The 56,165-nt window shown below is 70.9% G+C and carries 51 protein-coding genes, 1 tRNA gene and 1 other RNA gene (2 of these 53 running past the window's edge); 25 read left to right on the forward strand and 28 right to left on the reverse strand.

Going from position 1 to position 56,165, the window contains the following annotated elements; all coding sequences use genetic code 11:
* The 3 genes in view from AC3RJ7_RS17475 to AC3RJ7_RS17485 are tightly spaced (at most 5 nt apart) and all read left to right on the forward strand, a layout consistent with a single transcriptional unit that may run on beyond the window.
* Positions 1-349, forward strand: partial view of a molybdopterin-dependent oxidoreductase gene (locus AC3RJ7_RS17475; protein ID WP_491457130.1) — the 3' portion only. It extends 242 nt beyond the left edge of the window; only the last 349 of its 591 coding nucleotides appear in the window; the start codon falls outside the window, past its left edge; its stop codon occupies positions 347-349.
* Positions 350-354: 5 nt separating this feature from the next.
* Positions 355-1,113: a ferredoxin reductase gene (locus AC3RJ7_RS17480; protein WP_491457327.1), complete on the forward strand. Its 759-nt coding sequence runs from the start codon at positions 355-357 to the stop codon at positions 1,111-1,113.
* Positions 1,113-1,370 carry a DUF6510 family protein gene (locus AC3RJ7_RS17485; protein ID WP_491457131.1) on the forward strand — a complete coding sequence of 86 codons (258 nt, stop codon included), beginning with the start codon at positions 1,113-1,115 and terminating at the stop codon, positions 1,368-1,370. The genes AC3RJ7_RS17480 and AC3RJ7_RS17485 overlap by 1 nt, the downstream gene beginning before the upstream one ends.
* A gap of 159 nt (positions 1,371-1,529) precedes the next feature.
* Here AC3RJ7_RS17485 and AC3RJ7_RS17490 read toward each other — a convergent pair whose 3' ends face one another.
* The 8 genes from AC3RJ7_RS17490 to AC3RJ7_RS17525 all read right to left on the reverse strand — a co-directional run bounded on the left by AC3RJ7_RS17490 (position 1,530) and on the right by AC3RJ7_RS17525 (position 8,943).
* Entirely contained in the window at positions 1,530-2,633 is a 1,104-nt protein-coding gene (locus AC3RJ7_RS17490) for an ATP-grasp domain-containing protein (protein ID WP_491457132.1), read from the reverse strand.
* Positions 2,525-3,706, reverse strand: a complete 1,182-nt coding sequence (locus AC3RJ7_RS17495; protein WP_491457133.1) for a peptidase MATCAP family protein — start codon at positions 3,704-3,706, stop codon at positions 2,525-2,527. Before AC3RJ7_RS17495 ends, AC3RJ7_RS17490 begins: the two co-directional genes overlap by 109 nt.
* A gap of 140 nt (positions 3,707-3,846) precedes the next feature.
* Positions 3,847-4,182 carry a hypothetical protein gene (locus AC3RJ7_RS17500; protein WP_491457134.1) on the reverse strand — a complete coding sequence of 112 codons (336 nt, stop codon included), beginning with the start codon at positions 4,180-4,182 and terminating at the stop codon, positions 3,847-3,849.
* Between the two features lie 78 nt (positions 4,183-4,260).
* Positions 4,261-4,596 (reverse strand): three-helix bundle dimerization domain-containing protein, encoded by a 336-nt coding sequence (locus AC3RJ7_RS17505; RefSeq protein WP_491457135.1) that lies wholly within the window; start codon positions 4,594-4,596, stop codon positions 4,261-4,263.
* Between the two features lie 43 nt (positions 4,597-4,639).
* Positions 4,640-5,800, reverse strand: coding sequence for a low temperature requirement protein A (locus AC3RJ7_RS17510; RefSeq protein ID WP_491457136.1), 1,161 nt, complete (start codon positions 5,798-5,800; stop codon positions 4,640-4,642).
* Positions 5,797-6,690 (reverse strand): AraC family transcriptional regulator, encoded by an 894-nt coding sequence (locus AC3RJ7_RS17515; protein ID WP_491457137.1) that lies wholly within the window; start codon positions 6,688-6,690, stop codon positions 5,797-5,799. The genes AC3RJ7_RS17510 and AC3RJ7_RS17515 overlap by 4 nt, the downstream gene beginning before the upstream one ends.
* Before the next feature lie 119 nt (positions 6,691-6,809).
* Complete coding sequence (gene dinB, locus AC3RJ7_RS17520) at positions 6,810-8,006, reverse strand: DNA polymerase IV (RefSeq protein WP_491457138.1); 1,197 nt, start codon at positions 8,004-8,006, stop codon at positions 6,810-6,812.
* Between the two features lie 166 nt (positions 8,007-8,172).
* Positions 8,173-8,943, reverse strand: a complete 771-nt coding sequence (locus AC3RJ7_RS17525; protein ID WP_491457139.1) for a hypothetical protein — start codon at positions 8,941-8,943, stop codon at positions 8,173-8,175.
* Positions 8,944-9,034: 91 nt separating this feature from the next.
* Here AC3RJ7_RS17525 and AC3RJ7_RS17530 point away from each other — a divergent pair, with 91 nt between their 5' ends.
* Positions 9,035-10,792 (forward strand): bifunctional 3'-5' exonuclease/DNA polymerase, encoded by a 1,758-nt coding sequence (locus AC3RJ7_RS17530; protein WP_491457140.1) that lies wholly within the window; start codon positions 9,035-9,037, stop codon positions 10,790-10,792.
* Here AC3RJ7_RS17530 and AC3RJ7_RS17535 read toward each other — a convergent pair.
* Entirely contained in the window at positions 10,771-11,391 is a 621-nt protein-coding gene (locus tag AC3RJ7_RS17535; protein ID WP_491457141.1) for a PadR family transcriptional regulator, read from the reverse strand. The genes AC3RJ7_RS17530 and AC3RJ7_RS17535 overlap by 22 nt on opposite strands.
* A gap of 197 nt (positions 11,392-11,588) precedes the next feature.
* On the opposite strand from AC3RJ7_RS17535, the gene AC3RJ7_RS17540 reads away from it, so the two are divergent.
* Entirely contained in the window at positions 11,589-12,128 is a 540-nt protein-coding gene (locus tag AC3RJ7_RS17540; protein ID WP_491457142.1) for a DUF3145 domain-containing protein, read from the forward strand.
* A 203-nt stretch (positions 12,129-12,331) separates the two neighbouring features.
* Here the strand turns inward: AC3RJ7_RS17540 and AC3RJ7_RS17545 are convergent, their stop codons facing one another.
* The 6 genes from AC3RJ7_RS17545 to aceE form a co-directional block, all read right to left on the reverse strand.
* Positions 12,332-13,567 (reverse strand): beta-ketoacyl-[acyl-carrier-protein] synthase family protein, encoded by a 1,236-nt coding sequence (locus tag AC3RJ7_RS17545; RefSeq protein WP_491457143.1) that lies wholly within the window; start codon positions 13,565-13,567, stop codon positions 12,332-12,334.
* 81 nt (positions 13,568-13,648) lie between these two features.
* The gene (locus tag AC3RJ7_RS17550; RefSeq protein ID WP_056731598.1) at positions 13,649-13,897 is read right to left on the reverse strand and encodes an acyl carrier protein; all 249 of its coding nucleotides are present in this window, start codon (positions 13,895-13,897) and stop codon (positions 13,649-13,651) included.
* Between the two features lie 66 nt (positions 13,898-13,963).
* Entirely contained in the window at positions 13,964-14,968 is a 1,005-nt protein-coding gene (locus AC3RJ7_RS17555; protein ID WP_491457144.1) for a beta-ketoacyl-ACP synthase 3, read from the reverse strand.
* 32 nt (positions 14,969-15,000) lie between these two features.
* The gene (locus AC3RJ7_RS17560; protein WP_491457145.1) at positions 15,001-15,921 is read right to left on the reverse strand and encodes an ACP S-malonyltransferase; all 921 of its coding nucleotides are present in this window, start codon (positions 15,919-15,921) and stop codon (positions 15,001-15,003) included.
* A 114-nt stretch (positions 15,922-16,035) separates the two neighbouring features.
* On the reverse strand, positions 16,036-17,244 hold the full coding sequence (locus AC3RJ7_RS17565; RefSeq protein ID WP_491457146.1) for a PucR family transcriptional regulator: 1,209 nt from the start codon (positions 17,242-17,244) through the stop codon (positions 16,036-16,038).
* Between the two features lie 11 nt (positions 17,245-17,255).
* Positions 17,256-19,982, reverse strand: coding sequence for a pyruvate dehydrogenase (acetyl-transferring), homodimeric type (aceE, locus tag AC3RJ7_RS17570; RefSeq protein ID WP_491457147.1), 2,727 nt, complete (start codon positions 19,980-19,982; stop codon positions 17,256-17,258).
* Between the two features lie 161 nt (positions 19,983-20,143).
* Here aceE and AC3RJ7_RS17575 point away from each other — a divergent pair, with 161 nt between their 5' ends.
* The 5 genes from AC3RJ7_RS17575 to rnpB all read left to right on the forward strand — a co-directional run bounded on the left by AC3RJ7_RS17575 (position 20,144) and on the right by rnpB (position 22,763).
* A complete protein-coding gene (locus AC3RJ7_RS17575) occupies positions 20,144-20,614 on the forward strand; it encodes a peroxiredoxin (RefSeq protein ID WP_491457148.1) in 471 nt (156 codons plus the stop codon).
* 63 nt (positions 20,615-20,677) lie between these two features.
* Positions 20,678-20,750, forward strand: a tRNA-Val gene (locus tag AC3RJ7_RS17580).
* A gap of 1 nt (position 20,751) precedes the next feature.
* On the forward strand, positions 20,752-21,570 hold the full coding sequence (locus tag AC3RJ7_RS17585) for a Nif3-like dinuclear metal center hexameric protein (protein ID WP_491457149.1): 819 nt from the start codon (positions 20,752-20,754) through the stop codon (positions 21,568-21,570).
* Between the two features lie 37 nt (positions 21,571-21,607).
* A complete protein-coding gene (locus AC3RJ7_RS17590) occupies positions 21,608-22,345 on the forward strand; it encodes a zinc ribbon domain-containing protein (protein WP_491457150.1) in 738 nt (245 codons plus the stop codon).
* 40 nt (positions 22,346-22,385) lie between these two features.
* An RNA gene (rnpB, locus tag AC3RJ7_RS17595) (RNase P RNA component class A) lies at positions 22,386-22,763 on the forward strand.
* Positions 22,764-22,910: 147 nt separating this feature from the next.
* Here the strand turns inward: rnpB and ppgK are convergent.
* Together ppgK and map are read right to left on the reverse strand one after the other, a co-directional pair.
* Positions 22,911-23,663 (reverse strand): polyphosphate--glucose phosphotransferase, encoded by a 753-nt coding sequence (ppgK, locus tag AC3RJ7_RS17600; RefSeq protein ID WP_491457151.1) that lies wholly within the window; start codon positions 23,661-23,663, stop codon positions 22,911-22,913.
* Between the two features lie 50 nt (positions 23,664-23,713).
* On the reverse strand, positions 23,714-24,577 hold the full coding sequence (gene map, locus AC3RJ7_RS17605; RefSeq protein ID WP_491457152.1) for a type I methionyl aminopeptidase: 864 nt from the start codon (positions 24,575-24,577) through the stop codon (positions 23,714-23,716).
* Between the two features lie 11 nt (positions 24,578-24,588).
* Between map and AC3RJ7_RS17610 the strand changes: the two genes are divergently transcribed.
* A complete protein-coding gene (locus AC3RJ7_RS17610) occupies positions 24,589-24,774 on the forward strand; it encodes an SPOR domain-containing protein (RefSeq protein WP_491457153.1) in 186 nt (61 codons plus the stop codon).
* Positions 24,775-24,837: 63 nt separating this feature from the next.
* Here the strand turns inward: AC3RJ7_RS17610 and panB are convergent, their stop codons facing one another.
* Positions 24,838-25,746: a 3-methyl-2-oxobutanoate hydroxymethyltransferase gene (gene panB / locus AC3RJ7_RS17615; RefSeq protein WP_491457154.1), complete on the reverse strand. Its 909-nt coding sequence runs from the start codon at positions 25,744-25,746 to the stop codon at positions 24,838-24,840.
* Between the two features lie 100 nt (positions 25,747-25,846).
* Between panB and AC3RJ7_RS17620 the strand changes: the two genes are divergently transcribed.
* Both AC3RJ7_RS17620 and AC3RJ7_RS17625 read left to right on the forward strand, forming a co-directional pair.
* On the forward strand, positions 25,847-27,184 hold the full coding sequence (locus AC3RJ7_RS17620) for a glutamine synthetase family protein (protein WP_491457155.1): 1,338 nt from the start codon (positions 25,847-25,849) through the stop codon (positions 27,182-27,184).
* Positions 27,185-27,192: 8 nt separating this feature from the next.
* Positions 27,193-30,207 (forward strand): bifunctional [glutamine synthetase] adenylyltransferase/[glutamine synthetase]-adenylyl-L-tyrosine phosphorylase, encoded by a 3,015-nt coding sequence (locus AC3RJ7_RS17625; protein ID WP_491457156.1) that lies wholly within the window; start codon positions 27,193-27,195, stop codon positions 30,205-30,207.
* Between the two features lie 136 nt (positions 30,208-30,343).
* Here the strand turns inward: AC3RJ7_RS17625 and glnA are convergent, their stop codons facing one another.
* Positions 30,344-31,768, reverse strand: a complete 1,425-nt coding sequence (gene glnA / locus AC3RJ7_RS17630; protein WP_491457157.1) for a type I glutamate--ammonia ligase — start codon at positions 31,766-31,768, stop codon at positions 30,344-30,346.
* Positions 31,769-31,904: 136 nt separating this feature from the next.
* Here glnA and AC3RJ7_RS17635 point away from each other — a divergent pair, with 136 nt between their 5' ends.
* On the forward strand, positions 31,905-32,339 hold the full coding sequence (locus tag AC3RJ7_RS17635; protein WP_491457158.1) for an RDD family protein: 435 nt from the start codon (positions 31,905-31,907) through the stop codon (positions 32,337-32,339).
* Positions 32,340-32,419: 80 nt separating this feature from the next.
* Here AC3RJ7_RS17635 and AC3RJ7_RS17640 read toward each other — a convergent pair whose 3' ends face one another.
* The 3 genes from AC3RJ7_RS17640 to lipB form a co-directional block, all read right to left on the reverse strand.
* Complete coding sequence (locus AC3RJ7_RS17640) at positions 32,420-33,133, reverse strand: DUF4191 domain-containing protein (protein ID WP_491457159.1); 714 nt, start codon at positions 33,131-33,133, stop codon at positions 32,420-32,422.
* A gap of 97 nt (positions 33,134-33,230) precedes the next feature.
* Positions 33,231-34,220: a lipoyl synthase gene (gene lipA / locus AC3RJ7_RS17645; protein ID WP_491457160.1), complete on the reverse strand. Its 990-nt coding sequence runs from the start codon at positions 34,218-34,220 to the stop codon at positions 33,231-33,233.
* Positions 34,217-34,858, reverse strand: coding sequence for a lipoyl(octanoyl) transferase LipB (lipB, locus tag AC3RJ7_RS17650; RefSeq protein WP_491457161.1), 642 nt, complete (start codon positions 34,856-34,858; stop codon positions 34,217-34,219). The genes lipA and lipB overlap by 4 nt, the downstream gene beginning before the upstream one ends.
* 108 nt (positions 34,859-34,966) lie before the next feature.
* On the opposite strand from lipB, the gene AC3RJ7_RS17655 reads away from it, so the two are divergent.
* Positions 34,967-36,565 carry a hypothetical protein gene (locus AC3RJ7_RS17655; protein ID WP_491457162.1) on the forward strand — a complete coding sequence of 533 codons (1,599 nt, stop codon included), beginning with the start codon at positions 34,967-34,969 and terminating at the stop codon, positions 36,563-36,565.
* On the opposite strand, the gene sucB is transcribed toward AC3RJ7_RS17655, so the two are convergent.
* From sucB to AC3RJ7_RS17670, 3 genes are all read right to left on the reverse strand, one after another.
* Positions 36,562-38,055 carry a 2-oxoglutarate dehydrogenase, E2 component, dihydrolipoamide succinyltransferase gene (gene sucB, locus AC3RJ7_RS17660; protein WP_491457163.1) on the reverse strand — a complete coding sequence of 498 codons (1,494 nt, stop codon included), beginning with the start codon at positions 38,053-38,055 and terminating at the stop codon, positions 36,562-36,564. The genes AC3RJ7_RS17655 and sucB overlap by 4 nt on opposite strands.
* A 67-nt stretch (positions 38,056-38,122) precedes the next feature.
* Positions 38,123-39,496 (reverse strand): dihydrolipoyl dehydrogenase, encoded by a 1,374-nt coding sequence (lpdA, locus tag AC3RJ7_RS17665; protein WP_491457164.1) that lies wholly within the window; start codon positions 39,494-39,496, stop codon positions 38,123-38,125.
* Between the two features lie 98 nt (positions 39,497-39,594).
* Positions 39,595-41,067 carry a leucyl aminopeptidase gene (locus AC3RJ7_RS17670; RefSeq protein ID WP_491457165.1) on the reverse strand — a complete coding sequence of 491 codons (1,473 nt, stop codon included), beginning with the start codon at positions 41,065-41,067 and terminating at the stop codon, positions 39,595-39,597.
* An 88-nt stretch (positions 41,068-41,155) separates the two neighbouring features.
* Between AC3RJ7_RS17670 and AC3RJ7_RS17675 the strand changes: the two genes are divergently transcribed.
* The 4 genes from AC3RJ7_RS17675 to AC3RJ7_RS17690 all read left to right on the forward strand — a co-directional run bounded on the left by AC3RJ7_RS17675 (position 41,156) and on the right by AC3RJ7_RS17690 (position 45,684).
* Positions 41,156-42,082, forward strand: coding sequence for a proteasome assembly chaperone family protein (locus AC3RJ7_RS17675; RefSeq protein ID WP_491457166.1), 927 nt, complete (start codon positions 41,156-41,158; stop codon positions 42,080-42,082).
* Positions 42,083-42,360: 278 nt separating this feature from the next.
* A complete protein-coding gene (locus AC3RJ7_RS17680) occupies positions 42,361-43,686 on the forward strand; it encodes an RNA polymerase sigma factor (protein WP_491457167.1) in 1,326 nt (441 codons plus the stop codon).
* A 7-nt stretch (positions 43,687-43,693) separates the two neighbouring features.
* Positions 43,694-44,950, forward strand: a complete 1,257-nt coding sequence (locus AC3RJ7_RS17685; protein WP_491457168.1) for a Mur ligase family protein — start codon at positions 43,694-43,696, stop codon at positions 44,948-44,950.
* Positions 44,947-45,684, forward strand: a complete 738-nt coding sequence (locus AC3RJ7_RS17690; protein ID WP_491457169.1) for a type 1 glutamine amidotransferase — start codon at positions 44,947-44,949, stop codon at positions 45,682-45,684. The genes AC3RJ7_RS17685 and AC3RJ7_RS17690 overlap by 4 nt, the downstream gene beginning before the upstream one ends.
* 77 nt (positions 45,685-45,761) lie before the next feature.
* Here the strand turns inward: AC3RJ7_RS17690 and AC3RJ7_RS17695 are convergent, their stop codons facing one another.
* Positions 45,762-45,995, reverse strand: coding sequence for a DUF7455 domain-containing protein (locus AC3RJ7_RS17695; protein ID WP_491427596.1), 234 nt, complete (start codon positions 45,993-45,995; stop codon positions 45,762-45,764).
* A 146-nt stretch (positions 45,996-46,141) separates the two neighbouring features.
* Between AC3RJ7_RS17695 and AC3RJ7_RS17700 the strand changes: the two genes are divergently transcribed.
* Positions 46,142-48,220 carry a DNA gyrase/topoisomerase IV subunit B gene (locus AC3RJ7_RS17700; protein WP_491457170.1) on the forward strand — a complete coding sequence of 693 codons (2,079 nt, stop codon included), beginning with the start codon at positions 46,142-46,144 and terminating at the stop codon, positions 48,218-48,220.
* Between the two features lie 69 nt (positions 48,221-48,289).
* Here AC3RJ7_RS17700 and AC3RJ7_RS17705 read toward each other — a convergent pair whose 3' ends face one another.
* Positions 48,290-50,764 carry a DNA gyrase/topoisomerase IV subunit A gene (locus AC3RJ7_RS17705; protein ID WP_491457171.1) on the reverse strand — a complete coding sequence of 825 codons (2,475 nt, stop codon included), beginning with the start codon at positions 50,762-50,764 and terminating at the stop codon, positions 48,290-48,292.
* Between the two features lie 75 nt (positions 50,765-50,839).
* On the opposite strand from AC3RJ7_RS17705, the gene AC3RJ7_RS17710 reads away from it, so the two are divergent.
* Positions 50,840-51,988, forward strand: coding sequence for an alkaline phosphatase family protein (locus tag AC3RJ7_RS17710; RefSeq protein ID WP_491457172.1), 1,149 nt, complete (start codon positions 50,840-50,842; stop codon positions 51,986-51,988).
* Between the two features lie 69 nt (positions 51,989-52,057).
* On the opposite strand, the gene AC3RJ7_RS17715 is transcribed toward AC3RJ7_RS17710, so the two are convergent.
* Positions 52,058-52,645, reverse strand: a complete 588-nt coding sequence (locus AC3RJ7_RS17715) for a DUF3043 domain-containing protein (protein WP_491457173.1) — start codon at positions 52,643-52,645, stop codon at positions 52,058-52,060.
* A gap of 37 nt (positions 52,646-52,682) precedes the next feature.
* Here AC3RJ7_RS17715 and AC3RJ7_RS17720 point away from each other — a divergent pair, with 37 nt between their 5' ends.
* From AC3RJ7_RS17720 to ctaD, 4 genes are all read left to right on the forward strand, one after another.
* Positions 52,683-54,125: a dipeptidase gene (locus tag AC3RJ7_RS17720; RefSeq protein WP_491457174.1), complete on the forward strand. Its 1,443-nt coding sequence runs from the start codon at positions 52,683-52,685 to the stop codon at positions 54,123-54,125.
* 81 nt (positions 54,126-54,206) lie between these two features.
* Positions 54,207-54,557, forward strand: a complete 351-nt coding sequence (gene erpA, locus AC3RJ7_RS17725) for an iron-sulfur cluster insertion protein ErpA (protein WP_231431070.1) — start codon at positions 54,207-54,209, stop codon at positions 54,555-54,557.
* A gap of 200 nt (positions 54,558-54,757) precedes the next feature.
* Positions 54,758-55,660: an aa3-type cytochrome oxidase subunit II gene (ctaC, locus tag AC3RJ7_RS17730; RefSeq protein ID WP_491457175.1), complete on the forward strand. Its 903-nt coding sequence runs from the start codon at positions 54,758-54,760 to the stop codon at positions 55,658-55,660.
* On the forward strand, positions 55,657-56,165 hold the 5' portion of the coding sequence (gene ctaD / locus AC3RJ7_RS17735) for an aa3-type cytochrome oxidase subunit I (RefSeq protein WP_491457176.1). 1,228 nt of this gene lie beyond the right edge of the window; 509 of the gene's 1,737 nt are visible here — the first part of the coding sequence; it begins with the start codon at positions 55,657-55,659; its stop codon lies beyond the right edge, outside the window. Before ctaC ends, ctaD begins: the two co-directional genes overlap by 4 nt.

Consider the following 56,165-nt stretch of genomic DNA (forward strand, 5'->3'; position numbering starts at 1 on the left):
GTCGAAGCTCGCCACGAGCTGGCGCGGGGTCTCGCTCGACACGCTCTTCGCCGACGTCGAGACCGAGTACGACTACGTCATGGCGCACAGTTACGGCGGCTACACGACGAACGTGCCACTCGACGAGCTGCTCGACGGCAAGGCCTGGGTCGCGTTCGAGTTCGACGGGGAGCCGCTCGACCCCGAGCACGGCGGACCCGCCCGGCTGCTCGTGCCGCACCTCTACTTCTGGAAGAGCGCGAAGTGGGTCCGCGAGCTCGAGATGATGCCGAGCGACGACCCCGGATTCTGGGAGCAGAACGGGTACCACCTCCACGGCGACCCGTGGAAGGAAGAGCGCTACTGGTGAGCGGGATGCCGCAGCTCGCCACCGCGCCGCGGACCGGGTGGCACGTCGCCGAGGTCGTCGAGACGCGACGCGAGACCCCGTCGGCGGCGCGCATCACGCTCGACGTCGCGGGGTGGCCCGGCAACCTCGCGGGTCAGCACCTGGATGTGCGTCTCACCGCGCCCGACGGGTACACTGCGACGCGCTCGTACTCGATCGCCTCATCCGGCGACGGCGAACGGGTGGTGCTCGCGGTCGACCGGTTGCCCGACGGCGAGGTGTCGCCGTTCCTCGTCGACGAGCTGCGCGTGGGCGACCGGCTCGAGGTGCACGGTCCGCTCGGCGCCTACTTCGTCTGGCGGCCACCGGCGGACGGCGACGCCGTGCGGCCGGTGCAGCTGATCGCCGGGGGCTCGGGCGTCGTGCCGCTCTATGCGATCGCCCGCGCCCATGCCGACGCCGGCGATGCGACGCCGTTCCGGCTGCTCTACTCGGTCCGCACCCCCGACGACGTGTTCTTCGCCGCGGAGCTCGAGGCGGTTCAGCAGGCTGCGGCGCCGCTCGCGGTCGAACTCGTCTACACACGCCGCGCACCCGACCGATCGGGCGCTCCGGTCGGCCGGATCACCCACCACCGGCTCTCCGCCGCCGTGATCGAGGCGGCGGCATCGCCGATCGTGTACGTATGCGGCTCGACCGGCTTCGTCGAGCGCGTCGCCGGCTGGCTCGTCGAGCTCGGACACGACCAGGCCGCCATCCGCACCGAGCGCTACGGAGGAACCTGATGCAGTACTTCGACGGAAATCTGCTCGCGGGCCCGCTCGCCGAGGTGCTCGCCTTCGACCCGACGACCGCGCGTGCGCGCTGCAACGGCTGCGGTGCCGTCGCCGAACTCGCGACCGCCCTCGTCTACCGCAGCGGTGCGGGCAGCGTCGCACGATGCCGGGGATGCGGCGCCGTGCTGCTCACGATCGTCGAGGGCGACGGGCGGCGATTCGTGAACTTCACCGGCACCGGTGCCATCGAGGTGCGAACGCCCTGAGCGGCCTGAAGCACCTGAGCGGATGCATCGCGTTCCGAGGCATCCGGGTTGCGGCCCCGCCCGTCGGTGAGCTTGTCGGCAACCCGCCGCAGCCGGCGGCCGTGGAGCGGCTCGAAGTTCGGGGCCGTCGAGCTCTCACCGAACGACCGGCGACACGACTCAGGAGCTCGGGCGCGCGCGGCGCTCCAATGCTTCTATGACCGTCTCGGCGATGTCGATGTCGTAGAGCCGTTCGATGCTCTGGAACCCGCCGGGACTCTCCGCGTTGATCTCCACCACGTGGTTCCCGATCACATCGATGCCGACGAGGAACATGCCATCGGCGACGAGCTTGTCGCCCATCGCCTCGGCGATGCCGAGTTCGGCATCGCCGAGCTCGAGGGGCACCGACTGTCCGCCGGTGCTGATGTTGGCGCGCGGGTCGTTGCCGGTCGGCACGCGCCGGAACGCGGCGGGCCTGCCGTCGCGCTCGAGGATGCGGCCATCCAGCAGGAAGATCCGGGCATCGCCGTCTTCGGTCCCGTCGATGAATTCCTGGATGAGGGCGTAGCCGTCCTGCAGGACCGCCTCGGTCATCTGCGCGAGGTTCGTCTCTCCGGGGCCCTCGATCATGAACACGTTGCGGCCTTTGGCTCCGTACAGGGGTTTGACGACGCAATGGCCGACGTCGTGGACGAACCGCTCGATGGACGCCGGATCCCGGGTCACCAGCGACCGCGGGCGGACCGTCTCGGGGAACTCCTCCAGGTAGAGCTTGCTGGTCGCTCGATGGAGGGTGTTCGGGTCGTTCACCACCGTCACCCCTCGGTCCGCGAGCATCTGCCCGAACACCACGCCCATTGGACTGGCCCACGGGCGTTCCTGCAGGTCGTCGATCGACTCGTTGCGCAGGACGAGCGCATCCAGGTCGTCCATGACGATCCGCTCGGCGTCGCGCGCCTTGATCCGCTCCATGAAGCTCGCGAGGGTGTCGTGGCTCCTCCACTTCGCGGCGTGCGCCCTGGCCGCGAACAGCCCGTCGCTGCTGCCGAGCTCGAGGTCTCCGACGCCGACGTACCAGGTCTCGTGCCCGGCCCTGGCCGCGGCCCTGGCCAGCCGGGTCGTCGTGTACTCGTCGATCTCGGTGTCGACGTCGTTGACGAGGAATGCGATCCTCATGCCGCCATGCCTTCCTCGTAGAGGTCGGTCACCGTCGCGCCCGCGCGCAGTCGTTCGAGACGCTCCGGGGCACCGGGTAGGTCCAGCCAGCGCGGCCGAACCCACGGCGGGTGGAGCACTTCGCGGTCGAGCAGGTCCTGCACCAGGGGGATGTGGTCCAACGCGAGCTTGCCGACGAGCAGGACGTCGAGCAGGCTGCCGTCGGCGATGGCGTCGAGGATGCGCGTGATCCCGCGCAGGTAGATCGCATCCTTCACCGAACCGCCGCCGACGACGACCCGGATGGCGATGGACCACGCGGTCCGCACCGGTATGCGATGGTCGGTCCGCAGCGACTCGAAGATGTCCAGGAAGCCGGCGCCGTCGAGCATCTTGCCGACCGCGACCACGCGCGCCGCGATCACGCGCAGCCGCCGCGGGTCCAACCCGCCGGTGAGGTACTCGGCGAGCACGGCGAGGCCCTCCTGGGTCTCGTCGTAGCCGGGCAGACCGATGGTCAGCAGCGTCAGAGGCTGGCGGGCGCCGTTCTGGTAGGTGACCACATGGGTGCCGACCTCGTGGTGCAGCAGCGGCTCGACGCGGTCGGCCCGGAAGGCGGCGGACTCCGGGATCAGCAGCCGGCCGAAGGACACCATCAGGTCGGAGATGTCGTCCCGTACCTCGACGTCGACCGGGAATCCCGGGTAGGCAGCTCGATAGCGCTCGAACTCCGCACGGGCCGCTTCGGCGAACGCCGCGGCCGTGACGGTCTGGCTGCTCGGCGCCTGCGGTGGGATGGTCTCGAGCAGCTCCACCGCCGCCGCGGCGAGTGGAGGGGCCACCGTCCCGTACAGCTGGAGCGATCCGTAGAGGAACCGTGACGTGTCGCGGTCCTCCAGGGCGGTGACCTGCCGGGCGATCTCGTCCCTCTTGGCCCGGAAGAGTGTGTGCAGCGCCGGGTCGTCGACCTTCTCGACCTCGAGGTCGTACAGGTCGCGCTGCGTCAGGTCCGGGTCGAAGTCCAACGGTCGCAGCCGTAGCGTGGGCGGCGTGCCGAAGCCACTGCGTTCGAAATCCGCCCACGCCTCCGCCGCGTTGATCGGTGTGAGGTTGACGAGCAGGTTCACACGGCGCTCGATCTCGGTGAGCCGGGCGTCGATGTCGAGGGAAGGCGCCAGCGCCTCGGAAGGTGATGACATCTCACGAACGTATCAATGCGTCATGGGCCGCCCAACCCCTTGCGCGGTCCGAGAATCTTCGTCCCGGAGCCGGCGACCTCCGACCGGGCCTCACGCGGTCCGCGGCGACAAGGCGCACTCCTGTCTCAGGTGAAGGGCGATTACGCGGACCTGATCGCGTCGGCGATGAGATCGCGCACGTCGGCCGCGACGCCGTCGGTCTCGAACGGCTCCCAGCGTGCCAACTGCGAGAGAACCCAGTCCCAGTGGGGGCGCCGGAGGGTGATCGACAACAGATGCTCCGGCGGGGGCCAGCCGAGCTCATCCTGTTGCCCCGAGCACGCCGCTGACGCGCGCCATCCCGCGTCTCGAACGCAGGAGCTGGCGATCACCGACTCGATGTTCACGTCCACCGCATCGACGGCGATGGAGTTGTCCACGCACCCGTCCACGCGCTGCCAGAGTCGCACCGGCATTCCCACGGTCAGATACTGCACATCGACATCCTGACAGAGTCCACTGTCGAACCCGGCGCAGAGCGGGAAGCACGTCAGCGACGCGTGCGATCGAAGCGGTCAGTCGGGGCCGCCGCCGAGATCCCCGTAGAGCAGGCCGGTCTGCTGCGTCTTCCGGTCGACCTCCATCGGGTCGGGGCTCTCGTCGGAACGGCGGGGATCGAAGACCTCGTCAGCGTGGTCGACGGGCCTGGGCGCTCCGGCTTCGACGCGGAGCCGTTCGAGCGCGGCACGCTCGACCAGCACGGGCACGAAGTCGCGGACCGGCGCGTCCGACAGGCGGGCGCGCTCCTCGGTCACGATCATCGCGATGTGGTCGTGCGGCACGGTGGGGAACCGCGTCGCAAGGCGATCCAGGACTCCGGCGATCGCGGCGTCCTCCTTGAGCTCGCTCATACCTGCCATGATGCGGCCGAGCGGTCTCCGGCGCAATGAATGCTCATCGATCGGCGGCCGATTCGGCGCAGAGCGTCCCGACGAGCACGAGGGAGGCGACCACCAGCGCACCGAGGGCCGGCAGGCCCGCCAGGAGTGGCACGATGGCCGCCGCTGCGGCCGCACCGAGGAGCCGCGCTCGATCGGTTCGTTCGGTGACGCGCCGGCGGAACCAGACGGTCGCCGCGAGGTAGCCCGCGATGCCGCCGCCCAGAGCCGCCGCACTGAACCAGCCGAGCGGCTCCGCCGAGCCGACGTGCGCGAGCGCCTCCTCGATGCCGAGCGCGGCGAAGACGATGCCGGCGACGACGAGCAGATGCAGGTATGTGTACCCATCCCGGGCCGTCCTGGCACGGTCGCCGTCATCGCGGCGTGCGAGTGCGCTCTCCGCTTCTCGAGCCAGCCGCGAGAAGTACGCCCACCAGAACCCGGCGGCCACGACGAGCGAGCACAGGATGCCGAGGAGGATCGCGAGGTCCATCGGCTCCGCCGCGACGCCGGCGCCGATCGCGATGATCGACTCGCCGATCGCCAGGATCACGATGAGCCCGTGCCGTTCGGTGAAGTGCACCGTCGAGCCCACGCGCCAGTCGATGCCGGTGCTCATCCGGTGCGTGACGACGGGCTCGATCACGACGGCGGCGAGCCACAGCCCCAGCTGCCAGCCACCGCCGATCATCGCGCCGACGATGAGCAGGGCCCCTGACGGCACGACGGAGAGGACCGACGTGAAGAACGCCCGTCGTCGGAGCGATCTCGCCGAGACGGCCGCGAACGCGATGAGGTGCGTGATGCGGGCGACGAGATAGGCGCCGACGAAGACGAGGGGCGCGAACAGGCCGCCGGGCAGGTCGTCGTATGCTTCGAGCACCGTCACTCCCACGACCACCATGGACGCCATCGCGACGAGCATCACGGCCCGAACCCAGCCCTGGTCGGCGTGGGCGAGGTTGGACAGCCACCCGTAGGAGTTCCACGACCACCACAGGAGGGCGAGGATCGTCAGCGCCTGCACGACGCCGATGAGATCGTGCTCCTGCGCCATGAGCCGGCTGAGCTGCGTGAACGCGAAGACGAACGCGAGGTCGAAGAAGAGCTCGAGTGTCGTGACCCGGTCGCCCTCACGGCTTCGTACTGCGGTGAGGGTCGCGGTCCCGCGGATCACTGCGCGCCCCCGATCTCGTGCAGCCGTGAGGCATCCTGCAACGGCGCGGCGCCGAATCGGCGCCGGTAGTCGCGGCTGAACTGCGACGGGCTCGCGTAGCCGACCGCGCGTGCCGCTCCGGCGACGTCGGTGGGGTCGGCGATGAGCCGGATGCGTGCCTCCTGCAGTCGCACCTGCTTCTGGTACTCGATCGGGCTGAGCGCGGTGACGGCACGGAACGATCGGTGGAACGCGGACTGGCTCATGCTCGCGAGATCGGCGAGCTCCGCGACTCGGAACGGCTCCGTGTAGTGCTCGCGGATCCAGCGGACCGTCTGTCCGACGCGGCTCACGCCGCTGTCGGCGAGCCCCAGCTCTCGCACCGTGACCCCGAGCGGGCTGCGCAGCACGAGCCAGTGCAGCTCCCGCTCGATCAGCGGCGCCAGCACAGCCCGGTCGGCGGGCTGCTCGATCAGTCGAACCATCCTCCCGACCGCGTCGACGAGCTCCGGCGACGCGTCGCCGACGGCGATGCCGCTGCCACCGCCGCCACCGCCGCGCGTCGGAGCCCGGAGCGGCGCTCCGCCGGCGAGCAGCAGCTCGGCGATCAGGGCGGGGCGGAGCGTCAGCGCGAACCCGAGCGCCGGGGTATCGGGGGTCGTGTCGACGAAGTGCCCGCTCACCGGCAGGTCGATCGACGCGACGAGGCACTGACCGGCCGAGTAGTCGTGCACCTGGTCGCCGACGGCGAGTCGCTTCGCGCCCTGCGCGAGCAGCACGAGCACCGTGCCCGTCGTGCTGAGTTCGGGCGGCCCGCTGTGCTCGATCTTCGAGATGACCGCCCCGTCGGTGATCGGCGTCGCCTCGCCGGCATGCCGGGCGATGAGGTCGCGTACGTCTTCCAGTCGCATGCCGGAATTGAAGCAGCTGGTTCGCCCGCGCGCACCCGATCCTGCCGATTCGGGCAGGATCGGGCAAGACCTCGCGCGGATACGTCAACCGCGGCGCCGGCCCGGCTCGCTGCGGGGGTTCACTCGTGCTCGGGCAGCAGCGGGGGCGACCAACCGGGATCGCGACCGAGCTGGGCCGCCCTCGTGACCGACGTCGCGCCGAACCGATCGCGCACCGAGTCGAGCACCGTGTCGAGACGGGCTCCGTCCTCCCAGTCGATCGGGAGTTCCGGCTGGAGGCCGTCGGCGTGCGCCAGCTGCGACAGCGAGACGCCGATCAGGGTGATGCCGCGCTCGGCGATCGCGGGCATCGCACCGGCGAGGAGCTCCTGCGCGATGGCGAGGAGCACTGCGGTGCGGTCGTTGGCGGAGCGGAGCGTGCGCGACCGGGTGGCCTTCGCGAAGTCGCCGAATCGAAGCCGCAGCACGACCGTGCGGCACGCCCGGTTCCGGTCGCGCAGGCGGCGCGCGAGCCGATCGACGATCTGCGTGAGGATGAGATCGAGTTCCTCCGGCGTGCGCGGGCGGTTGCCGAGCGCGCGCTGCGAGCCGATCGAACCGCGACGGCGCGTGGTGTCGACCGGACGCGGGTCCCGGAGCCGGGCGAGTGCGTGCAGGTGCGCACCGGTCGCCCTGCCGAGCAGCCGCTCGGCCGCCGCGGCTTCGAGTTCGGCCAGCTGCCCGACGGTCGTGATGCCGAGCCGATGCAGCTTCTCGGCGGTCACCGCGCCGACGCCCCACAACCGTTCGACCGGCAGCGGCAGCAGGAAGGCCTGCTCGCGGTCGGGCTCGACCACCAGCAGTCCGTCCGGCTTGCTGACCGCGCTGGCGACCTTGGCGAGGAACTTGGTCCGCGCGATCCCGACCGAGATGGGCAGGCCGGCCTCGGCGCGGACCCGCTCGCGCAATCGCACCGCGATCTGCTCGGGCGTGCCTGCGATGCGACGGAGCCCCCCGACCTCCAGGAACGCCTCGTCGATGGAGAGCCCCTCCACGAACGGCGTCGTGTCGCGGAAGATCGCGAACACGGCTCGACTCGCCGCCGAGTACGCGTCCATGCGCGGTGGCACGACGACGGCGTCGGGGCACAGGTCGCGGGCCTGACGGCCGCCCATCGCCGTGCGCACCCCACGAGCCTTCGCCTCGTAGCTCGCGGCCAGCACGACGCCACCGCCGACGATGACGGGCCGGCCTCGCAGCTCGGGAGCGTCGCGTTGCTCGACCGAGGCGTAGAACGCGTCGAGGTCGGCATGCAGCACGGTCGCCTCGCCCCGCATCCCGCTCTCCCGTCGATCGTCCGTCCTGCGCATCCTCGCACGAACCGCGGACATGGGCGTCTGCCCGCCGTTCTCACAGAGCGAGGCCGTGACGAGCCGAAGCCGGGGAGGGGAGGGCATCGCGGATGCCGTCCCGGACACGGGGAGGCGAGGATGCCGCGGCACGTCAGCCTGCAGCGGCGTCGCCGTGCCGCGGAGCCGCGACCTCGAGCGCGCGCACCGCCTCGTCGCCGCGGATGCGACGCATCCGCGAGACGACCTCGTCGGCGACCGCGGGCGTGATGCTGCGGCAGACGACGTCGTCGGGGCCGAGTGCCTCGAGCCCACCGCCCCGCACGCGGATGACGCGCCAACCGACCTCGCTCAGCGCCTCGTCCTTCTCGAGGTCTGACGCCTCCTTCAGTCCGAGATGGGCGCGTCGCGAGCGGCCGGGGTCGTCGTACTCCACGGCGATGCGCAGCTGGGGGATGATGATGTCGGGCCAGACCTCGGTCCGGCCGAAGAACGTGCGGGCGACGCGGACGGCGTTCACGCGGTGATGCAGCCGGATGCGTTCGCCGAGCAGCGCGCGCAACCGCTGCTCGGTCATCGAGGTGCGCGTGCGCAGTCCCGGGTTCATGAAGGCGACGCCGGCCTCGCGGAGCGCGCCGGGCGCGTGCGCGTTCGTGCGGCACTTCGCGCAGCCGGTGCCGGTGAGCTGCTCGGCGACCGTCGCCCGGTAGCGATCGTGCCCTCGTTCGCAACGCCATTCGTACTCGGCGCTGATGCGCGTCTCGGCGGCGAGCCGCGCACGCTCTGGCGGCGCCACCCGCCGCAGGAGCTCGCCGCGAGAACGCTGGGTCTCGGCGATGAGCATGCACAGCGGGCCGGGGCGGCCGATGACGTGCGCGCCCTCGTGCTGCGCGCCGTGCCCGCAGCGGAAGCTCACCGCGACCACGGCGACCGCCGTTCGTTCGTCATGACCACGAGTCTCGCTCGTGCCGCCGACATCCGTTGTCGGCGGCCGCCGCGAGAATGGACTCGTGCGGATGGCAGTCGGAGCCGACGGGCGCGACCGGGTCGCCCTCGTCGATCTCGACGACCCCGCGGCGCGTCCCGAGGTGATCGAGCTCGCCGACCTTCCCGCACTCGTCTCGGCGCTCGAGTCGGCCGGCCCGCGGTGGGTCTGGAGCGAGACCCGGCACTGGTATCCGCGGCTGCTCGACGCGGGCGTTCGCGTCGAACGATGCCACGACCTGCTGCTCTGCGGCGCGATCCTCGAAGGCTCGGCCGACGCGCGCGCCGCCCGCGAGCAGGAAGCGGGGCGTCCGGCCTGGCTCGAAGCCGCACCGAACCTCTCGGCGGGTGCGGGCGCCGCTTCGACGACGGCACTGCACCCCGAATCCGGCGCAACTGCGCTGTTCGAGCTCGGCGAGGCGCTCGACGGTGACGCGGTCGCGGGATCGAACCCCGCGGTCGTCGGCCTCGACGCGGTGATCGACGAGTTCCGACGACAGGAGCGGTTGACGCTCGCGAGCGCCCGTCCCGGCGCGATGCGGCTGCTCCTCGCGGCGGAGTCCGCCGGGGCGCTGATCGGTGCCGAGCTGCGGGCGGCCGGCCTCCCGTGGAGCCGTGACGTGCACGAGCGCATCCTCGAGGCCGAACTCGGCCCCAGGCCGAAGCCGGGGTGGAAGCCCGAGCGCATGGCGGTGCTCGCGGGCGAGGTGCGCGCCGCGCTCGAGCAGCCCTCGGCGAACCTCGACTCCCAGGTCGAACTGCTCAAGGCGCTCAGGAACGCCGGCATCCAGGTCGACTCCACCGCGAAGTGGGAGCTCCGCGAGCACCGGCACCCGGCCATCGCCCCGCTGCTCGCGTACAAGCGGTCGGCACGCCTGCTGAGCGCGAACGGCTGGACCTGGCTCGACGAGTGGATCGTCGATGGGAGGTTCCGCCCCGACTACGTGCCGGGCGGCACCGCCACCGGTCGGTGGGCGACCTCCGGCGGCGGGGCGCTGCAGTTGCCGAAGAACGTGCGCGGCGCCGTGGTGGCCGACCCGGGGTGGTCGCTCGTCGTCGCCGACGCGGCCCAGCTCGAGCCGAGGGTGCTCGCGGGCCTGGCCCACGACAGGGCGATGGCGACCGCGGCGCGCGGGCGCGACATCTATCGGGGCATCGTCGACGACGGCGTCGTCGAGACGCGCGACCAGGCGAAGATCGCGATCCTCGGCGCGATGTACGGCGCGACGACGGGTGACAGCGGCCGGTTGGTGCCTCGGCTCGCCCGCGCCTACCCGCGGGCGATGGCGCTCGTCGACCGCGCCGCGGCGACCGGTGAGCGCGGGGGACAGGTCACCACCAACCTCGGCCGGTCCTCACCGGTGCCGCCTGCGTCGTGGCACGCCGTCCAGGCGAGGGCGAGCGAGCCCGACGCGACGCCGACCGACGAGCGACGTGCACGCAGTGTCGCCCGCGACTGGGGCCGGTTCACCCGCAACTTCGTCGTGCAGGGCAGCGCAGCCGAATGGGCGCTCTGCTGGATGGCCGCACTCCGCACCCGCCTCGCCGCCTTCCCGCCGTCGGCCCCCGAGGCAGGCCGTTCCGGTCCGGTGTTCAGCGCGGTGCCGCACCTCGTGTACTTCCTGCACGACGAGATCATCGTGCACACGCCGAGCGAGCACGCCGAGGCGGTCTCGACCGCGGTTCGCGAGTGCGCCGTCGAGGCGGGCCGCCTGCTCTTCGGCGACTTCCCGGTGGACTTCCCGCTCGATCTCGCGGTCGTCGAGAGCTATGCGATGGCCGACGGCTGATCGGGCCCGGCCGCACTCGAGGGTGCCGCAGGACGACGACCGCGCCGTGGGCGGTCGGCCGTCGGTGCGAAGGCGAGCGAGCCGGGGGATGCCGCCGCGAGTGCTGCGGCATCGAGCCAGCCGATCGCGGCGCGTGCGCGAGCCGTCTCCGCAGCGCCCGCGAGGCGCGCCAGTTCGGTGGCCGGCGAGGCCGAGGGCGACGCGTCGGCGTCGTCGTCGGACGGCGCCGCCCTGACGGCCCATCGCGCGCGTTCTGCGGCGATGATCGGGCGCACGTCGATGCCGGGCAGTGATGCTGCGATGAGCACGCGATCGATCGTCTCGTCCCACGGGTCGGCGCCGGAGGCATCCGCCCCCTCGAGCCAGCCGCGCGCGACCGCGGTGCCCGCCTCGGTGAGGCGGTGCAGGGGCAGCCCGTCGTCCGTCGTCCCCGCCGACTCGATGAGGCCCGCCTTCGACGCCCGCTCGAGCGTGGCGTAGCTCTGTCCGACGTTGACGCGGCGACGACCGCCCGTGCGCGTCGTGAGCGCCCCGTGCAGCTGGAAGCCGTACGCCGGGCCCGGGAGCAGGAGAGTGAGGAGCGCTTCTCTGACGGCCATCGGCATCCCTTCTCCGCGAGCGAATACCTGACCGAGCATAGTGTTCCTTCCGAGCGTGGATGCCTCGGCGCGGCCGGCCGGCACGAACCCTTGTGAACCCGCCTGATCCGGGGCATAATCGGCGGTGCGGCCGATGCCGCCCACAATCGAACACCGGTCCATCCGCCGTTCCGAGGTCGTAGGGGAAGACGCACCTCATGAGAACGGAGATCGAGATGGCAGAGACGGTCGCGCGGACCGCACGCGCCGCGCGGGGTGTGCTGTTCGTGCATTCCTCGCCGCGGGCGCTCTGTCCGCATGTGGAGTGGGCCGCGGGGCGCGCCCTCGGCGTGCCGGTGAACTTCGACTGGCAGGAGCAGCCGGTGCTGCGCGGAACGCTGCGCGCCGAGTACTACTGGGAGGGCGAGCCGGGCACCGGCGCCCGGCTGGCCTCGGCGCTGCGCGGCTGGGAGCAGTTGCGGTTCGAGGTGAGCGAAGACGCGACACCCGGCAGCGACGGTGCGCGGTGGATGCACACGCCCGAGCTCGGCGTGTTCTTCGCGCAGACCGATTCGGCGGGCAACACCGTCGTCCCGGAGGATCGCATCCGCTATGCGATGGAGGTCGGCGGGCACGACACGAGGGAACTGCACCGCGAGCTCCGGCTCGCGCTCGGACAGTCGTGGGACGACGAGCTCGAGCCCTTCCGCCACGCGAGTGATTTCGCCCCCGTCGTCTGGCTCCATCAGGTGGGCTGACGAGGAACCGCGGGTCGGCCGCGGCGCGACGCGGAGGTCGGAAGGGGGAACCCCGGCAGACGTACGAGCGAAGCGGACGGCCCGACGACGAGAAGGACCCCGGCGCGTCAGCGCCGGGGTCCTTCGACGTCTGGAGGTCACGGACGAGAAGGACCCCGCGCGTCAGCGCCGGGGTCCTTCGACGTTCGGGGTCGAACCGACGGTCAGGCCGAGCGGAAGGCGACGACCGCGTTGTGCCCGCCGAACCCGAACGAGTTCGAGATCGCGAGCTGGTCGCCGCTGCCGAGTTCCTGCGGGGCGCCCGAGACCCGGAACGGCACCTCGGGATCCTGCTCGGTGATATTGATCGTCGGGGGAGCCACGCGGTCGCGCAGCGCGAGGACGGTGAAGATGGCCTCGAGCGCGCCGGTGCCGCCGAGCAGGTGCCCGGTCGAGGCCTTCGTCGCCGAGACGGGGATCTCGTCGACGCGCGATCCGAACACGGCCTTCAGCGCCTGGTACTCGTTCGGGTCGCCGACGGGCGTCGACGTCGCGTGCGCGTTGATGTGCGTCACGTCGTCGGGCGACGCACCGGCCTGCTCGAGCGCGAGCTTGACCGCCCGAGCCGCGCCGCGGCCCTCGGGGTCGTTCGCCGTGATGTGGTACGAGTCGGCCGTGACGCCGCCGCCGGCGACGTAGGCGTAGATCTTCGCGCCGCGGGCCTTGGCGTGCTCCTCGGTCTCGAGGATGAGGACGCCCGCGCCCTCGCCCATGACGAAGCCGTCGCGGTCGACGCTCGTGGGGCGCGACGCGGTGGCCGGGTCGTCGTTGCGCTTCGACAGCGCCTGCATCGAGGCGAACGAGGCGATGGTGATGGGGTGGATCGCCGATTCGGTGCCGCCCGCGATCACCACGTCGGCCAAGCCGTCCTGCAGGTGCTCGATGGCGTTGAAGATCGATTCGGTGCTCGAGGCGCAGGCGCTCGCGACGGTGGTGGCGAAGGCGCGGGCGCCGAAGTGGAGCGAGAGGTTGCCGGAGGCCGAGTTCGGCATGAGCATGGGCACCGTCATCGGGAGGACCCGGCGGGGGCCCTTCTCACGAAGGGTGTCCCACGCGTCCAGCAGGGTCCAGACGCCGCCGATGCCGGTGGCGAAGTCGACGCCGAGGCGCTCGGGGTCGACCTCGGGGCTGCCCGCGTCGGCCCACGCTTCGAGCGCGGCGACGAGTGCGAGCTGAGACGACGGGTCGAGCCGCTTGGCGACGGGGCGCTCGAGGACGGTGTCGGGGCGCACGAGGGCCTCGGCGGCGAAGGTGACGGGCAGCGAGTACTCGGCCACCCAGTCGTGCTCGAGGGTGCGCGCGCCAGACACGCCGGCGAGCAGCGCGTTCCAGCTGTCGGGGGCGGTGCCGCCGATCGGCGACGACGCGCCGATACCCGTGACGACGATGTTCTTGGTCATGACGAAAACACTCCGGGGAGGAAGACGAAGGGAACGGATCGAGCGGGCCGGGACGACGCCTCGGCCCGCTCGTCGCAGCGACTAGGCCTGGGCCTTGACGATGAAGTCGACGGCGTCGCCGACGGTCTTGAGGTTCTTGACCTCCTCGTCGGGGATCTTCACGTCGAACTTCTCCTCGGCGTTGACGACGATCGTCATCATCGAGATCGAGTCGATGTCGAGGTCGTCGGTGAACGACTTGTCCAGCTCAACCGTGTCGGTCGCGATGCCGGTCTCGTCGTTGATGAGCTCGGCCAGGCCGGCAAGCACTTCTTCGGTGGACAATGCCATGGTTCTTCTCCTTGAGGGGTGTCTCGTTTGACCGTGAGACAGTCTAGATGGACAGGGGTCGGTGGTTCAGGGCAGAACCACCACTTGGGCGCCGAACACGAGTCCGGCGCCGAAGCCGATCTGGAGGGCGAGGCCTCCGGAGAGCTCGGGGTGCTCCTCGAGCAGTCGGTGGGTCGCGAGCGGGATCGACGCGGCCGACGTGTTGCCCGTCGTCGCGATGTCGCGGGCGATCACCACGGAGTCGGGCAGCTTCAGCTGCTTCGCGAACTCGTCGATGATGCGCATGTTCGCCTGATGCGGGATGAAGGCGGCGAGGTCGGCGCTCGTGACGCCGGCGGCGTCGAGGGCCTGCTTGGCGACCTTCGCCATGTCCCACACGGCCCAGCGGAAGACCGTCTGGCCCTCCTGGCGGAGGGTCGGCCACTCGGCCTGGCCGTCGCGGAACTCGACGAGGGTGCTGTTCATGCCGACGGCACCCGCCTTCGAGCCGTCGGAACCCCACACGGTGCGCGCGATGCCGGGCGTGTCGCTCGGTCCGATGACGGCGGCGCCGGCGCCGTCGCCGAGGAGGAACGAGATGGACCGGTCGGTCGGGTCGACGACGTCCGAGAGCTTCTCGGCGCCGATGACGAGCGCGTAGTGCGCGGCACCGGCGCGGATGAGAGCGTCGGCCTGCGCGACGGCGTAGGCGTAACCCGCGCACGCGGCGTTCGCATCGTACGCTGCGGCGGGGTTGGCGCCCACGCGGTCGGCGACGACGGCCGCCATCGAGGGGGTCTGCTGGACGTTCGAGATCGTCGCGATGATCACGAGGTCGATGAGTTCGGGCGCGACGCCCGAGCGCTCGATGGCCTCGGTCGCCGCGGCGGTCGCGAGGTCGACCGCGGAGACGTCGGCGCCGGCCCGCGTGCGCGTGATGATGCCGGTGCGCTGCTGGATCCACTCGTCGGACGAGTCGATCGGGCCGACGAGGTCGTCGTTCGGCACCGCGTTCTCGCCGCGAGCCGCGCCGAGGGCGTAGATGCGCGTGTACGCGGGTCCGTGCGACTGCTGGAGGGTTGGTCTCGTCATGCTCGGCTTTCTCGTGTGTTCGGCGACGCGGATCAGGCGGCCTGATCGATGAGTTCGATGGCGGCGGGCAGGTCGTCGGGCGTCTTGACGGCGACGGTCGGCACGCCCTTGAGCCCTCGCTTGGCGAGGCCGACGAGCGCACCGGCCGGAGCGAGCTCGATGATGCCGGTGACGCCGGCTTCGGCGAACGAGGCCATGCAGCGGTCCCAGCGCACGGGCGACGAGACCTGGCCGACGAGGAGTTCGAGGAACTCGGCGCCGGAGGCCACCGTGCTGCCGTCGCGGTTGGTCCAGAGCGGCAGGGCGGGGTCTGCGGGGGAGAGCGACTCCGCGACCTTCGCGAGGCGCTCGACGGCGGGCCGCATGTATCGGGTGTGGAACGCACCGGCGACCTGCAGCGGGATGACCCGCGCACCGGCCGGCGGCTCGGCCTTCAGCTGCTCGAGGGCGTCGACGGCGCCGGCGACGACGATCTGTCCGCCGCCGTTGAAGTTGGCCGGTTCGAGGTCGAGCTCGGCGAGCCGGGCGAGGAGTTCGGCCTCGTCGCCGCCGAGCACCGCGCTCATGCCGGTCGGTGCGAGCGCCGCGGCTTCGGCCATCGCCCGACCGCGCTCGGCGACGAAGGCGATCGCATCGGTGCCGCTCAGCACGCCGGCGCCCGCGGCGGCGGTGATCTCGCCGACCGAGTGCCCGGCGATGCCGCCGATGCGCGCATCCCGGCCGTCGGCGAGCAGGGCGTCGAGCGTGAGGAGGCCGGCCGCGACGATGAGCGGCTGCGCCACCGCGGTGTCGCGAATGGTGTCGGCGTCGCTCACCGTGCCGTGCTCGGCCAGGTGGATGCCGGCGGCCGCCGAGAGCGCGTCGAGGCGCTCGGCGAAGCCGGGTTCTGCGAGCCAGGGGGTGAGGAATCCGGGGGTCTGAGAGCCCTGTCCAGGGCAGACGACGACGATCACCACCCCAGTCTGCCAATCACCGGGCGAACTGTGGTGTGCACACGCCACAAGCTCTTCGCGCAACCGTTGTATCGACCGCACAGCGAACCGGTGCGGCTGCACCCCGCCGTGCGGTCAGGACGTGCGGCGCGGCGCGTGGTCGTGGTCGCTCATCGATCCGATGATGAGCGCGGACTGCAGGATGAGCGCCTCGCGCGCGCCCGTGGCATCCCAGCCGATCACGTCGGATACGCGCTTGAGCCGGTACCGGACCGTGTTGGGGTGCACGAAGAGCTCGCGGGCCGTCGCCTCGAGCGATCGGCCGTTGTCGAGGTAGCTCCAGAGCGTCGTGAGCAGTTCGGTGGAGTGAGCCTGCAACGGACGGTAGATGCGGTGCACGAGCGTGGCGCGCGCGAGGGGGTCGCCCGCGAGTGCGCGCTCGGGAAGCAGGTCGTCGGCGTGCACGGGGCGGGGGGCGTGCCGCCAGGACCGGGCGACCGCGAAGCCCGCGAGCGCCGCCTTCGCGCTCTTGGACGCGTCGACGAGGTTCGGCACGGCGTGGCCGAGCACGAGATGCCCGGGCCCGAAGTGCGGTTCGAGCTGTCCCGCGATCTCCATGAACGTGAGGGCGGGGGCCGTGCCGATCGACTCGTCGCCGTCGGACGAGAGCGGGTCCGCGCGGCCGATGACGAGCACGAGGCGGTTGCCCTGCACGCCGATGAGGACGTCGGCGTGCATGTGCCGCGCGGCCCGTCGCACATGATCGACGTCGAGCTGCTTCGGGGCGGTGCCGACGAGCACCGCGACTTCGCCGTGCCCGTGCCACCCGAGTGCCGCGATGCGGCTCGGCAGCTCGTCGTCGGCCTCGCCCGAGAGGATCGAGTCGACGACGAGCGCTTCGAGCCGGGCGTCCCACAGTCCACGCGCCTCCGCGGCGCGTGCGTAGACGTCGGCCGCCGCGAACGCGATCTCCCGCGAGTAGAGCAGGATCGCCTCGCGCAGCGGCTCGCCGCCGTCCTTCACGCGCTCCTCGACGACCTCGACGACGACGCGGATGAGCTGCAGCGTCTGCTGCAGGCTCACCGAGCGCAGGAGCTCGCGCGGGGCCGCGCCGAACACGTCGGCCGCGATCCACGGCGTCGAGCGCGGGTCGTCGAACCAGGCGATGAACGACGAGATGCCGGCTTGGGCGACGAGGCCGACGGCGGAGCGACGGCTCGGAGGCATGTCGCCGTACCACGGCAACGTGTCCTCGAGTCGCTTGAGCGTCGCGGTCGCGAGCTCACCCGCGATGGTCCGCAACCATGCGAGCGTCTCCGCCTTCGTCTTCGGCCTCGTCGCCACCTCGTCGCCCGCTAGCTCTCGCCGCCGGCCGATCCGGTCGTGCCGGCGTTCACGTCGTGGAGCCGGTACTTCTCGATCGCCTGCGCCGGGAGCGCGCGGTCGACCTCGCCGCGCTCGGCGAGCAGCTCGAGCGTGCGCACGACGACCGACGGGCCGTCGATCTTGAAGTAGCGTCGTGCCGCCGCGCGCGTGTCGGAGAAGCCGAAGTCGTCGGCCCCGAGCGTCGCGTACTGGCCGGGCACGTAGGCGCGGATCTGGTCGGGCACCGCGTGCGCGTAGTCGGACACGGCGACGAACGGTCCCTGCGCCCCGGCGAGCTTCTGCGTCAGGTACGAGACCTTCCGCTCGGCGTCGGGGTTGAGGAAGTTGTGCTCGTCGGCGGCGACGCCGTCGCGGCGGAGCTCGGACCAGCTGGTCACGCTCCAGATGTCGGCCGACACGCCCCAGTCCTCCGCGAGGAGCTGCTGCGCCTCGAGGATCCACGGCACCGCGACGCCCGAGGCGAGCAGCTGCGCCTTCGGGCCGGCGGTCGTCGACTCCGACAGGCGGTGGATGCCGCGGATGATCCCGTCGACGTCGACCCCCTCGGGCTCGGCCGGCTGCACGATGGGCTCGTTGTACACCGTGAGGTAGTACATGACGTTCGGGTCGGCGTGGGTGCCGCCGTACATGCGGTCGAGGCCCGAGCGCATGATGTGCCCGATCTCGTACCCGTAGGCGGGGTCGTACGAGACGACCGCCGGGTTCGTCGCCGCGAGGAGCGGCGAGTGCCCGTCGGCGTGCTGCAGGCCCTCGCCCGTCAGGGTGGTGCGGCCGGCGGTCGCGCCGATGATGAAGCCGCGCGCCATCTGGTCGCCGGCGGCCCACATCGCGTCGCCCGTGCGCTGGAACCCGAACATCGAGTAGAACACGTAGATCGGGATGAGGGGCTCGCCCTGCGTCGAGTACGACGTGCCGATGTTGGTGAACGCGGCGAGCGCGCCCGCCTCGTTGATGCCGACGTGCACGATCTGGCCCTGCGGGCTCTCCTTGTAGGCCAGGAGCAGCTCGCGGTCGACCGAGGTGTAGTGCTGGCCGTTCGGGTTGTAGATCTTCGCGGTCGGGAAGAACGCGTCGATGCCGAAGGTGCGCGCCTCGTCGGGGATGATCGGCACGATGCGGTTGCCGAAGTCCTTCGAGCGGATCAGGTCCTTCAGGAGTCGGACGAACGCCATGGTCGTGGCGATCTCCTGCGTGCCCGAGCCCTTCTTCGCGATCGCGTAAGCCGAGTCGTCGGGCAGCGTGACCTGCGTGTACTTGGCGCGCCGCTCGGGCGTGTAGCCGCCGAGCTCGCGGCGCCGCTCGTGCAGGTACTGGATCGCCGGGTCGGACTCGCCCGGGTTGTAGTACGGCGGCAGGTAGGGGTTCTCCTCCAGCTGCGCGTCCGTGATCGGGATGCGCATCGAGTCGCGGAACGTCTTGAGGTTGTCCAGCGTCATCTTCTTCATCTGGTGGGTCGCGTTGCGGCCCTCGAAGGCGGGACCGAGGCCGTAGCCCTTGATGGTCTTCGCGAGGATGACGGTGGGCTGGCCCTTGTGCTCGGTCGCGGCCTTGAACGCCGCGTACACCTTGCGGTAGTCGTGGCCGCCGCGCTTGAGACCCCAGATCTCGTCGTCGCTCAGGTCCTTCACGAGCTCGAGCGCACGCGGGTCGCGTCCGAAGAAGTTCTCGCGCACGTAGGCGCCCGACTCGGCCTTGTAGGTCTGGTAGTCGCCGTCGGGCGTGACGTTCATGAGGTTGCGCAGCGCGCCCTCGTGGTCGTTCGCGAGCAGCGAGTCCCACTCGCGGCCCCACACGACCTTGATGACGTTCCAGCCGGCGCCGCGGAAGAAGCTCTCGAGCTCCTGGATGATCTTGCCGTTGCCGCGCACGGGGCCGTCGAGTCGCTGCAGGTTGCAGTTGATGACGAACGTGAGGTTGTCGAGCCCCTCGTTCGCGGCGACCTGGAGCTGGCCGCGGCTCTCGACCTCGTCCATCTCGCCGTCGCCGAGGAACGCCCAGACGTGCTGGTCGGAGGCGTCCTTGATCCCGCGGTTGGTGAGGTACTTGTTGAGCTGCGCCTGGTAGATCGCGTTGATCGGCCCGAGGCCCATCGACACGGTCGGGAACTGCCAGAACTCGGGCATGAGCCGCGGGTGCGGGTAGCTCGAGAGGCCGTTCGGCGCGTGCGACTTCTCCTGGCGGAAGCCGTCGAGCTGGTCGCTCGAGAGACGGCCCTCGAGGAAGGCGCGGGCGTACATGCCGGGGGAGGCGTGACCCTGGTAGAAGACCTGGTCGCCGCCGCCGGGGTGGTCCTGTCCGCGGAAGAAGTGGTTGAAGCCGACCTCGTACAGGGCGGCGCTCGACGCGTACGTCGAGATGTGGCCGCCGACGCCGATGCCGGGGCGCTGCGCGCGGTGCACGAGCATGGCCGCGTTCCAGCGGATCCATGCGCGGTAGCGGCGCTCGGTCTCCTCGTCGCCCGGGAACTCGGGCTCGTTCTCCGGCGCGATCGTGTTCAGGTAGTCCGTGGTGGGCACCATCGGCACGCCGAGGTGCAATTCCTTCGAGCGCTTCAGCAGGCTCAGCATGATCTCACGCGCCCGCTGGTGGCCCTTCTCGGCGACGAGCGAGTCGAGCGACTCCGCCCACTCGTTCGTCTCCTCGGGATCCGAGTCCATCGCCTCGACCGAGTAAGGATCCTGGTCGTTGACAGTCACACTCGACCTCTCTTCTCTGCAGGGATCACCTGCCTGGTGTGGACGTGCGCACGCCGAGGCTGACCGCCTCGCGGTCGCATGGCACCCCGCCATCCTAATGAGTCTCGCCGGGAATCGGGGGCGGTACGATGGTGGGCCGTTCCGATCGGAGGTCGCCGTCCATGATCCTCGCCCCCGGTGCCCTCGCGCCCGATTTCTCCCTCGTCGACCAGCACGGGCAGACCGTGCGGCTGTCCGACTTCCGCGGCGAGCGGCCGGTCGCCCTCGTGTTCTTCCCGCTGGCGTTCTCGGGCATCTGCCAGGGCGAGCTCTGCGAGCTGCGCGACAACTTCGCGATGTTCGCCGACGAGTCGGTCGAGCTCGTGGGCGTCTCGGTCGACTCGAAGCACACGCTTCGCGCCTGGAGTGAGACGCAGGGTTACGATTTCCGGCTGCTCGCCGACTTCTGGCCGCACGGCGAGGTGTCCGCGGCGTACGGCGCGTTCGACGCGGAGCACGGCATCGCCGCGCGGGCGACCTTCCTCATCGGCGCCGACGGCGTGATCGTCGACAGCTTCGCCACGCCCAAGGGCGAGGCGCGTCCGCTCGAGCGGTACCGCGAGGCGCTGGGTTCGCTGCGACGCGCGGCCTGACCGGCGGGATGCCTCGCCGGGCGGTCGCTCGGATACGATGAGCCTGCGCCGTTCGTGGCGCGAGGGCCTTTAGCTCAGTTGGTAGAGCGCCACGTTTACACCGTGGATGTCGTCGGTTCGAGCCCGGCAGGGCCCACATGTCGCTGGTCCTCGCCGATGTGCTCGCCGTCACCGAACGCCTGTGGCCCGCGGCCGGCGCCGAGGCCTGGGATGCCTCGGGGCTCGTCTCCGGTGCCCTCGACACACCGGTCCGACGCGTGCTGCTGGCCGTCGACGCCGTCGCCGCGACCGTCGACGAGGCGGTCGCGGCCGACGCCGACCTGCTGATCGCGCACCACCCGTTGCTGCTGCGCGGGATCACGACGGTGGCGGAGGACCGATACAAGGGAGCACTGCTCGCCCGGCTCATCCGAGCCGACTGCGCTCTGCTGGCCGCTCACACCAACGCCGACGTCGTCGCGACCGGCACCTCCGCGGTGCTCGCCGATCGGCTCGGGCTCGTCGCGCAGCGCCCGATCGAGGCATCCGACGACGGCGCGACCGGCCTCGGCCGCGTCGGCCGCCTCGCCGAGCCGACCACGCTCGGCCGCCTCGCCCGGCGGCTCGCCGAGTTGCTGCCGGCGACCGCGACGGGCGTGCGCGCGGCAGGCGGCTTCGACGATCCGGTCGAGACGGTCGCCGTCTGCGGCGGCGCGGGTGACTCGCTCCTCGGTCATCCCGCGGTGCGGGCGGCCGACGTCTACGTCACCGCCGACCTGCGCCACCATCCCGCGTCCGAGGCGCGCGAGCAGGCGATGCTCGCCGGCGGGCCGGCCCTGCTCGACGTCTCCCACTGGGCGAGCGAATGGCTCTGGCTCGACGTCGCCGCGGGCGAGTTGCGGGCGGCGCTGCCCGAGCTCGAGATCGTCGTGAGCGAGCTGCGCACCGACCCCTGGGACTTCCAGGTCGTGCAATGATGACGAGTCCAGCCCCGACCCCTTCGAGGAGCACCACGTGAAGGCCACGCCCGCCGACCAGCAGGAACTGCTGCGGCTCCAGTCGATCGACACCCGCATCCAGCAGCTCGCGCACCGGCTCGGCGCGCTTCCGCAGACGGCGCCGCTCGCCGAACTCGCCAAGCGCGAGACCGCCGTGCGGGGCACGCGGGCGGAGGCCGTCGGCACGCTCGAGGACGCGCGCGCCGAGCTCTCCCGGCTCGAGTCCGACGTGGCGGTCGTCGAAGCCCGGATCGCGCGCGACACGGACCGGCTCCAGCACACGTCGTCGGTGAAGGACGTGCAGGCGCTCGAAGCAGAGCTCGCCTCCCTGGCGAAGCGGCGTGGCGACCTCGAGGACCAGGAGCTCGTCGTCATGGAGCGGGTCGAGGAGGCGGAGGTCGCGGTGTCGAGCATCGACCTGCAGCGAGCCGCGATCGAGTCCGAGGTCGCCGAGCTCGAGGCCGAGCGCGACGCCGCGGCGGGCGGCATCGCCGTCGAGCGCGAGCAGACCGAACGCGACCGCGAGGTGGTCGCGTCCGGCGTTCCGGCGGAGCTCCTCGCGTTCTACGAGCAGCGTCGGGCGCGCGGGGCGGGAGTCGGCGCGGCGCTGCTGCGCCAGCGCACGTGCGGCGGCTGCACGATGACGCTCACGGGCTCCGACCTCGAGTCGGTGCGCCGGGCCGCACCCGACGACGTCGTGCAGTGCCCCGAGTGCGACCGGATCCTCGTGCGCACGGACGAATCGGGCCTCTGAGCCGCGGCCGGAGTCGGGGCCGGTAGACTGGACGGGCGAGTGGGTCGGCAAGACGGCCGCGTCGCACGGCTCCGGCCGTGCGCCGAGGAACGTCCGGGCTCCACAGGGCAGGACGGTGGGTAACACCCACCCGGGGCGACCCGCGAGACAGTGCCACAGAAAGCAGACCGCCTCCCGCGCGAGCGGGCGGTAAGGGTGAAACGGTGGGGTAAGAGCCCACCAGCGGCCGGGGTGACCCGGTCGGCTCGGTAAACCTCGTCCGGAGCAAGGCCAGACAGGGAACGATGGGGCGGCCCGCCCCGTTCCCGGGTAGGCCGCTGGAGGGTCACGGCGACGTGACTCCGAGAGAGATGGCCGTCCAGCCGGTGTCGCGAAAGCGCCCGGTGAACAGAACCCGGCGTATCAGCCGGCCCATTCGCACCACGAGGCTTGGCGCCGCGAAGAGCGATCGCGCCGGCGATCGCCGAGGCGACCCGCCACGTGGTGCTGCGAACGGCTCGTACGGCGAGGCTCATTCGCGGAGGGTCGGCATGGCGCGCTCCGAAGACCGCATTCGCCGTTGCGCCTATTTCGCCGCGAGGGACGCCGCGCCGATGATCCCGGCGTTGTTGCGGTGCCGGGCCGGCACGATCGGCGTCTTCAGGTCGAGCAGCGGCAGGAACTGCTCGTGATGCTTCGACACTCCGCCGCCGACGACGAACAGGTCGGGGGAGAAGATGAACTCGACGTGCGCGTAGAAGCGCTGGAGGCGGGCCGCCCAGCTCGCCCAGTCGAGCTCCTCGCGCTCCATCGCGGAGTACGCCGCGCGCTTCTCGGCCTCGGTCCCGTCGAGCTCGATGTGCCCGAGCTCGGTGTTGGGCACGAGCACGCCGTCGTAGAGGAACGCCGACCCGATGCCCGTCCCGAGCGTCGTGAGGATGACGAGCCCGTCGGCGTCGACGGCCGCGCCGTACCGCGATTCGGCGTAGCCGGCGGCATCCGCGTCGTTGATGAAGTGGATCTCCCGGCCGAAGGTCTCCTCGAACAGCTCCTCGGCGGGCAGGCCGATCCACTCGCGGGAGATGTTCGCCGCCGAAAGCGTGCGCCCGCGCTTCACGATCGCGGGGAAGCAGACCCCGAGCGGCAGGGACTCGTCGAAATCGGCGGACAAGCGGTCGAGCAGCTCCGCCGTCGCGGCCAGGATGTCAGCGGGCCGGCCGCCCTCGGGCGTCTTGACCTTGATGCGGTCGGAGAGGAGCGTGCCCTCGGCGAGGTCGACGACTGCGCCCTTGATGCCCGTGCCGCCGATGTCGATGCCGATCGCGAGTTCCGTGGCCATGCGCTCACACTATCGCGGCGCCGCTCGGCGGACGGCTCGCGCCGCACCCGTCACGGGAGGGTCAGGATCTCGGCTCCCCGTTCGGTCACGACGAGCGTGTGCTCGAACTGCGCGGTGAGCGAGCGGTCGCGGGTGACGACGGTCCAGTCGTCGGCCCACACGTCCCACTCGATGGTGCCGAGCGTCAGCATCGGTTCGATCGTGAAGACCATGCCCTCCTCGATGACGGTCGTCGCGTTCGGGTCGTCGAAGTGCGGGATCACGAGCCCGGTGTGGAACGCGCGCCCCACGCCGTGGCCCGTGTAGTCGCGCACGACGCCGTAGCCGAAGCGCTTGGCGTACGCCTCGATCGCGCGGCCGATCACGTTGACCTGCCGGCCGGGGGCGACGGCGCGGATGCCTCGGGCGAGTGCCTCCCGGGTCCGCTCGACGAGCAGCGCCGCCTCCTCGCTCGCCTCGCCGACCAGGAACGTGTGGTTGAGGTCGCCGTGCATGCCGTCGAGGTACGCGGTGACGTCGAGGTTGACGAGGTCGCCGTCGGCGAGCACGGTGTCGTCGGGGATGCCATGGCAGATCACCTCGTTGACCGAGGTGCAGCTCGACTTGGGGAAGCCGCGGTAACCGAGGGTCGACGGGTACGCGCCGTGGCCGACGACGTACTCGTGCACGATGCGGTCGAGTTCGTCGGTTGTGACGCCCGGACGGATGGACGCGGCGGCCGCCTCGATCGCGCCGGCCGCGATGCGGCCGGCGGTGCGGATGCGCTCGACCTCCTCCGGCGTGTACCGGTCGCCGCCGGTGTTCGTCGCGGGCGCGCGGCGGCCGACGTACTCGGGGCGAGCGATCGACGCGGGCACGGCGCGGGCGGGGGAGAGTCGTCCGGGGATCAGGTGGCCGGCGGCGTCTTTGGGCATAGGATCAGCCTATGACCGAGAACGTCGAGCACATGTTCTGGTACAACCTCAAGACCGGCGCGGTCGAGCAGGGATTCGTGTCGCAGTCGGTCGACCGCGTCGGGCCGTTCGAGACCCGCGAAGAGGCCGAGCGGGCGCTCGAGATCCTGCGCGCGAACAGCGCGAAGTGGGCCGAGGAGGACGCGGCCGACGACTGATCGGCCTCCTGTCGAGTCGAGGGGCCTCGACGAGGGCGGCCGCGTGTCGCGACCGCTCCGCCGCTACTCGAACGAGTGCTCGGCCGTCGGGTACGCGCCCGACTCGACATCGGCGCGCCAGGCGTTCGCGGCGTTGCTGAGCACGCTCGCGAGGTCGGCGTACTTCTTCACGAACCGCGGCACGCGGCCGGTCGTGAGCCCGGCCCAGTCGGTCCACACGAGCAGTTGGCCGTCGGTGTGCGGGCCGGCGCCGACGCTGATCGTCGGGATGTCGAGCAGTTCGGTGACCTGTCGGGCGGCCTCGGCCGGCACCATCTCGAGCACGACGGCGAACGCCCCCGCCTCCTGCACGGCGCGGGCGTCGGCCAGCAGCTGGTCGAGGCCCTCGCCGCGGCCCTGGATGACGTGTCCGCCGAGCCCGTGCTCGCTCTGCGGGGTGTAACCGATGTGCGCCATCACCGGGATGCCGGCGTGCACGATGCGCCGGATCTGCTTGGCGCTGCGCACCCCGCCTTCGAGCTTGACGGCGTGCGCACCCGTCTCCTTCATGAACCGGACCGCGGTGTGCAGCGCCTCTTCTGGGCCGTTCTCGTACGAGCCGAACGGCATGTCGGCGATGACGAAGGCCCGCTTCACCGCACCGGCGACGGCGCGCGTCAGGGGGATGAGGTCGTCGACCTTCACCGGCAGCGTCGTCTCGTAGCCGAGCACGTTGTTGCCGGCCGAGTCGCCCACGAGCAGGAAGTCGATGCCCGCCTCGTCGAAGATGTGCGCGGTGAGCTGGTCGTAGCTCGTGAGCCCCGTGATCTTGATGCCGTTGCGCTTCGCGTTCTGGAAGTGCCGGGTGCGCACCCGCTTGGGACCCCCGGCCGCGGCGGCACCGCCGTACGGGTTCTGCTCGGCCGTCGAGTCGGCGGCGGTGCCGGTTGCGGGGGAGACGTCGGATGCTGAGGTCTGGGGCTCGCCTGACATGCCGCCATCCTCGCACATCGCACCGACCCGATCCGCGGCCCGGGGCGCGGCTCCGCGAGGCCCGGTGCCGGTACGCTGGGATCTGCGAGAGAGGGTGTGGATGGATAAGCAGCGCGACTTCGTTCTTCGCACGATCGAGGAGCGAGGGGTCAAGTTCGTCAGGCTCTGGTTCACCGACGTCGTCGGCACCCTGAAGTCGGTCGCGATCGCGCCGGCCGAGGTGGAGGGGGCGTTCACCGAGGGCATCGGGTTCGACGGCTCGGCCATCGAGGGCCTGAGCCGCACGTACGAGTCCGACCTGCTCGCCTATCCCGACCCGTCGACGTTCCAGACGCTGCCCTGGCGCGGCGACGTCGACCCGACGGGCCGCATGTTCTGCGACATCACGACGCCAGACGGCGAGCCCGCCGTCGCCGACCCCCGCAACGTGCTGAAGCGCACGCTCGAGCGGGCCGCCGACCGCGGCTTCACGTTCTACACGCACCCCGAGATCGAGTTCTACCTGCTGCGCTCCTCGAAGTTCGGCGACGAGGGGCCGATCCCCGTCGATTCGGCCGGCTACTTCGACAACGTGCCCGGCGGCACCGCGCACGACTTCCGCCGCCGCTCGGTGCGCATGCTCGAGGACCTCGGCATCTCGGTCGAGTTCAGCCACCACGAGGCCGGTCCCGGCCAGAACGAGATCGATCTCCGCTACGCCGACGCGCTGACGACCGCGGACAACATCATGACGTTCCGCACGGTCGTGAAAGAGGTGGCGATCGAGCAGGGCGTGTACGCGACCTTCATGCCGAAGCCCTTCTCGCAGTACCCGGGGTCGGGCATGCACACGCACCTGTCGCTCTTCGAGGGCGACACGAACGCCTTCTACGAGCCGGGCGCGCAGTACCAGCTCTCGAAGATCGGACGCCAGTTCATCGCGGGCCTCCTGCGCCACGCGAACGAGATCTCGGCGGTCACGAACCAGTTCGTGAACTCGTACAAGCGGCTCTGGGGCGGCGACGAGGCGCCGAGCTTCATCTGCTGGGGCCACAACAACCGCTCCGCGCTCGTGCGGGTGCCGCTCTACAAGCCGAACAAGGGGCAGAGCGCACGCGTCGAGTACCGCGCGATCGACTCGGCGGCGAACCCGTACCTCGCCTTCTCGCTGCTGCTCGCGGCCGGCATGAAGGGCATCGAGGAGGGCTACGAGCTCCCGCCGGAGGCGGAGGACGACGTGTGGGCGCTCACCGACAGCGAGCGACGCGCCCTCGGCTACCACCCGCTGCCGGCGAGCCTCGACCACGCGATCGAGTACATGGAGGGGTCCGAGCTCGTCGCCGAGACGCTCGGCGAGCAGGTGTACAACTACGTGCTCGCGAACAAGCGGCGCGAGTGGCGCGACTACCGCTCGCAGGTCACGCCGTTCGAGCTGCACCGCAACCTCGAGATCCTCTGACTGCCCGGATGTCTCGACAGGCGCCGACGCTCGGCCGGCTCGCACGCGCCGGCTTCGACGACCTCGACCGCGCCTCGGCCGGCCTCGCCGAACTGACGACCGCGACCGGGGTCGACGGGGAGGCGTTGCTCACGGCACTCGGTGCGGCGGCCGACCCCGACTCGGCGCTGTCCGAACTCCGCCGGCTCCACGACCGCGCGCCCGCCGAGGTCGTCGCGGTGCTCGCCGAGCCTCCGGCGGCCGAACGCCTCGCCCGCCTCGTCGGGGCTTCCCGCGGTCTCGCCGACCACCTGGGGCGGCACCCCGAGGAGATCGCCCTGCTGCGCGCGGTACCCGTGCCGCCGCCGTCGATCGATGAGGCGCGATCGCTGCTCACCCGCACGGTCGACGAACTGCCGGCCGGTCGTGCCGACGACCCCGACGCCGTGGCCTCAGCCATCCGCGTCGGGTATCGCCGGTGGCTCACCGGCATCGCGGTCTACGACCTCACCCGGGACGACGCCGTCGACGTCGTCGACGTGGTCGCCGCGGGGCTCGCCGATCTGGCCGGAGCCACCCTCGACGCTGCCCTCGCGGGGGCGCGTCGAATCGTCTCGCGGAGCGACGGCGCTCCGGCCGCGCCCGGCCGCTATCCCGCGGACGAGGTCGCGGCGACCCGGCTCGCGATCATCGGCATGGGCAAGTCGGGTGCGCGCGAGCTGAACTACGTGAGCGACGTCGACGTCATCTTCGTCGCGGAATCGGGCGACGACGGCGTGGTCTCGACGCCGCGCGCCCTCGAGATCGCGACCCGGCTCGCCGTGGTGACGATGCGACTCATCGGCGAGCCCGGCATCGAGCCGCCGCTCTGGGAGGTCGACCCGAACCTGCGCCCCGAGGGCAAGGACGGCGCCCTCGTGCGCACGCTCGAGTCGCACCTGCAGTACTACGAGCGTTGGGCGAAGAGCTGGGAGTTCCAGGCCCTGCTGAAGGCGCGCCCGCTCGCGGGCGACCTCGAGCTCGGTGGCCGGTACACGGCGGGCGTCGAACCACTGGTCTGGTCGAGCTCGAGTCGTGAGGGGTTCGTCGAGTCCGTGCAGCGCATGCGCGAGCGCGTCACCGAGCACATCCCCGCCGACGAGGTGGACGTGCAGCTGAAGCTCGGTCCCGGGGGCCTGCGCGACATCGAGTTCACCGTGCAGCTGCTGCAGCTCGTGCACGGCGCCACCGACGACTCGATCCGGCAGGGCGGCACGCTGCCGGCGCTCACCGCCCTCGCGGAGGCCGGGTACGTGGGGCGCGAGGAGGCCGGTGAGTTCGCACGCGACTACCGCGTGCTCCGCGTGCTGGAGCACCGCTTGCAGCTCGAGCGTCTCCGGCGCACGCACCTCATGCCCCGCGAGGCGGACCGACTGCGCGTGCTGGCCCGGGCGTCGGGGCTCGGCAGGGACGCCGCGGAGCTCACCCGGGTCTGGCAGTCCACGAGGCAGCGCGTCCGGGGCCTTCACCAGAGGCTCTTCTACCGTCCCCTGCTGTCGGCCGTCGCCGCCCTTCCCGCCTCGGGGCTCGAGCTGACGAGCGCCCAGGCCGAGGCTCGACTCGCCGCCATCGGCTTCCGCGACCCGCGCGGCGCTCTCGCGCACATCGCGGCGCTCACGTCCGGGCTCTCACGTCGTGCGACGATCCAGCGGCACCTCATGCCGGTGCTGATCTCGTGGTTCGCGGAGGGCACCGACCCCGACTTCGGGCTGCTCTCGTTCCGGCGACTGAGCGACACCCTCGGAACGACCCACTGGTACCTGAGGCTCCTGCGCGACTCGTCCGATGCCGCGCTGCGCCTCACCCGCGTCCTCTCGGGTTCGCGCTACGCGGCCGCGCTGCTCGAACGCGCGCCCGAGGCGGTCGCGTGGCTGGAGGACCTCGAGGAGCTCCGACCGCGTTCGCTCGCCGCCCTGCAGGACGAGACCCGGGCCGTGCTGCGCCGCCACGGCGAGGCCGCCGACGCGGCGAAGATCTTCCGCGCCATCCGCCGACGCGAGATGCTGCGCCTCGCGCTGGCGGGCATCCTCGACGTGACCACCGTGGAGGAGCTCGGCCACGGTCTCAGCGACCTCACGGAGAACCACATCGCCGCGCTCGTCGCGGCGATCCGCGGCGACGAGCCCGACGGCATCGAGTTCGCCGTGATCGGCATGGGTCGCTTCGGCGGCCGGGAACTCGGCATCGGGTCGGACGCCGACATCATCTACGTCTATCGGGCGCAGGGCGCAGAGCCCGACGCGGCGCATTCGCGTGCGCTCCGGATCGTGAGCGAGCTCGTGCGCCTGTCGGAGGACGCGCGACTGCCGTTCGAGCTCGATGCCGACCTGCGGCCGGAGGGACGCAACGGCGTCGTCGCGCGCTCGCTCGACGCGTACCGCGCCTACTATTCGCGGTGGTCGCTCACGTGGGAGGCGCAGGCGCTCCTGCGTGCCCGGGGCATCGCCGGAGATCGCGCCCTGATCGACGAGTTCACCGAACTGGCCGACACCGTGCGGTATCCGCGAGAGATCGCCGAGCGCGAGGTGCGCGAGGTCAAGCGCATCAAGGCACGCGTCGAGAACGAGCGCCTGCCGCAGGGCGCCGACCCGACGCGTCACCTGAAGCTGGGTCGAGGCTCGATCTCCGATGTCGAGTGGTTCGTGCAGCTCGTGCAGCTGCAGCACGGCGCCGAGATCCCCGCGCTCCGCACGACGTCGACGCTCCACGCGCTCGAGGCATCGACCGAGGCCGGCCTCGTCGACGAGGCGGACGCCGAAACGCTCAGGGCGGCCTGGGTGTTCTCATCGCGTGCCCGCTCGGCGCTCACACTGTGGCTCGACCGCACGACCGACGTGCTTCCCGTCGAACGCTCGCAGCTCGAGGGCGTCGCGCGCATCATGGGCTACCCGGCAGGCTCGGCGACGCAGCTCGAGCACGACTACCTGCAGCTCACCCGACGCTCCCGCGCCGTCTTCGAGCGCGGCTTCTACGGCCTCGAGCCGCGCCGCGAGCCGACCGTCTGAACGCGCGACGTCTGCGGATCGGCGCCGTGGCGACGACGCCGCCCCCCCCGACACGGGCATCCCGCCATGGACGGCCGAAGGGCCGCCCCGCTCACGCGGGACGGCCCTTCGATGCAGCAGGGGGCTGCGGGTGGGATCAGACGCCGTAGTACAGCTCGAACTCGAACGGGTGGGGGCGCTGAGCGAGGGGCTTGAGCTCCTTCTCGCGCTTGTAGTCGATCCAGGTCTCGATGAGCTCCTTGGTGAACACGCCGCCCTCGAGGAGGAAGTCGTGGTCGGCCTCGAGCGCGTCGAGGGCCTCGCCGAGCGAGCCCGGCACCTGCGGGATGGCCTTCGCCTCCTCGGGCGGCAGCTCGTAGAGGTCCTTGTCGACCGGCTCGTGCGGCTCGATGCGGTTCTTGATGCCGTCGAGGCCCGCCATGAGCTGCGCGGCGAACGCGAGGTACGGGTTGCCCGAGGCATCCGGCGCGCGGAACTCGATGCGCTTCGCCTTCGGGTTGGTGCCCGTGATCGGGATGCGGATCGACGCCGAGCGGTTGCCCGCCGAGTAGACGAGGTTGACGGGGGCCTCGAAGCCGGGCACGAGCCGGTGGTACGAGTTCACCGTCGGGTTCGTGAACGCGAGCACCGCGGGGGCGTGCTTGAGCAGGCCGCCGATGTACCAGCGCGCGATGTCGCTCAGCCCGCCGTAGCCGGCCTCGTCGTAGAAGAGCGGCTTGCCGTCGTTCCAGAGCGACTGGTGGGTGTGCATGCCCGAGCCGTTGTCGCCGAAGAGCGGCTTCGGCATGAACGTCGCCGTCTTGCCCCACTGCTCGGCGGTGTTCTTCACGATGTACTTGAACTTCAGGATGTCGTCGGCTGCGGCGACCATCGTGTCGAAGCGGTAGTTGATCTCGGCCTGGCCGCCCGTGCCGACCTCGTGGTGCGAACGCTCCAGGTGGAGCCCGGCGTCGATGAGCTTCAGGCAGATGTCGTCGCGCAGGTCGGCCTGCTTGTCGACGGGGGAGACGGGGAAGTAGCCGCCCTTGTACGGGGTCTTGTTGGCGAGGTTGCCGCCCTCCTCGGCACGTCCCGAGTTCCAGGCGCCCTCCTCGGAGTCGACCGAGTAGAAGCTCGAGTGCTGGTTGACCTCGTAGCGCACGTCGTCGAAGATGTAGAACTCGGCCTCGGGGGCGAAGAACGCCGTGTCGGCGATGCCGGTCGAGGCGAGGTACTTCTCGGCCTTCTTGGCGACCTGGCGCGGGTCCTTCGAGTAGATCTCGCCGTTGCGCGGGTTGTAGATGTCGAAGACCATGATGAGCGTGCGCTCGGCGCGGAACGCGTCGATGTACGCGGTCGTCACGTCGGGGATGAGCTGCATGTCCGACTCGTGGATGTTCGCGAAGCCGCGGATCGAGGAGCCGTCGAACAGCTGGCCGACGGTGAAGAACTCCTCGTCGACCGTGGAAGCCGGGATGTTGAAGTGCTGCTGCACACCGGGCAGATCGGTGAACCGGATGTCGAGGAACTTGACATCGGTCTCTTTGATGAACTTGAGCACTTCGGACGAATCACTGAACATGCGACGGATCTCCAGGTGGCGGGTGGAACGGATGGACTTGCACAGCCAACGGCGACGGTATCCGCGCGCCGTTTCCCGACCGTGACCGGAATGTTTCGGCCATGTTACGCCCATGCCCGGTCGGTAGAATCGTCTGATGCCCGACGCGAAGCCCCAGACATTCGGCGACCTCGAACCCAGCCGGTGGCCCGGCGAACGACTCGGCCTCCCCGATCACGGGCGCGGCTCGGTCGGACGGGTCGGGCGCCGGATCGCCGCGATCTTCATCGACTGGGGCAGCGCCATGCTCATCGCGCTGCTGTTCACGCCCTACGAATCGGTCGCGTACACGTGGGTCACCCCGCTCGTGTTCGCGGTCCTGCAGATCGTGTTCATCCCGACGATCGGGGGCAGCATCGGCCACCGCCTCCTCGGCATGCACGTCGTGCCGCTCGAGGGCGGCTGGATCGGCCTCTGGCGCCCGGTCGTCCGCACGGCGCTCCTCATGATCGTCGTTCCTGCGCTCGTGTGGGACTCCGACCAGCGCGGCTTCCACGACAAGGTCGCGGGCACGGTGCTCATCCGGGCGTGACCGGCCCCGACGCATCCGCGCCGTGAACGACGAAGCGGCACCCGCCTCGAAAGGCGGATGCCGCGTGTCGGTGCGTGCGCTCAGCGCATCTTGCCGCGCTGGGGGCGGACCTTCATCGGGTCGATGCCCTTCGGGATCGGCAGCGACGTCTGCAGCGAGTTGAGACGGTTCGTCACCGCGAGCACCTCGGGCTTGGTGAGCGCCTTCTTGGTCTTGCGGAGCGTCGAGGCGAGCTTGTAGAGCTCGACCGAACCCTCGTCGTGGCCCACCGAGATGAGCGTGATCGGCACGTTCGGCAGCACTCGGGCGACCTTGCGCTGCTCGTCCTCGAGCATGCGCTTGGTGCGGGAGGCCGGGCCTTCGCTGATGAGCGCCACGCCGCCGCGGCCGACCGCCCGGTACACCGCGTCCTGCGTCTTGCCGTTGACGGCGACGGGCATCTCGTTGCCGACCCAGGCGCCGCGGAGGCCGCTGCGGAGGACCGCACCGACCGCACCCGGCTGTCCGTCGATCTGGGCGTACGCAGCGCGCTCGGCACGACGGCCGAGCACGACGAGGGCGAGCAGGAGGCCGGCGAGCACGCCCGCGACGATCCAGAGCGCGATCGTGAAGCCGTTGCCGTCGCCCGTCCAGAGCGCGAGCGCGAGGCCGACGAGCACCGGCACCAGGAACACGAGGAGCATCAGCCACTGCGCGGTCGAGTCGTAGCGGCGGGTCATCTGGAAGACCTGCCACATCTGCTTGAGTCGGCCGGGCTCCTTCTGAGCCTTCGATGCGTCCTTGGTACGTGCCATGGTGTCTAGGATACCGGCGGCCGAGGCCCGCTCGGACCGTGCGAGCACGGATCGAGCGGGCCCCGGTGCCGATGGCGTCCGACGACCGACCGGCGGGTCAGCCGACGGCCTGCGCGAACCCGAGGCTCGCGTCCGCGAGGTGCGAGAGCTCGGCCGGAAGGTCGCGCCCCTTGGCCGCCATCGACTGCGCCCAGAGCCGTCCGGCTCGGTACGACGAACGCACGAGCGGCCCGGCCAGCACTCCGAGGAAGCCGATCTCCTCGGCCTCGGCCTTGATCTCGACGAACTCCTCGGGTCGCACCCATCGAGCGACCGGCAGGTGGCGGGGGCTCGGACGCAGGTACTGGGTGACCGTGATGATGTCGGTGCCGGCGTCGTGCAGGTCGCGCAGTGCCCGGGAGACCTCCGACCGCTCCTCGCCCATGCCGAGGATGAGGTTGGACTTCGTGATGAGCCCCGCATCGCGGCCCTGCGTGATCACGTCGAGCGACCGCTCGTACCGGAATGCGGGTCGGATGCGCTTGAAGATGCGCGGAACCGTTTCGACGTTGTGGGCGAAGACCTCGGGCCGTGCGTCGAAGACCTGCTGCAGGAGCTCGGGCTCGCCGTTGAAGTCGGGCACGAGGATCTCGACGCCGGTGCCCGGCGACTGCCGGTGGATCTCGCGAATCGTCTCGGCGTAGAGCCAGGCGCCGCCGTCGGGCAGGTCGTCTCGGGCGACGCCCGTCACCGTCGAGTAGCGCAGCTGCATGCGCACGACCGACTCGCCGACCCGGCGCGGCTCGTCGGCGTCGAAATCGGCCGGCTTCCCGGTGTCGATCTGGCAGAAGTCGCAGCGCCGGGTGCATTGCGAACCGCCGATGAGGAAGGTCGCCTCGCGATCCTCCCAGCACTCGTAGATGTTGGGGCAGCCGGCCTCCTGGCAGACCGTGTGCAGGTCCTCGCTCTTCACGAGCGACTGCAGGGCGCGGTACTCGGGGCCCATCTTGGCCCGGGTCTTGATCCATTCGGGCTTGCGTTCGATCGGCGTCTGGGCGTTGCGGACTTCGAGGCGCAGCATCCTGCGCCCCTCCGGAGCGGTGGTCATGCGGCCAGCGCCTCCTCGAACTCGAGGCGGAGACGCGTACTCACGGCGTCCACGAGGTCGGCGGGCGTCACGGTGCGACCGAGTTCCCGGCTGACGGTGGTCACCCCGGCATCGCGGATGCCGCACGCGACGATCCGCTCGTACGGTTCGAGCGAGTTCGAGCAGTTGAGGGCGAAGCCGTGCATCGTGACGCCGTCGGCGACGCGGATGCCGATCGCCGCGATCTTGTTCTCGAGGCCGGGGGAGCCCACCCAGACGCCGGAGCGTCCGTCGACGCGCCGGCCGTCGACGCCGATCTCGCGGAGCACGTCGATGAGGACGCCCTCGAGCCGGCGCACATAGCCGACCACGTCGATCGGTTCGGCGAGATGGAGGATCGGATACCCCACGAGCTGGCCCGGACCGTGCCAGGTGATCTTGCCGCCGCGGTCGACGTCGATGACGGGCGTCCCGTCGGTCGGCCGCTCGTCGGGAGCGGTCCGCTTCCCGGCGGTGTAGACGGAGGGGTGCTCCAGGAGGAGGACGGTGTCGGGGCGTTCGCCCGCGACGACCGCGCGATGGACGGCGCGCTGAAGGTCGAGACCCTCGATGTACGGCACGGAGTTGGCGCTTAGCCCCGTGACGACGATGTCGAGCATTCGGCCAGTCTAGGCGACTCGTCCTCCCCAGTCGGCACCGGCGGCCGGGGGCGCACAGCCGGTCGGGACGCGGCGTGCCGGACGCCGGGCGCCGTGGAGACTCGCGGCATGAGACGTCACGCGACGACGGAAGCCCGGACCCGAGGCGAGCCCGCTCCCGCACGAACGGCGGAATCGGCTCGAGCCGAGCCCGAGCCGCGGAGCGACCGGGTCGTCGCGGGGTACCGCCTGTTGCGGCGAGTCGCCACGGGCGACCGCGCCGAGGTGTACCTTGCCGTCGACGCGACGGCCGATACGGCCGGCACGCCGCGCCGGCTCGTCGCACTTCGGGTCTACGGTCGCGACGCCGACGACGACTCGGTCGCCGTCGAGATCGCGGCGATGGGCGGGGATGCCTCGGGCACCCTGCCGATGCTCGTGGACGTCGCCGTGCTCGACGACGGTCGACGGGTCGTCGCGGTCGAGCGGGTCGGCGGCCCGACGCTCTCGCGGCTGCTCGGGGAACGGCTGCTCGACCCGGGCGAGGCGACGACGATCCTCGCCCCGCTCGTCGCCGCGACCGGCTCGCTCGCGGATGCCGGGTTCGTGCACACGAGGCTCGCGACCGGCGACGTCATGCTCGACGAGACCGGCCGACCGCGTCTCATCGGCCTCGGCGCGCTGCGCCGGCTGGAGGACGCGGGCGGGGCGGTCGCGCGCACCGAGCTGCGGCGCGAGGGGCTGCGTCGCGTCGCCGACCTCGTCGACGAGGTGGCCGGCGCGACGCGTCGCCCAGCCGCGTTCGAGCGCGCCTCCGCGATCGCTCGGGCGGGCGCCGAATCACGCCCGTTCGCACGATGCGAGGGCGAGGTGGAGCGAGCGCTCTTCGCCGCGGCGGAGGCGGTGCCGCTTCGCACGACGGTCCCGAGACCGGCGTCGACCGCACTGCCGACGCGAGTCGACGCATCGCACGCCGACGTCTCGGCGGCCGAGACCGTCGCCGACGTCGGGACACGTCGCCGGAGCGGCCTGCGGGCCGTGATCGGCGAACTGGCCCAACTCCCGGCACCGTTCGTCGACCGGGTCGCCGCGTCCGCCGATGAGGCCTCCGGTGGCGGGATCGTGAGGCGGCTCCGTGCCCTCGCGGCAGCGCGTCGACGCCCGCTCCTTGCCGGCGGCGCCATCGGCGCCGGGGCGCTCGTGCTGCTCCTGACGCTCGTGCCGCCGGCCGGGGGCGCCGACGGCGCGGGCGCGCCTGAGACGGGCCGCGGGGGCGCGCCGAGGTCCCGTGGCCCCGAGATCCGATCCTCAGTGCCGCCTCCGACCGGCGGTGCGGAGACGGATGCCGCCGAGCGCGATGCGTCGGGCGACGTCGCGCGCGACGATGCCGCGAACGAGCTCGCCCGAGACAGCGGGCCGGTCGATGCTGCGAGCGAACTGATGGCACGCCGGGCGGCGTGCCTCGACGCGATCGACGCGGGTTGCCTCGAGCAGGTCGATCAGCCGGGCTCGGCCATCGAGCGGGCCGACCACGCCGTGCTCGCGAGCGCGCGCGAAGGGGAGGCTCCGGAGCTGCCGGAGTACGACCTCGACCACCTCTCGGTCGCCGCCGAGATGGGGGATGCGGTGCTCCTGCGACTGCCGTACACGGAGGCGGAACGCGAACCGGCCTCGCTCCTCGTGATGAGGAGCGAGGCCGGTTGGCGACTGCGCGAGCTCTTCGACTAGATGCCGAGGTCGGCCTCGAACGCGCCCTCCTCGAGGCGGTCCTTGACCGCCGTGAGGAAGCGTGCGGCGTCGGCGCCGTCGATGATGCGGTGGTCGTAGGACAGCGCGAGGAACACCATCGAGCGGACCGCGATCGCATCGGCGCCGTCCTGGCTGACGACGACGGGGCGCTTCACGACGACACCCGTGCCGAGGATCGCCGACTGCGGGAGGAACACGACCGGCGTGTCGAACAGCGCACCGCGCGAGCCCGTGTTGGTCAGCGTGAAGGTGCCGCCGGCGAGCTCGTCGGGCTTCAGCTGGTTGTTGCGGGTGCGGTCGGCGAGGTCGGCGATCTGCGCGGCGAGGCCGGCGACGTCGAGCTCACCGGCATTGCGGATGACGGGCGTGAGCAGGCCGCGCTCGGTGTCGACCGCGATGCTCATGTTCTCCTGGGCGGGGTAGACGATGTTGTCGCCGTCGACCGTCGAGTTGATGATCGGGTACGCCTTGAGCGCCTCGGCCGCGGCCAGGGCGAAGAACGGGAGGAACGAGAGCTTGTTGCCCGTCTTCGCGAGGAAGTCGCCCTTGACCCGGTCGCGCAGGCGCGCGATGCGGGTGACGTCGACCTCCACAACGGTCGTGAGCTGCGCCGTCGACGTCATCGAGACCACGGCGCGCTCGGCGACGACCTTGCGCAGGCGCGTCATGGGAACGGTCGTACCGCGCAGCGGCGAGGTCTCGAGCGGCTGACGGGCGGGCGCGGCGGGCGCCGCCGCGGCCGGAGCGGCCTGCGCGGAGATCACGTCCTGCTTGCGGATGCGACCGCCGACACCGGTGCCGGTGACGGTGGCGAGGTCGACGCCCTGCTCGTTCGCGAGCTTGCGAACGATCGGCGTGACGTAGCCCGACGGACCGGCGTGCGCGCCCGTCGCGGGTGCGACGGCCTCAGGGGCAGGGGCCGCAGGGGCAGCGACGGGCGCCGCGGGAGCAGCCGGGGCTGCCGCGGGAGCAGCCGGAGTCGCGGGGGCAGCGGCCGGAGCAGCCGGAGCCGCGGGGGCAGCGGCCGGAGCAGCCGGAGCCGCGGGAGCAGCGGGGGCTGCGGCGGGCTCGGGGGCAGCGGGCGCGGCGGGCTCGGGTGCTGCAGCAGGTGCAGCGGGCGCAGCCGGCGCGGCGACCGGCTCGGCGGGCGGAGCAGCGGGTGCGGCGGCCTCTGCCGGTGCGGCGGGCGCCTCGGCCGGGGCGGGGGCGGCTTCGGGGGCCGCGGCGCCCGAGCCGTCGCCGATCGTCACGAGTGCGGTGCCGACCTCGACGGTCTCGTCCTCCTGGACGAGGATCGCCTCGATGACGCCGGCCACCGGCGACGGGATCTCGGTGTCGACCTTGTCGGTCGAGACCTCGAGCAGCGGCTCGTCGACCTCGACACGGTCGCCGACATTCTTCAGCCAGCGGGTGACCGTGCCTTCAGTGACACTCTCGCCGAGTGCCGGGAGGCTGACGGATTCGCTCATGCGCTTGTCTCCTTCACAGCGTGGGAACGCGTTCTAGCTTATTGCAGTCGTGGGGTCGGGCAGCGGCTCAGATGGCGTGCAGCGGCTTGCCGGCCAGCTTGAGCACGGCCTCGCCGAACGCCTCGCCCTGCGTCGGGTGCGCGTGGATGAAGGGGGCGATGTCCTCGGGGTACGCCTCCCAGTTCACGGCGAGCTGCGCCTCGGCGATGAGCTCTCCGACGCGGCCGCCGATCATGTGCACGCCGACGATCGGGCCGTCGTTCACGCGGACGACCTTGATCGAACCGCCCGTGCCGAGGATGCTCGACTTGCCGTTGCCGGCCAGGTTGTAGTCGAACGAGCTGACCTGGTCGGCACCGAACTTCTCCGCGGCCTTGGCCTCGGTGTAGCCGACCGACGCGACCTCGGGCTCGCAGTAGGTGATCTTCGGGATGTTGACGTCCTCGACGATGATCGGGCCCAGGCCCGCGATCTCCTCGGCGACGAAGATGCCCTGCTGGTAGCTGCGGTGCGCGAGCTGGAGGCCCGGCACGATGTCGCCCGCGGCGTACACGCCGGGGACGCTCGTCTGGAGGCGCTCGTCGGTGATGACGAAGCCGCGGTCGATCGTGATGCCGACCTCCTCGTAGCCGAGGTTCTGGGTCACCGGGCCGCGGCCGACGGCGACGAGCAGCAGGTCGGCCTCGTAGGTCGTGCCGTTCTCGAGCGTGACGACGACGCCCTCGTCGTTCTGCGTGACGCCCTGGAACCGGACGCCGAGCGAGAAGTCGATGCCGCGCTTGCGGAAGGCGCGTTCGAGCTGCTTCGAGACCGACTCCTCCTCGTTGGGAACGAGGTGGGGGAGCGCCTCGATGATCGTCACCTCGGCGCCGAACGAGCGCCACACGCTCGCGAACTCGACGCCGATGACGCCGCCGCCGAGCACGGCGACCTTGTTCGGCACGAAGTCGAGCTCGAGCGCCTGCTCGCTCGTGATGACCCGGCCGCCGATCTCGAGGCCGGGCAGCGAACGGGAGTACGAACCCGTCGCGAGGAGGACGTTCTTGCCGACGTAGCGGTCGTCGCCGACCTGGACGGTGTTCGCCGAGACGAGGCGCCCCTCGCCCTCGACGACGGTGATGCCGCGGGCCTTGAGCAGGCCCTGCAGGCCCTTCCACTTGCTGGAGACGATGCCCTCGCGGTACGCGCTGACGCCGCCCATGTCGATGCCCTCGAACGCGGTCTTCACGCCGTACTTCGCCGACTCCTTGGAGACCTCTGCGACCTCGGCCGCGTGCAGCAGCGCCTTGGTCGGGATGCAGCCGCGGTGGAGGCACGTGCCGCCGAGCTTGTCTTTCTCGATCACCACGGCGGTGAGGCCGAGTTCGACGGCGCGGATCGCTGCGGCATAGCCCGCGCTGCCCCCGCCGAGGACGACAATGTCAAAGTTCTGCTCGGACAACCGCAATCTCCCTTGCGCACCTGATCTGCGACACGGACTGCCGGAGGCGTGTCGCCTCGGCAGGCGTTCGGGCGACGTTCTCGCCCTGAACGACCTTACTACTTGGCGGCGAGCTCCTCGCCCAGCCGGATGAGCGTGCGAACGGCGGCTCCGGTGGCTCCGGTGCCCGTGAAGCCCCAGCCCGCGCCGGTGTTGTGCGAGGGTCCTGCGATGTCGAGGTGCGCCCACGGGATGCGCTCTTCGGTGCCCTCGCGGAGCCCGACGAACTGCTGCAGGAAGACGCCCGCGAGCAGCATTCCTGGCACGGTCTGGCCGAGCTTGGTGTTCCCGAGGTCGGCGACGTCGGACTTGAGCAGCGCGAGCAGGTCCTCCGGAAGCGGCATCGGCCAGACCGCCTCGTCGACGTGGTCGGCGGCCGACCGCACGTCGGCGACGAGGCCGTCGTCGCCGAGGAGGCCGGAGATGCGGTTGCCGAGCGCGACCATCTGCGCACCGGTGAGCGTCGCGACGTCGACGATCGCGTCGGGCTGCTCCTCGCTGGCGGCGACGAGGCCGTCGGCGAGCACGAGGCGGCCCTCGGCGTCGGTGTTGAGGACCTCGACGGTCTTGCCGCCCCGGATGCGCAGCACGTCGTTCGGACGCGTCGCCGTGCCCGACGGCAGGTTCTCGGCGAGGCACAGCCAGCCCGTGACCTTGATCGGTACGCCCAGCTCGGCGAATGCGACGATCGCCGAGAGCACGGCCGCGGCGCCCGCCATGTCGGTCTTCATGCCCACCATGGAGAGCATCGGCTTCAGCGAGAGGCCGCCCGAGTCGAACGTGATGCCCTTGCCGACGAGCGCGAGATGTCCGGATGCCTCGGCAGGAGCCCATTCGAGGCGCACGAGCCGGGGGCCACGGCTGGAACCCTGGCCGACGCCGACGATGCCGCCGAACCCGTCGGCGGCGAGCTCGGCCTCGTTCCAGACCTTGGCGGCGACCCCGACCGCGGTCGCGGCTTCGACGGCGAGCTCGGCGAACGTCTCGGGGTAGAGGTCGGCCGGCGAGGTGTTGACGAGGTCCTTCGTGCGGGCCACGGCCGCGACGACGGAACGGATCCGGTCGAGGCGGACGGCGTCGGCGTCGAAAGCGGTGTGCAGGGTGACCGCGGCCACGGGCGGCTTCGCGTCGGAGCGGTACTCGTCGAACGCGTACGCGCCGAGCGCGGCACCCTCGAGGTAGGCGGCCGCCGTCTCGGCGTCGCCGGCCTCGACCGCGAGCGCGATCGACTCGACCTTGCTCAGCCGACGCACGGCCGAGCCGGCGGCCAGGCGGAGGCTCGAGGCATCCGCCCGCTCGCCCACGCCGACCACGGCGATGACGCGCGGACCGCCGTCGGTGCCCGGCAGCCGAGTGAGCTCGTCGCTCGCTCCCGTCGCGCCGAGTGCGGAGAGCTGCACGGCGAGCCCGTCGAAGCCCGACGGCACGAGGAGTTCGGGACCGTCGGTGCCCTTCCGGGCGGCGACGAGCACGACGTCGGCGTCGGCGGCGGCAGCGGGGGAGTCGGAGACGGAGAGCGCGGGAACGGTCATGATCCCCGATCGTACGTGTTCGCTCTGGGCATCAACGTCCGCGCGCTCGATCGGAGGTCGGCCGCGTGGTCGTCACTACGCTGGAAACATGCGCGATCCACGTTCCCTGTACGAGCTGAACGTCGACGTGTCGGTGCCTCCGGGGCTGCCGCTCGTCGCGGGGCTCACCGGATTCGCCGACGCCGGCGGAGCGGTCGCGCAGACGACCGAGTACCTGCGCGAGACGCTCGAGACGACGCCGATCGCGACCTTCGACGCCGATGAACTGCTCGATTACCGGGCGCGCCGTCCGATCATGCTCTTCGAGGGTGAGCGGTTCACCGAGTACACGCCCCCGCGGCTGGAACTCGAGCTCGCACGCGACGAACTCGGTCGTCCGTTCCTCCTGCTGACCGGCTTCGAGCCGGATTTCCGCTGGGAGTGGTTCACGGCGGCGGTGCTGCACCTCATCGACGAGCTGCAGGTCTCATCGACGACGTGGATGAACGCCATCCCGATGCCCGTTCCGCACACCCGGCCGATCCGCATGACCGTCAGCGGCAATCGCGACGAACTCATCGACTCGATGTCCGTCTGGCGGCCCACCACGCAGGTGCCCGGCAACGCCCTGCACCTCGTCGAATACCGGCTCGTCGAACTCGGGCATCCGACGACCGGGTTCGTCCTGCTCATCCCGCACTACCTCGCCGACACCGAGTACCCGTCCGCGGCGATCGCCGCCCTCGAGGCGATCAGCGCCGCGACGGGGCGCATCTTCCCGACCGACGCCCTCCGCGAGCAGGGGCGCGAGTTCGTCGCGCGGATCGACGAGCAGGTCGCCGAGAACGGCGAGCTCGCGAAGCTCGTCGGCACCCTCGAGGAGCGCCACGACGCCTATATGGAAGGGACAACCCTTCGCTCGCCGCTCACCGACGAGGACGGCGAACTGCCGAGCGCCGACGAGATCGCGGCCGAGCTCGAGAAGTTCCTCGCCTTCCGGCGCTCGCGCGACGAGGAACCGCCGCGCGGAGCCTGAACCCGGGGTCGGGGACCGGTCGTCGACTGGGGAATGGCCACCGGCCCGCAGGCGTTGACAGAAGTTGAGCGGCGCGGTGTCGGACGTGCGTTCCTGCACCCGAGGATCTGTATAATTAAGGCAGGACCCGTTCGGGTTCGCGAGCACGATGTCGGTCGTGCGGTTGTCGCGGACTTGACATGGGTCCTCATAGTGTCCGAAAACGACCCGGACCGACTGCACGAGCCACGCCTTCCGAGAGGGCACACGCCGCGCGACGGTAGGAGAGGTTCAAACGTATGGCAACGACGAAGGCGAAGGCCGAGGCCGAGGCTGAGAAGCCGGCCGCGAAGCGCCAGACCGCCGCGAAGTCGGCTGCGAGCAAGACGCCCGCGAAGGCGCCCGCCGCGAAGGCTGCGGCGAAGACGACGACGGCGTCGAAGACGCCGCGCACGAGCACGGCCAAGAGCGCCGCCAAGCCCCGCACGAAGGCGAAGGGCAAGGCGGCCGACGAGGACGACGAGGACGACGTCGAGCCCGCCGACCTCGAGGAGGTCGAGGTCGACACCGCCGAGGGCGTCGACGAGGCATCCGACGAGGACGACGAGGCGAAGCCCATCGCGGTCGAGCCCCACCCGACGGGCGCGCTCGTGCTGCGCGCCTCCGACGACGAGGACGAGGTCCCGGTCTACTCCTCCACCATCACCGGTGCGACGGCCGACCCGGTGAAGGACTACCTCAAGCAGATCGGCAAGGTCGCGCTCCTGAACGCGGCCGAAGAGGTCGAGCTCGCGATGCGCATCGAGGCCGGCCTCTTCGCGGAGGAGAAGCTGTCGCAGATGAGCGACACGGAGAAGCGTTCGCAGCTCGGTCGCGAACTGCAGTGGGTCGCGAAGGACGGCCAGCGCGCCAAGAGCCACCTGCTCGGTGCGAACCTGCGTCTCGTCGTCTCGCTCGCGAAGCGCTACACGGGTCGCGGCATGCAGTTCCTCGACCTGATCCAGGAGGGCAACCTCGGCCTCATCCGCGCGGTCGAGAAGTTCGACTACACCAAGGGCTTCAAGTTCTCGACCTACGCCACGTGGTGGATCCGCCAGGCGATCACGCGCGCCATGGCCGACCAGGCCCGGACCATCCGCATCCCCGTGCACATGGTCGAGGTCATCAACAAGCTCGCCCGAGTGCAGCGCCAGATGCTCCAGGACCTGGGCCGCGAGCCCACGCCCGAAGAGCTGAGCCGCGAACTCGACATGACCCCCGAGAAGGTCATCGAGGTGCAGAAGTACGGCCGCGAGCCGATCTCGCTGCACACGCCGCTCGGTGAGGACGGCGACAGCGAGTTCGGCGACCTCATCGAGGACACCGAGGCGGTGGTCCCGGCCGACGCCGTCGGCTTCACGATGCTGCAGAAGCAGCTCGAGTCGCTCCTCGACTCGCTGAGCGAGCGCGAGGCGGGCGTCATCCGCATGCGCTTCGGCCTCGGCGACGGCATGCCCAAGACCCTCGACCAGATCGGCGACACGTTCGGCGTCACCCGCGAGCGCATCCGCCAGATCGAGTCGAAGACGATGGCGAAGCTGCGTCACCCGTCGCGGTCGCAGTCGCTGCGCGACTACCTCGAGTAGGCCGCCGGTGCGCTACGCGCCGGCGATTCTCGTCGGCAGACTCACCCGTTTCGCCGCCCGGCTCCGCAAGCCGGGCGGCGGTTCGGCGGTTCCCGGTCTCGTCGTCAACCGCATTGCGCCGAACTACCTGAAGCGCACGCTGTCCGGCTTCCCGCAGGGGCTCGTCGTGGTGTCGGGTTCGGCCGGCAAGTCGACGACCACGAAGATGCTCGTCGCGATCCTGCGCGAACACGGCGTCGACGTCTTCACCAATCCGTCGACGGCGAACATCAGCCAGGGCCTCACCTCGGCGTTGCTCGAACAGGCCGACTGGCGGGGCCGTGTGCCCGGCGACGTCGCCGTCCTCGAGATGGACGAGGGTCACGGCGCCCTCGTCATGCAGGGCGTCGACGCTCGCGTCGTCTGCCTCACGAACGTCATGGTCGACCAGATCGACCGGTTCCACGATTCCGAGATGGTCGCGGGCATGCTCGCGCGCATCGCCGCCCGAGCGGGGGAGTCGGTCGTCCTGAACGCCGACGACGCGTATCTCGAACGGCTGGCCGCGAAGGTCGGGCCGGATGTCGCGGTGCGACGCTTCGGCGTCTCGCAGGCGGTCCTCGACGAGTCGCCGCGCGGGCTCGGCTACACCGAGACGAGCCCGCATCGACTCGACCCGTCGGACGGCGTCGTCGTCGACGCCGTCTCGGGTCGTGAGGTCGCGCTGCTCGACGACGGCCGGCGCGTGACCGCGGGTCTCCCCGCGCGCGGCACGCACTACGCGGTGGATGCCGCGGCCGCGTACTCGACGGCGAAGGCGGTACTGGGCGAGCGATTCTCCGCCGACTCCGCGGCGAGCGCCCTCAGCGCGATCCCGGCGGTCTTCGGACGGGGTGAGCGGGTGACGGTGCGCGGCCAGGAGGTCGAGTTCGTCCTCGTGCAGAATCCGGCGAGCTACCAGCTCAACGTGGACAGCGTCGAACCCGGGACGAGCGACATCCTCTTCGCGATCGGCTCGGACGTGCGCGACCCCTCGTACTTCTGGCCCGCCGACGCGTCGTCGCTCGGCCGGGTGGCGATCGTGAGCGGATCCAAGGCGGCGGAGGCGGCGCTCATGCTCGCCTACGACGGCGTCGAGATCGATCGGGTCGAACCCGATCTGCCGCGGGCGCTCGACGATTTCCTCGCGGCCCCGGCACCGACCTCGGGCGTGAAGACGATCGTCTTCTCGGCCGACTCGATGCGCCGCACGAGGGCGCACCTCGGATTGACGGGTACCGAATGAGCCTCACGATCGTCTCCCTGCTGCCGACGCTGCAGAACACCAACGGCGATGCCCAGAACGCGCACGTGCTCGCGATGCGTGCCCGCTGGGCCGGTATCGACGCCGTCGTGGTCCCCGTCGACGAGGCCGCGGCGCTGCCCGACCGGGTCGACGCGATCGTGCTGGGCTCCGGAAGCGACGCATCGCTCGACGAGAGCCGCGAGCGCCTGCTCGGCCTGCACGACGAGCTGCGACGATGGGGCACCGAGGGTGTGCCCGTCCTCGGCGTCGGCACCGGGTGGGAACTGCTCAGCTGGGGCATCGAGACGAGCGGCGGTCGCAGCATCGAGGGCCTCGGCATCCTGCCCGGGCGAGCCGTGCCGCGTGGCGATCGCGTGACGGGCGACCTCGTGGTCCGATCGCCGGCCTTCGGCGCGCTCGTGGGCTTCGAGAACCACGCTCGCGACTACATCGGCGCCGAGGGCTCGCCGCTCGGCCGCGTCCTCACGGGCAGCGGCAACGGACGCGACTCGGGGCAGGAGGGCGTCGTCATGGGCTCGGTGTTCGGCACGCACCTGCACGGGCCCGTGCTCGCGAAGAACCCGGCGTTCGCCGACCACCTGTTGACGCTGATGGCCGAGCGAGCCGGAATCGGCTACGAGCCGGCCGGCCGCGCCGCCGAGGTCGACGGTTACGCCGCGGCGGCGCGTTCCGTTCAGGCGCGGGCGGCCGGCGTCGAATCGCCCGTCGGCTGAGCGGGCTCGCCCCGACGCGACGACGAAAACGCCCCGGCGATGCCGGGGCGTTTCTCGTTCGGTCCGGGTTCGGAAGGTCAGCGGCGGTCGTCGACGAGGAGACGGTCGCTCTCGTCGTGCCAGCTCTGCGCGATCTGCGAAAGCTTCTCCTGGTGCTTGCGCCCGTGGTGTGCGCAGAACAGGAGCTCGCCGCTCGCCACGACGACGCGGATGTACGCCTGGGCGCCGCAGGCGTCGCAGCGGTCGAGCGCCGTGAGCTCGTAAGGGGTCTCGGCTTCGACCGCACCGGTGGTCTCGGTGTACTGGGTCATGGCTCCTCCTCCGTCGCTCATGCTCGATGTTCCGTTCATCAATGAAAACACGGGCGAGAGCGGGAGACTTCCGTTCCGCCGGGCATTTCGCTCAGCGCGTAGCGCCTGCGCGTCGGTGTCGGTCGCGCTCACTAGGCTTGTTCGACGTGAGTTCCGACTATTCCGCCCGCCACCTCTCCGTCCTCGAAGGGCTCGAGGCGGTCCGCAAGCGTCCCGGCATGTACATCGGTTCGACCGACTCGCGCGGTCTCATGCACTGCCTGTGGGAGATCATCGACAACTCGGTCGATGAGGCGCTCGCGGGCCACGGCACCGAGATCGGCGTGCTGCTGCACCCCGACGGCAGCGTCGAGGTCCGCGACCGGGCCCGAGGCATCCCCGTCGACGTCGAGCCGAAGACGGGCTTGACAGGCGTCGAGGTCGTCTTCACGAAGCTGCACGCGGGCGGAAAGTTCGGCTCCGGATCGTACGCCGCGTCCGGCGGCCTGCACGGTGTCGGGGCCTCCGTCGTCAACGCCCTGTCGGAGCGGCTCGACGTCGAGGTCGACCGCGACGGCAAGACGTGGGCCATGTCGTTCCACCGCGGCGAGCCCGGCGTCTTCGCCGACGGTGACGTGCCGTCGCCCGACGCGCCGTTCACGCCGTTCGAGGAGCGCAGCGAACTCCGAGTCGTCGGCAAGGTCGCGAAGGGCGTCACCGGCACGCGCATCCGTTACTGGGCCGACCGCCAGATCTTCACGAAGGGCGCCGAGTTCCAGACCGACGACCTGCTCGGACGCGCCCGCCAGACGGCGTTCCTCGTGCCGGGTCTCGCCATCGACGTGACCGACGAGCGGGGCGAGACGCCCCACACGACGTCGTTCCAGTTCGAAGGCGGCATCTCCGAGTTCGTCGAGCACCTCTCTCCCGACTCGCCGATCACCGACATCTGGCGACTCACCGGCACCGGGCACTTCACCGAGACGGTTCCGGTGCTGAGCGAGAGCGGCGCCATGGTGCCCACCGAGCTCTCGCGCGAGTGCGAGGTCGACATCGCGCTGCGCTGGGGCACGGGGTACGACACGGTCATGCGCTCGTTCGTCAACATCATTGCGACGCCGAAGGGCGGCACCCATCAGGCCGGATTCGACCAGGGCCTGCTGAAGTTCCTGCGCCAGCAGGTCGAGCAGAACGCACGCCGGCTCAAGGCCGGCAACGACAAGCTCGAGAAGGACGACGTGCTCGCGGGGCTCACCGCCGTGATCACCGTGCGGCTGCCCGAGCCGCAGTTCGAAGGCCAGACGAAGGAGGTGCTCGGCACGCCCGCCGTGCGCAGCATCGTCTCGAACGTGCTCACGAAGGAGCTGAAGGAGCGCTTCGCCTCGACGAAGCGCGACGACAAGACCCAGTCGGCCCTCCTGCTCGACAAGGTCGTCGCCGAGATGAAGTCGCGCATCTCCGCTCGCGCCCACAAAGAGACCCAGCGGCGGAAGAACGCGCTCGAGAGCTCGTCGCTCCCGGCCAAGCTCGTCGACTGCCGGTCGAACGACGTCGCGCACTCCGAGCTCTTCATCGTCGAGGGCGATTCGGCCCTCGGCACCGCGAAGCTCGCCCGCGACAGCGAGCACCAGGCACTGCTGCCCATCCGGGGCAAGATCCTCAACGTGCAGAAGGCGAGCGTCGCCGACATGCTCGGCAACGCCGAATGCGCCTCGATCATCCAGGTCATCGGAGCGGGCTCCGGCCGCAGCTTCGACCTCTCGCAGGCGCGCTACGGCAAGGTCATCCTGATGGCCGACGCCGACGTCGACGGAGCGCACATCCGGACGCTGCTGCTCACGCTCTTCTTCCGGTACATGCGACCGATGATCGAGGAGGGGCGCGTCTTCGCCGCCGTGCCGCCGTTGCACCGCGTGGTGGTCATGAACCCCGGCTCGAAGCCGAACGAGACGATCTACACCTACTCCGAGGCCGAGCTGCAGGGCGTGCTCGCCGGGCTCGACAAGCAGAAGAAGCGGTACCAGGACCCGATCCAGCGCTACAAGGGCCTCGGTGAGATGGACGCCGACCAGCTCGCGACCACGACGATGGACCGCCGTCACCGCACGCTGCGGCGAGTCGGCATCGGCGACGCCGAGAACGCCGGTCGCGTGTTCGAACTCCTCATGGGCAACGACGTCGCGCCGCGCAAGGAGTTCATCATCGAGAGTTCCGACGCCCTCGAGCGCGACCGCATCGACGCCTGACCCCGACGCAACGATGAAGGCCGCCCCGATCGGGGCGGCCTTCGTCGTGCGCGAGACGTCGCTGCGGGCTCAGCCGATGCGTCGGCCGACGGCCGCGACGACCGCGCCGAGCGCCTGGCCCGAGGCATCCCGCTTCGCACCGCTATCGGGCAGCTCCCGAGCCGAGCCGTCGGCACCGACGGCGAGCGCGGGGGAGGACCCCACCCACGCGAGGTGCAGGGCGTCCTCGCCCTTGAGGAACCGCTGCGCGCGGACTCCGCCAGTGGCCCGTCCCTTCGCGGGGAACTCGCCGAAGTCGCTCACCTTCGCGCTGCCCGGGTCGGTGCCGAGCAGGGTGTCGCTCGAGGCGGCGACCGTGACGACGACGGTCTCGTCGGCCTTCGCGGCCGGCACGCTCGTGAAGTGGATCACGTGCGCGCCGCCGCCGAGGTTGATGCCGGCCATGCCGCCCGCCGGGCAACCCTGCGGGCGCACGGAGGACGCGGAGAACCGCAGGAGTTGCGCGTCGGAGGCGACGAAGACGAGTTCGTCGGTCTCGTCGCCCTGGACCGCGCCGACGACCTCGTCGCCCGCCTTCAGCCCGATCACCTCGAACTCGGGCTTGTTCGGGTACGCACCGGTCGCGACCCGCTTGACGACGCCCTGCTTCGTGCCGAGCGCGATCGAGCGGTCGGCATCGAGCGACACGATCGCGAGCACGCGCTCATCGCGATTCGGAAGGGCGAGGTAATCGCCGATCTTCACGCCGGCCCCCAGCTGCACCGACGTGGGCGGCAGCATCGGGAGGTCGACCGGGCTGAAGCGGATCAGGCGACCGAGGCTCGTCACGGCGCCGATCTCGGAGCGGCTCGTCGTGTCGAGCGTCGACCGGATCGCGTCGTGCTTGCTTCGGCGCGCCGGCGGGGTGATCGTCGGCGGACCGTCGGGCCCGTCGGGGAGGTCGACCCGCGCGATGCGGCCCGTCGCCGAGAGGAACACACGGCACGGGACGTCCGCGACCTCGAGCACCGCCGCGGCGCGCTTGGCGGCCGCGCCGGCGATCGACGGACGGGCGTCGGTGAGCAGCGTGCGGCGGGGCGTACCGAATCGGTCGGCGACCTCGGCGAGCTCGTCGGAGACGAGCGCCTCGATGCGGTGACGGCTCGCGAGCAGTGCCTCGAGCTCCTCGATCTCGGCGCGCAGCCGGTCGCGCTCCGCCTCGAGCTCGATGCGCGAGAACTTCGTGAGGCGCCGCAGCTGCAGCTCGAGGATGTACTCGGCCTGAACCTGGCTGAGGTCGAACACCTCCATGAGGCGGGCGCGCGCGGCGGCGGTGTCGTCACTCGAACGGATGACCTGGATGACCTCGTCGATGTCGAGGATCGCGATGAGCAGGCCGTCGACGAGGTGGAGGCGCTCACGACGTCGTGCCAGCCGGTACTCCGAGCGGCGCGTGACGACCGCGATGCGGTGGCCGACGTACACCTGCAGGAGCTCGCGCAGTCCGAGCGTCTGCGGGCCGCCGTCGACGAGGGCGACGTTGTTGATGTTGAAGGAGTCCTCGAGCGGGGTGAGCCGGTAGAGCTGCTCGAGCACGGCGTCGGGGCTGAAGCCCGTCTTGATGCCGATGACGAGGCGCAGCCCGTTCGCCCGGTCGGTGAGGTCGGTGACGTCGGAGATGCCGTTGATCTTCTTGGCGTTCACCCCGTCCTTGATCTTCTCGATGACCTTCTCGGGGCCGACGAGGTAGGGGAGCTCGGTCACGACGAGTCCGGTCTTGCGTGCCGTGAGCTGCTCGACCGAGACCTTCGCCCGGGTCTTGAAGCTGCCGCGGCCGGTCGCGTAGGCGTCTTTGATGCCCGAGAGGCCGACGATAGTGCCGCCGGTCGGCAGATCGGGACCGGGCACGAACTCCATGAGCTCGTCGAGCGTCGCGTTCGGGTGCGCGATGAGGTGCCGCGCCGCCCCGACGACCTCGATGAGGTTGTGCGGCGCCATGTTCGTCGCCATGCCCACGGCGATGCCGCTCGCCCCGTTCACGAGGAGGTTCGGGTAGGCGCTCGGCAGCACCTCGGGCTGGGTGAGCTGGTTGTCGTAGTTCGGCACGAAGTCGACGACGTCCTCGTCGAGGCCCTCGGCCATCGCGAGCGCGGGGGAGGCGAGCCGGGCCTCGGTGTAGCGCGGGGCCGCCGGGCCGTCGTCGAGCGAACCGAAGTTGCCGTGGCCGTCGACGAGCGGCACCCGCAGCGTGAAGGGCTGCGCCATGCGGACGAGCGCGTCGTAGATCGCCGTGTCGCCGTGCGGGTGGAGCTTGCCCATGACCTCGCCGACGACGCGCGCCGACTTCACGTGGCCCTTGTCGGGCCGGAGGCCCATCTCGGTCATCTGGTAGATGATGCGACGCTGAACGGGCTTGAGCCCGTCGCGGGCGTCGGGAAGCGCGCGCGAGTAGATCACCGAATACGCGTACTCGAGGAACGAGCCCTGCATCTCGGTGGCGACGTCGACGTCTTCGATGCGCTCGACGATCGGTTCGTCGGCGGGCTGCGATTTCGCTCGGGTCATCCGTGTTCTCTGTGCCGTGCGTGCCTGGCACGCGGTGGAACTGGGGCGCGCCCTGCCTGTGTCAGACTGGGCGCGATGTCTGCCATGCTACCGGTGCCCGCCGACACGGCTCCGCGCCTCACCGATGTGCTCGGCAGTTGCCTCGCGAGCCTCGACGGCACCGCGAACGTCCTCGGATTCCCCACGGCCCGCAGCGCCGTCGTCGTGCTCGTCGACGGGCTCGGCGCGGCGAACCTCCGCGCCCGGTCGGGGCACGCCCGTTTCCTCGCGGCGGGATTCGGCAAGCGGGATGTCGCGCGCACGGTGTTCCCCTCGACGACGGCGGCGGCGCTCGCGAGCCTCACCACGACGGCGCGGCCGGGCGAGCACGGCCTCGTCGGGTATCGCACGCTCGACTCGGCGAACGATCGCCTCGTGAACCAGCTGAACGGCTGGGACGACCGCATGCGACCCGAGACGTGGCAACGCCGCGCGACCGTCTTCGAGGCGGCCCGCGAGCGCGAGGTCGACGCGGTCGTCGTCGGGGCTCCGAGGTACGTCGACTCCGGCTTCACGCGAGCGGTCCTGCGCGGTGCGCGATACGTCTCCGGTCTCTCGATCGCCGAACGTTTCGAGGCCGCGCTCGACGTCGTCTCGGGCGACCGTCCCGCCCTCGTCTACCTCTACGTCCCCGAACTCGACCAGGCCGCCCATGCCGACGGCTGGGAGTCCGACCGCTGGCTCGGGCTCCTCGAACAGCTCGACGCCGAGACGGCGTCGTTCGCACGGCGGATGCCTCGGGGCACGGGCCTCGTCGTCACCGCCGACCACGGCGTGGTCGACGTGCCGGCCCACCGTCACGTGTTCGTCGACGCGCGACCGGATCTCGTCGACGGGGTGCGCCACGTCGGCGGAGAGCCGCGCTGCCTGCAGCTCTACTTCGAGCCCGCGCTCGGCCCGGCGGCGCGAGCGGCGCTGGTCGACCGATGGCGCGAGGCCGAATCCGGCCGGGCATGGGTCATGACGCGCGCCGAGGCGATCGCGGCCGGACTCTTCGGCGACGTGGCCCCCGAGGTCGAGCCCCGCATCGGCGACCTGCTCATCGCCGCGCGCGCCGGCATCGCCTACTACGACGGCCGGCTGGCGGATCGGCAGGCGGAGAAGATGATCGGCCAGCACGGTTCGCTCACCGACGAGGAGATGCGCGTGCCGCTCATCAGGCTCGGGGCGTACGCGCGCGGATGAACGACGACGGCCCGGCACGAGGCATCCCTCGACCGGGCCGTGGCGTGCGCCGGAGGCGCGGAGCCGGGCTCAGGACGGGTACTGGCGGCGCTTGACCTGCGGCTTCGGGAGACGGAGCGCCCGCAGCTGGAGCGCGCGCATCGCCGCGTACCAGCGGACGCGCTCGACGTTGCCGGCACCGAACTTCGCGGTGAGCTTCCGCTGCAGGGTGAAGCCGAGGATGATGACGTCGACGAGTGCGATCAGGAAGAACGCCCACAGCAGCATGATGCTCGCCGCCTGGACCTCGGCGCTCGGGATGAACGTCAGCACGATGACCGCGAACATCACCGGGATGAGCACCTCGCCGACGCTGAAGCGCGCGTCGACGTAGTCGCGCACGTACTTCTTCTGCGGGCCGCGGTCCCGTGCGGGCAGGTACTTCTCGTCGCCCATGGCCATGCCGACCCGGGCCCGCTCACGCGCGTCCGCCGCCTTCGCACGAGCCTGTCGCGCCGCCTCCTTGCGGTCGTTCGGGACGAGCGGGCGCTTGTTCGCCGCCTCGCGCTCGGCGCGCGTCGGGGTGGGCGCACCCTTGCCCCCGGACTTCTGGGCGGCGGGAGCCTGTTCGGGCGCCTCGGCGCTCGGTTGTTCGGTCTTGTTGGGGTGCTTAGCCACGGGATCCCTCGAATCGGTTCCCTTTAAGATTACCGGCATGACCGACTCTCTCCCCACCGCAGCCGGATCCGCGGCGACCACCCCTAAGGCCGACGAGCTCCGGGCGGCCGTCGAGGCGGGCTTCCCGTCGACGATCGCCGACCTCACCCGCCTCGTGAAGATCCCCTCGGTGTCCTGGCCGGCCTTCGACCCTGCGAACGTGCAGGCGAGCGCCGACGCCGTCGCCGACCTCGTCCGCGGGCTCGGCGTGTTCGACCTCGTCGACGTCCGTCGCGCGCCCGTGGCCGGCGCCGAGGCCGACGCGGACCCCCAGCTCGGCGCCCCGGCGGTGATCGCCCACCGGGCGGCACGCAACGGGCGCCCGACCGTGCTGCTGTACGCGCACCACGACGTCCAGCCGCCCGGGCGCGACGAGGACTGGGACTCGGCGCCGTTCGAGCCGACCCTCCGCGGCGATCGCCTCTACGGCCGCGGCGCGGCCGACGACAAGGCGGGCATCATGGCGCACGTCGCGTCGATCCGGGCACTGACCGAGGTGCTCGGCACCGATCTCGACCTCGGCATCGCCGTGTTCATCGAGGGGGAGGAGGAGTACCTCTCGCAGTCGTTCGGCAACTTCCTGCGCGAGCACCGCGAGCTCCTGGCCGCCGATGCGATCATCGTCGCCGACTCCGGGAACTGGGACCTCGAGACGCCGGCGATCACGGTCGCCCTGCGCGGTGCCGTCGCGTTCAACCTGCGCATCGACACCCTCGACCACGCCTCGCACTCCGGGATGTTCGGCGGAGCGGTGCCCGATGCGATGTTCGCCGCCATCCGCCTGCTCGACACGCTGTGGGACGCGGACGGCGCGGTCGCGGTCGAGGGCCTGACCTCAGCCGGCTTCGAGACGCCCGAGTACGACGAGGCCCAGTTGCGCGCCGAGACGGGCCTGCTCGACGGCGTCAGCCCGGTCGGCCGCGACTCGATCCTCTCGCGCATCTGGGCGAAGCCGTCGATCACGATCACGGGCATCGACGCCCCCGACATCGCGAACGCCTCGAACACGCTCGTCCCGGGAGTCAAGGTGCGCGTGAGCGCGCGCGTCGCGCCCGGCCAGGATGCCCGGGAGGCGTACGAGGCGATCCGCGCCCACCTCGAGGCGAACGCGCCGTTCGGAGCGAGGCTCACCTTCGACGACGTGGACACCGGGCAGCCCTTCCTGGTCGACACGAGCGGGTGGGCGGTTGCGGAGACCCGCGCGGCGATGGCGGAGGCCTGGGGGCGCGAGCCCGTCGAGATGGGCGTGGGCGGATCGATCCCGTTCATCGCCGAGCTCGTCGACGAGTTCCCGAGCGCGCAGATCCTCGTGACGGGCGTCGAGGACCCCGATTCGCGCGCGCACAGCCCGAACGAGTCGCTGCACCTCGGGGTGTTCCGTCGCTCGGTGCTGGCCGAGGCGCTGTTCCTGGCCCGGTTGGACGCCCGGTCGTCGGAATGATGACGACTCACAGCCGTCGTGCCGTTCACGACGGCTACCATGGAATGAGGATTCCGCGTTCCTGACGCATCGAGGAGAGACATGAGCGACACGATCACCGAGACCACGCACGGCGTGAAGCTGAGCGACCCCGCCGCCGACAAGGTGCGCAGCCTTCTCGAGCAGGAGGGCCGCGACGACCTGCGCCTCCGGGTCGCGGTGCAGCCCGGCGGCTGCTCGGGCCTCATCTACCAGCTCTACTTCGACGAGCGCCTCCTCGACGGCGACGCGGTCGTCGACTTCGACGGCGTCGAGGTCGTGGTCGACAAGATGAGCGTGCCGTACCTCGACGGCGCGGCGATCGACTTCGAGGACACGATCCAGAAGCAGGGGTTCACGATCGACAACCCGAACGCGCAGGGCAGCTGCGCGTGCGGCGACTCGTTCCACTGAGCGCTAGCGCATCTTCCTGAAAGGGGGCCGCATCTTGCGGCCCCCTTTCGTACGTTTGGGCCGATCGACCGGTGATTCCGCCCCACGGCGCGCCCGACATCGGGCGTGGATGCACACCTCGGGTGCCGAGTCGGAGTAGGCTAGGCATCGATCACCGCGCTTCACTGTGAAGCGCCTTCGAGTCTCCCGAAAGGTCACCGGTGCGCCACAATCGCCGTCTCCGATGGGCTGCTATCCCGATCGCAGCGTCTCTCAGCCTCGTGCTCGCCGGTTGCACGCAGGCGCAGCTCAACGGATTCCTGCCCGGCTTCGTCGAGGGCGAAGCACCGGTCACGAACCACACCGAGACCGTGTCCGGCCTGTGGGTCACCTCGTGGATCGTCCTGCTCATCGTCGGCGTCCTCACCTGGGGGCTGACGATCTGGGCGGTCATCGCGTACCGTCGCCGCAAGGGCCAGACCGGTCTGCCCGTGCAGCTGCGCTACAACATGCCGATCGAGGTGTTCTACACGATCGTCCCGCTGATCCTCGTGCTCGGGTTCTTCGCGTTCACCGCGCGCGACCAGGCGCAGATCGAAGAGCGCTTCGCCGCCGACGAGGTCGACGTGCAGGTCGAGGTCATCGCCAAGCAGTGGGCCTGGGACTTCAACTACGTGAAGGAAGACGTCTACTCGCCCGGCATCCAGGGCCAGCTCGACGAGGAGGGACCGAAGGGCTCGCTCGTGCAGTCCGAGCTGCCGACCCTCTACCTGCCCGTCGGTGCGAACGTCGAGATCGAGCTCGAGTCGCGCGACGTGATCCACTCGTTCTGGGTCGTCGACTTCCTCTACAAGAAGGACATGTACCCGGGCAAGACCAACTACATGTCGTTCGTCCCCGAGCGCGAGGGCACCTACGCCGGCAAGTGCGCCGAGCTGTGCGGCGAGTACCACTCGCTCATGCTCTTCAACGTCGAGGTCGTCTCGCAGGCCGAGTACGACGACTACATCCAGTCGCTCCGCGACGCCGGCCAGGAGGGCCAGCTGTCGAGCGAGTACGACCGCAACCAGAACCTGCCCGGTAAGGGTGCACCCGAAATGAAGGAAGAGCGAGAAGCCGAATGAGCACCACGACCGCACCGGCTCGGCCGCAGTCGAGCAGCTTGCCGTTCGGCGCCTCGAAGGTCGAGCGCAAGGGCAACATCCTCGTCAAGTGGATCACGTCCACCGACCACAAGGTCATCGGGTACATGTACCTGATCACCTCGTTCATCTACTTCTGCATCGGCGGCGTGATGGCCCTCGTCATCCGCGCCCAGCTCTTCGAGCCCGGTCTCGAACTGCTGCAGACGCGCGAGCAGTACAACCAGCTGTTCACCATGCACGGCACGATCATGCTGCTCATGTTCGCGACGCCGCTGTTCGCCGGCTTCGCCAATGTGCTGATGCCGCTGCAGATCGGCGCCCCCGACGTCGCGTTCCCGCGACTGAACGCCTTCGCGTACTGGCTGTTCAACTTCGGTTCGCTCATGGCGGTGGCGGGCTTCCTGACGCCGCAGGGCGCCGCGTCGTTCGGCTGGTTCGCCTACCAGCCGCTCGCGTCGACGACGTTCTCGCCGGGTGTCGGCGG

This window comes from Agromyces solani (assembly GCF_058349925.1).

Coding starts and splice junctions, on each gene's coding strand:
- AC3RJ7_RS17675 (WP_491457166.1), top strand. CDS start 41,156: ATGCGCGATCCACGTTCCCTGTACGAGCTGAACGTCGACGTGTCGGTG.
- AC3RJ7_RS17585 (WP_491457149.1), top strand. CDS start 20,752: ATGTCGCTGGTCCTCGCCGATGTGCTCGCCGTCACCGAACGCCTGTGG.
- panB (WP_491457154.1), bottom strand. CDS start 25,746: ATGTCAGGCGAGCCCCAGACCTCAGCATCCGACGTCTCCCCCGCAACC.
- AC3RJ7_RS17555 (WP_491457144.1), bottom strand. CDS start 14,968: ATGACGAGACCAACCCTCCAGCAGTCGCACGGACCCGCGTACACGCGC.
- AC3RJ7_RS17485 (WP_491457131.1), top strand. CDS start 1,113: ATGCAGTACTTCGACGGAAATCTGCTCGCGGGCCCGCTCGCCGAGGTG.
- AC3RJ7_RS17575 (WP_491457148.1), top strand. CDS start 20,144: ATGATCCTCGCCCCCGGTGCCCTCGCGCCCGATTTCTCCCTCGTCGAC.
- AC3RJ7_RS17695 (WP_491427596.1), bottom strand. CDS start 45,995: ATGACCCAGTACACCGAGACCACCGGTGCGGTCGAAGCCGAGACCCCT.
- dinB (WP_491457138.1), bottom strand. CDS start 8,006: ATGCGGGGCGAGGCGACCGTGCTGCATGCCGACCTCGACGCGTTCTAC.
- AC3RJ7_RS17655 (WP_491457162.1), top strand. CDS start 34,967: ATGAGACGTCACGCGACGACGGAAGCCCGGACCCGAGGCGAGCCCGCT.
- AC3RJ7_RS17640 (WP_491457159.1), bottom strand. CDS start 33,133: ATGGCACGTACCAAGGACGCATCGAAGGCTCAGAAGGAGCCCGGCCGA.
- AC3RJ7_RS17550 (WP_056731598.1), bottom strand. CDS start 13,897: ATGGCATTGTCCACCGAAGAAGTGCTTGCCGGCCTGGCCGAGCTCATC.
- AC3RJ7_RS17620 (WP_491457155.1), top strand. CDS start 25,847: ATGGATAAGCAGCGCGACTTCGTTCTTCGCACGATCGAGGAGCGAGGG.
- lipB (WP_491457161.1), bottom strand. CDS start 34,858: ATGCTCGACATCGTCGTCACGGGGCTAAGCGCCAACTCCGTGCCGTAC.
- lipA (WP_491457160.1), bottom strand. CDS start 34,220: ATGACCACCGCTCCGGAGGGGCGCAGGATGCTGCGCCTCGAAGTCCGC.
- AC3RJ7_RS17625 (WP_491457156.1), top strand. CDS start 27,193: ATGTCTCGACAGGCGCCGACGCTCGGCCGGCTCGCACGCGCCGGCTTC.
- AC3RJ7_RS17515 (WP_491457137.1), bottom strand. CDS start 6,690: ATGCGACTGGAAGACGTACGCGACCTCATCGCCCGGCATGCCGGCGAG.
- AC3RJ7_RS17705 (WP_491457171.1), bottom strand. CDS start 50,764: ATGACCCGAGCGAAATCGCAGCCCGCCGACGAACCGATCGTCGAGCGC.
- AC3RJ7_RS17690 (WP_491457169.1), top strand. CDS start 44,947: ATGAGCCTCACGATCGTCTCCCTGCTGCCGACGCTGCAGAACACCAAC.
- erpA (WP_231431070.1), top strand. CDS start 54,207: ATGAGCGACACGATCACCGAGACCACGCACGGCGTGAAGCTGAGCGAC.
- map (WP_491457152.1), bottom strand. CDS start 24,577: ATGCCCAAAGACGCCGCCGGCCACCTGATCCCCGGACGACTCTCCCCC.
- AC3RJ7_RS17670 (WP_491457165.1), bottom strand. CDS start 41,067: ATGACCGTTCCCGCGCTCTCCGTCTCCGACTCCCCCGCTGCCGCCGCC.
- AC3RJ7_RS17710 (WP_491457172.1), top strand. CDS start 50,840: ATGTCTGCCATGCTACCGGTGCCCGCCGACACGGCTCCGCGCCTCACC.
- AC3RJ7_RS17540 (WP_491457142.1), top strand. CDS start 11,589: ATGAGAACGGAGATCGAGATGGCAGAGACGGTCGCGCGGACCGCACGC.
- AC3RJ7_RS17545 (WP_491457143.1), bottom strand. CDS start 13,567: ATGACCAAGAACATCGTCGTCACGGGTATCGGCGCGTCGTCGCCGATC.
- ppgK (WP_491457151.1), bottom strand. CDS start 23,663: ATGGCCACGGAACTCGCGATCGGCATCGACATCGGCGGCACGGGCATC.
- AC3RJ7_RS17535 (WP_491457141.1), bottom strand. CDS start 11,391: ATGGCCGTCAGAGAAGCGCTCCTCACTCTCCTGCTCCCGGGCCCGGCG.
- glnA (WP_491457157.1), bottom strand. CDS start 31,768: ATGTTCAGTGATTCGTCCGAAGTGCTCAAGTTCATCAAAGAGACCGAT.
- AC3RJ7_RS17635 (WP_491457158.1), top strand. CDS start 31,905: ATGCCCGACGCGAAGCCCCAGACATTCGGCGACCTCGAACCCAGCCGG.
- sucB (WP_491457163.1), bottom strand. CDS start 38,055: ATGAGCGAATCCGTCAGCCTCCCGGCACTCGGCGAGAGTGTCACTGAA.
- AC3RJ7_RS17680 (WP_491457167.1), top strand. CDS start 42,361: ATGGCAACGACGAAGGCGAAGGCCGAGGCCGAGGCTGAGAAGCCGGCC.
- AC3RJ7_RS17610 (WP_491457153.1), top strand. CDS start 24,589: ATGACCGAGAACGTCGAGCACATGTTCTGGTACAACCTCAAGACCGGC.
- AC3RJ7_RS17495 (WP_491457133.1), bottom strand. CDS start 3,706: ATGTCATCACCTTCCGAGGCGCTGGCGCCTTCCCTCGACATCGACGCC.
- AC3RJ7_RS17505 (WP_491457135.1), bottom strand. CDS start 4,596: ATGAGCGAGCTCAAGGAGGACGCCGCGATCGCCGGAGTCCTGGATCGC.
- AC3RJ7_RS17480 (WP_491457327.1), top strand. CDS start 355: ATGCCGCAGCTCGCCACCGCGCCGCGGACCGGGTGGCACGTCGCCGAG.
- AC3RJ7_RS17530 (WP_491457140.1), top strand. CDS start 9,035: ATGGCAGTCGGAGCCGACGGGCGCGACCGGGTCGCCCTCGTCGATCTC.
- AC3RJ7_RS17720 (WP_491457174.1), top strand. CDS start 52,683: ATGACCGACTCTCTCCCCACCGCAGCCGGATCCGCGGCGACCACCCCT.